This window comes from Candidatus Woesearchaeota archaeon (assembly GCA_018675335.1).
Taxonomy (GTDB): Archaea; Nanobdellota; Nanobdellia; order Woesearchaeales; family UBA11576; genus JABJCP01.
On the sequence record JABGYH010000007.1, the window covers coordinates 519044 to 564275 of the forward strand.

The 45232-nt window shown below is 30.0% G+C and carries 53 protein-coding genes (1 of these 53 only partly in view); 41 read left to right on the forward strand and 12 right to left on the reverse strand.

The features are described from left to right. On the forward strand, window positions 1-361 hold the 3' portion of the coding sequence (locus HN587_06670) for an HIT domain-containing protein (GenBank protein ID MBT7903518.1). The gene continues 68 nt to the left of window position 1, outside the view; the window shows 361 of its 429 coding nt (coding positions 69-429); the start codon falls outside the window, past its left edge; the stop codon is at window positions 359-361. Window positions 362-441: 80 nt separating this feature from the next. Here HN587_06670 and HN587_06675 read toward each other — a convergent pair whose 3' ends face one another. Together HN587_06675 and HN587_06680 are read right to left on the reverse strand one after the other, a co-directional pair. Continuing rightward, window positions 442-699 carry a hypothetical protein gene (locus HN587_06675; protein ID MBT7903519.1) on the reverse strand — a complete coding sequence of 86 codons (258 nt, stop codon included), beginning with the start codon at window positions 697-699 and terminating at the stop codon, window positions 442-444. Between the two features lie 125 nt (window positions 700-824). Continuing rightward, the gene (locus HN587_06680) at window positions 825-2027 is read right to left on the reverse strand and encodes a hypothetical protein (protein MBT7903520.1); all 1203 of its coding nucleotides are present in this window, start codon (window positions 2025-2027) and stop codon (window positions 825-827) included. Between the two features lie 188 nt (window positions 2028-2215). Between HN587_06680 and HN587_06685 the strand changes: the two genes are divergently transcribed. Then, window positions 2216-2674: a hypothetical protein gene (locus HN587_06685; GenBank protein MBT7903521.1), complete on the forward strand. Its 459-nt coding sequence runs from the start codon at window positions 2216-2218 to the stop codon at window positions 2672-2674. 31 nt (window positions 2675-2705) lie between these two features. Here the strand turns inward: HN587_06685 and HN587_06690 are convergent, their stop codons facing one another. Both HN587_06690 and HN587_06695 read right to left on the reverse strand, forming a co-directional pair. Continuing rightward, entirely contained in the window at window positions 2706-3125 is a 420-nt protein-coding gene (locus tag HN587_06690; protein MBT7903522.1) for a divergent PAP2 family protein, read from the reverse strand. 74 nt (window positions 3126-3199) lie between these two features. Further along, entirely contained in the window at window positions 3200-3478 is a 279-nt protein-coding gene (locus HN587_06695) for a hypothetical protein (GenBank protein ID MBT7903523.1), read from the reverse strand. A gap of 231 nt (window positions 3479-3709) precedes the next feature. On the opposite strand from HN587_06695, the gene HN587_06700 reads away from it, so the two are divergent. From HN587_06700 to HN587_06710, 3 genes are all read left to right on the forward strand, one after another. Further along, window positions 3710-4468, forward strand: a complete 759-nt coding sequence (locus tag HN587_06700; protein MBT7903524.1) for a hypothetical protein — start codon at window positions 3710-3712, stop codon at window positions 4466-4468. Between the two features lie 66 nt (window positions 4469-4534). Continuing rightward, window positions 4535-5284 carry a hypothetical protein gene (locus HN587_06705; protein ID MBT7903525.1) on the forward strand — a complete coding sequence of 250 codons (750 nt, stop codon included), beginning with the start codon at window positions 4535-4537 and terminating at the stop codon, window positions 5282-5284. A 7-nt stretch (window positions 5285-5291) separates the two neighbouring features. Then, complete coding sequence (locus HN587_06710) at window positions 5292-5843, forward strand: cysteine hydrolase (protein MBT7903526.1); 552 nt, start codon at window positions 5292-5294, stop codon at window positions 5841-5843. A gap of 1 nt (window position 5844) precedes the next feature. Here the strand turns inward: HN587_06710 and HN587_06715 are convergent, their stop codons facing one another. Next, window positions 5845-6117 (reverse strand): hypothetical protein, encoded by a 273-nt coding sequence (locus HN587_06715; protein ID MBT7903527.1) that lies wholly within the window; start codon window positions 6115-6117, stop codon window positions 5845-5847. Window positions 6118-6216: 99 nt separating this feature from the next. Between HN587_06715 and HN587_06720 the strand changes: the two genes are divergently transcribed. After that, on the forward strand, window positions 6217-6789 hold the full coding sequence (locus HN587_06720) for an MBL fold metallo-hydrolase (protein MBT7903528.1): 573 nt from the start codon (window positions 6217-6219) through the stop codon (window positions 6787-6789). A gap of 80 nt (window positions 6790-6869) precedes the next feature. Continuing rightward, window positions 6870-9392, forward strand: a complete 2523-nt coding sequence (locus HN587_06725; protein ID MBT7903529.1) for a DEAD/DEAH box helicase — start codon at window positions 6870-6872, stop codon at window positions 9390-9392. Window positions 9393-9409: 17 nt separating this feature from the next. On the opposite strand, the gene HN587_06730 is transcribed toward HN587_06725, so the two are convergent. The 3 genes from HN587_06730 to HN587_06740 form a co-directional block, all read right to left on the reverse strand. Then, window positions 9410-9622, reverse strand: a complete 213-nt coding sequence (locus HN587_06730; GenBank protein MBT7903530.1) for a hypothetical protein — start codon at window positions 9620-9622, stop codon at window positions 9410-9412. 135 nt (window positions 9623-9757) lie between these two features. Beyond that, window positions 9758-10033, reverse strand: coding sequence for an Lrp/AsnC ligand binding domain-containing protein (locus tag HN587_06735; protein MBT7903531.1), 276 nt, complete (start codon window positions 10031-10033; stop codon window positions 9758-9760). Between the two features lie 102 nt (window positions 10034-10135). Further along, window positions 10136-10984, reverse strand: a complete 849-nt coding sequence (locus tag HN587_06740) for a zinc metalloprotease HtpX (protein MBT7903532.1) — start codon at window positions 10982-10984, stop codon at window positions 10136-10138. A gap of 269 nt (window positions 10985-11253) precedes the next feature. Here HN587_06740 and HN587_06745 point away from each other — a divergent pair, with 269 nt between their 5' ends. The 30 genes from HN587_06745 (at window position 11254) to HN587_06890 (ending at window position 31822) form a co-directional block, all read left to right on the forward strand. Continuing rightward, on the forward strand, window positions 11254-12927 hold the full coding sequence (locus tag HN587_06745; GenBank protein MBT7903533.1) for a hypothetical protein: 1674 nt from the start codon (window positions 11254-11256) through the stop codon (window positions 12925-12927). Next, window positions 12911-13354: an adenylyltransferase/cytidyltransferase family protein gene (locus HN587_06750; protein ID MBT7903534.1), complete on the forward strand. Its 444-nt coding sequence runs from the start codon at window positions 12911-12913 to the stop codon at window positions 13352-13354. Before HN587_06745 ends, HN587_06750 begins: the two co-directional genes overlap by 17 nt. An 85-nt stretch (window positions 13355-13439) precedes the next feature. Beyond that, a complete protein-coding gene (locus HN587_06755) occupies window positions 13440-13961 on the forward strand; it encodes a nitroreductase (protein ID MBT7903535.1) in 522 nt (173 codons plus the stop codon). Window positions 13962-14494: 533 nt separating this feature from the next. After that, the gene (locus tag HN587_06760; protein ID MBT7903536.1) at window positions 14495-15499 is read left to right on the forward strand and encodes a 50S ribosomal protein L3; all 1005 of its coding nucleotides are present in this window, start codon (window positions 14495-14497) and stop codon (window positions 15497-15499) included. A 59-nt stretch (window positions 15500-15558) separates the two neighbouring features. Continuing rightward, window positions 15559-16434 carry a 50S ribosomal protein L4 gene (locus HN587_06765; GenBank protein ID MBT7903537.1) on the forward strand — a complete coding sequence of 292 codons (876 nt, stop codon included), beginning with the start codon at window positions 15559-15561 and terminating at the stop codon, window positions 16432-16434. Window positions 16435-16468: 34 nt separating this feature from the next. Further along, entirely contained in the window at window positions 16469-16729 is a 261-nt protein-coding gene (locus tag HN587_06770; GenBank protein ID MBT7903538.1) for a 50S ribosomal protein L23, read from the forward strand. Between the two features lie 38 nt (window positions 16730-16767). Further along, entirely contained in the window at window positions 16768-17490 is a 723-nt protein-coding gene (locus tag HN587_06775; protein ID MBT7903539.1) for a 50S ribosomal protein L2, read from the forward strand. A gap of 20 nt (window positions 17491-17510) precedes the next feature. After that, complete coding sequence (locus tag HN587_06780; protein ID MBT7903540.1) at window positions 17511-17894, forward strand: 30S ribosomal protein S19; 384 nt, start codon at window positions 17511-17513, stop codon at window positions 17892-17894. Window positions 17895-17926: 32 nt separating this feature from the next. After that, window positions 17927-18622 (forward strand): 50S ribosomal protein L22, encoded by a 696-nt coding sequence (gene rplV, locus HN587_06785; protein ID MBT7903541.1) that lies wholly within the window; start codon window positions 17927-17929, stop codon window positions 18620-18622. Next, window positions 18619-19527: a 30S ribosomal protein S3 gene (locus tag HN587_06790; GenBank protein MBT7903542.1), complete on the forward strand. Its 909-nt coding sequence runs from the start codon at window positions 18619-18621 to the stop codon at window positions 19525-19527. The genes rplV and HN587_06790 overlap by 4 nt, the downstream gene beginning before the upstream one ends. 28 nt (window positions 19528-19555) lie before the next feature. After that, window positions 19556-19759 carry a 50S ribosomal protein L29 gene (gene rpmC, locus HN587_06795; GenBank protein ID MBT7903543.1) on the forward strand — a complete coding sequence of 68 codons (204 nt, stop codon included), beginning with the start codon at window positions 19556-19558 and terminating at the stop codon, window positions 19757-19759. Continuing rightward, on the forward strand, window positions 19756-20067 hold the full coding sequence (locus HN587_06800; GenBank protein ID MBT7903544.1) for a translation initiation factor: 312 nt from the start codon (window positions 19756-19758) through the stop codon (window positions 20065-20067). Before rpmC ends, HN587_06800 begins: the two co-directional genes overlap by 4 nt. 19 nt (window positions 20068-20086) lie before the next feature. Next, the gene (locus HN587_06805) at window positions 20087-20323 is read left to right on the forward strand and encodes a ribonuclease P protein subunit (GenBank protein MBT7903545.1); all 237 of its coding nucleotides are present in this window, start codon (window positions 20087-20089) and stop codon (window positions 20321-20323) included. 26 nt (window positions 20324-20349) lie between these two features. Beyond that, window positions 20350-20895 (forward strand): 30S ribosomal protein S17, encoded by a 546-nt coding sequence (locus tag HN587_06810; GenBank protein MBT7903546.1) that lies wholly within the window; start codon window positions 20350-20352, stop codon window positions 20893-20895. 148 nt (window positions 20896-21043) lie between these two features. After that, a complete protein-coding gene (locus HN587_06815) occupies window positions 21044-21448 on the forward strand; it encodes a 50S ribosomal protein L14 (GenBank protein ID MBT7903547.1) in 405 nt (134 codons plus the stop codon). A gap of 65 nt (window positions 21449-21513) precedes the next feature. Beyond that, window positions 21514-22080 carry a 50S ribosomal protein L24 gene (locus HN587_06820; protein ID MBT7903548.1) on the forward strand — a complete coding sequence of 189 codons (567 nt, stop codon included), beginning with the start codon at window positions 21514-21516 and terminating at the stop codon, window positions 22078-22080. Between the two features lie 5 nt (window positions 22081-22085). Continuing rightward, window positions 22086-22814 (forward strand): 30S ribosomal protein S4e, encoded by a 729-nt coding sequence (locus HN587_06825; protein ID MBT7903549.1) that lies wholly within the window; start codon window positions 22086-22088, stop codon window positions 22812-22814. Between the two features lie 9 nt (window positions 22815-22823). Then, window positions 22824-23354 carry a 50S ribosomal protein L5 gene (locus HN587_06830; protein ID MBT7903550.1) on the forward strand — a complete coding sequence of 177 codons (531 nt, stop codon included), beginning with the start codon at window positions 22824-22826 and terminating at the stop codon, window positions 23352-23354. Between the two features lie 26 nt (window positions 23355-23380). Further along, on the forward strand, window positions 23381-23587 hold the full coding sequence (locus tag HN587_06835) for a 30S ribosomal protein S14 (protein MBT7903551.1): 207 nt from the start codon (window positions 23381-23383) through the stop codon (window positions 23585-23587). A 41-nt stretch (window positions 23588-23628) separates the two neighbouring features. After that, window positions 23629-24021, forward strand: coding sequence for a 30S ribosomal protein S8 (locus tag HN587_06840; GenBank protein MBT7903552.1), 393 nt, complete (start codon window positions 23629-23631; stop codon window positions 24019-24021). A gap of 11 nt (window positions 24022-24032) precedes the next feature. Further along, a complete protein-coding gene (locus HN587_06845; protein MBT7903553.1) occupies window positions 24033-24584 on the forward strand; it encodes a 50S ribosomal protein L6 in 552 nt (183 codons plus the stop codon). Window positions 24585-24668: 84 nt separating this feature from the next. Continuing rightward, entirely contained in the window at window positions 24669-25280 is a 612-nt protein-coding gene (locus HN587_06850; GenBank protein MBT7903554.1) for a 50S ribosomal protein L32e, read from the forward strand. Window positions 25281-25349: 69 nt separating this feature from the next. After that, window positions 25350-25805, forward strand: a complete 456-nt coding sequence (locus tag HN587_06855) for a 50S ribosomal protein L19e (GenBank protein MBT7903555.1) — start codon at window positions 25350-25352, stop codon at window positions 25803-25805. A 23-nt stretch (window positions 25806-25828) separates the two neighbouring features. After that, the gene (locus tag HN587_06860; GenBank protein MBT7903556.1) at window positions 25829-26404 is read left to right on the forward strand and encodes a 50S ribosomal protein L18; all 576 of its coding nucleotides are present in this window, start codon (window positions 25829-25831) and stop codon (window positions 26402-26404) included. Window positions 26405-26461: 57 nt separating this feature from the next. Continuing rightward, window positions 26462-27331 carry a 30S ribosomal protein S5 gene (locus HN587_06865; protein MBT7903557.1) on the forward strand — a complete coding sequence of 290 codons (870 nt, stop codon included), beginning with the start codon at window positions 26462-26464 and terminating at the stop codon, window positions 27329-27331. A 151-nt stretch (window positions 27332-27482) separates the two neighbouring features. Continuing rightward, window positions 27483-27860, forward strand: coding sequence for a 50S ribosomal protein L30 (rpl30p, locus tag HN587_06870; GenBank protein ID MBT7903558.1), 378 nt, complete (start codon window positions 27483-27485; stop codon window positions 27858-27860). A gap of 21 nt (window positions 27861-27881) precedes the next feature. Further along, window positions 27882-28388 (forward strand): 50S ribosomal protein L15, encoded by a 507-nt coding sequence (locus HN587_06875; GenBank protein ID MBT7903559.1) that lies wholly within the window; start codon window positions 27882-27884, stop codon window positions 28386-28388. Further along, entirely contained in the window at window positions 28385-29773 is a 1389-nt protein-coding gene (gene secY / locus HN587_06880; GenBank protein ID MBT7903560.1) for a preprotein translocase subunit SecY, read from the forward strand. The genes HN587_06875 and secY overlap by 4 nt, the downstream gene beginning before the upstream one ends. Before the next feature lie 112 nt (window positions 29774-29885). After that, on the forward strand, window positions 29886-30632 hold the full coding sequence (locus HN587_06885; GenBank protein MBT7903561.1) for a DUF106 domain-containing protein: 747 nt from the start codon (window positions 29886-29888) through the stop codon (window positions 30630-30632). Between the two features lie 59 nt (window positions 30633-30691). Next, complete coding sequence (locus HN587_06890) at window positions 30692-31822, forward strand: hypothetical protein (protein MBT7903562.1); 1131 nt, start codon at window positions 30692-30694, stop codon at window positions 31820-31822. Between the two features lie 65 nt (window positions 31823-31887). On the opposite strand, the gene HN587_06895 is transcribed toward HN587_06890, so the two are convergent. The 4 genes from HN587_06895 to HN587_06910 form a co-directional block, all read right to left on the reverse strand. After that, entirely contained in the window at window positions 31888-33090 is a 1203-nt protein-coding gene (locus HN587_06895; protein ID MBT7903563.1) for an ABC transporter permease, read from the reverse strand. A gap of 61 nt (window positions 33091-33151) precedes the next feature. Continuing rightward, on the reverse strand, window positions 33152-34369 hold the full coding sequence (locus HN587_06900) for an ABC transporter permease (protein MBT7903564.1): 1218 nt from the start codon (window positions 34367-34369) through the stop codon (window positions 33152-33154). A gap of 34 nt (window positions 34370-34403) precedes the next feature. Continuing rightward, a complete protein-coding gene (locus tag HN587_06905; GenBank protein ID MBT7903565.1) occupies window positions 34404-35708 on the reverse strand; it encodes a hypothetical protein in 1305 nt (434 codons plus the stop codon). Between the two features lie 102 nt (window positions 35709-35810). Further along, the gene (locus HN587_06910) at window positions 35811-36533 is read right to left on the reverse strand and encodes an ABC transporter ATP-binding protein (protein MBT7903566.1); all 723 of its coding nucleotides are present in this window, start codon (window positions 36531-36533) and stop codon (window positions 35811-35813) included. Between the two features lie 101 nt (window positions 36534-36634). Between HN587_06910 and HN587_06915 the strand changes: the two genes are divergently transcribed. The 4 genes from HN587_06915 to HN587_06930 all read left to right on the forward strand — a co-directional run. Beyond that, entirely contained in the window at window positions 36635-37264 is a 630-nt protein-coding gene (locus HN587_06915; protein ID MBT7903567.1) for a hypothetical protein, read from the forward strand. Window positions 37265-37274: 10 nt separating this feature from the next. Beyond that, complete coding sequence (locus HN587_06920) at window positions 37275-38060, forward strand: hypothetical protein (protein MBT7903568.1); 786 nt, start codon at window positions 37275-37277, stop codon at window positions 38058-38060. 109 nt (window positions 38061-38169) lie between these two features. Beyond that, window positions 38170-38967, forward strand: coding sequence for a hypothetical protein (locus HN587_06925; GenBank protein ID MBT7903569.1), 798 nt, complete (start codon window positions 38170-38172; stop codon window positions 38965-38967). Between the two features lie 135 nt (window positions 38968-39102). Next, on the forward strand, window positions 39103-45232 hold a 6130-nt coding region (locus HN587_06930), incomplete at its 3' end, for a PQQ-binding-like beta-propeller repeat protein (GenBank protein ID MBT7903570.1).

Genomic DNA, 45232 nt, shown 5'->3' on the forward strand with positions numbered 1-45232 from the left:
TGCAATTTGTTTTCACGATTTTAAGGCAATTCATTTTGGACATTGCGTCGTGATGCTTAAACGACGAGTTAAACATCTTTTTGAACTTAATATGCATGAAAGTAAAGCTTTTTTTGAACTCATTGAAAAAGCAAGTGAGTTGGTAGCTAAGGCAACTGGTAAAAATGTGATTGTTTTGAAAAATATGGGCGAGTTCATATCCCATAAAGAACAGGTTCATTTTCATATTCTTCCTTCTGATTACAAATTTGGCGATATGTATTTCACAATGCACGTTGTAAAAAAAATTGAAAAAAGAGATCGAAAGTTATGGACAAAAGAAGAATTGACAAAAGTTTCCGAAAAAATTAGAAATGTCTAAAATCGTTAAGCATATTTAATTTGGTCTTGGTGAGTTGTTACTTGCATATTTTGTTTTGTTTTTTAATTTTGACATTGTTTTTATTCGTCTACTTTTTGTTCTAGGTTTGATTTTTGCACAGGTTCAAATTGATGTTGTGCTTTTATGGACCCATAAAAATATCCTCCTGCAAATGCTAAAAGTGTAAGTCCTATTGTTGTAGGAGTGTATTCAGTATTAAATAATCCATATGCTGATGCACAAATACCTCCCGCAGCAACATATCCTACTGCGACATCTGTGATTGTCATATGCCTTTCTTTAGTTCTATTTATTTCATATTGGTTTTTTTTCTTCATAATTTTTCCTTGTGATAATTTATTAATAAAAAGAATAAGCTAGCACAAGTTTAATTAATTGAGTGTACGCATTTATTGTTAAATGTAAACTTTATTTTGTTAGAATTATTGTGGTTTTATCGAATTTAACTTCTAGAACCAACGCCTGTGGAACCTTGATAATGACTTTTTAATTCGTCAGATCCATATGATCTTAAAACGGGTTGGTCATATTTATGAATGAGTCCTAACCCTATTGGAGTTCCTTTCTTAACCATTAATGGGAACTTTCGTCTTACTGGATGAGCAGTCACAAATCCTTGATAACCGGGATCAACCCAACCCGCACAAGCAGTATGATGATCAACAAAAATCATTGAAGGATCAGGTCTAGTCTGAGGTCCGATTTTAGGATCATATCTATGAACAAACGGAATTTGGTGAAGAATTTGAATTCCAACATCCCCTGAAAGATCAAATTTAGGATGAATTTGACACACTGAAAATAAATTAGTTGTATTAATTAATTCAGGAGTTGTGGCTATTTTTTTGTATAAAACATCTGAAGCGGGTTTATTTTCAGTATCTATTGGACCAATATTTTCGTTAAATCTAAGAATATGATCTCCAACAGTTAATAAAATATATGGGCCATACATTTCAAAATCTGTTGTACAAACAGTTCTTGCTATTTCTTCTGCTTCTTTTGGATCAGTAACTACATATCCATCTGCTAATTCTTCGGTTTTAGGATAAAAAAATAATTGACCAAATTTAGACTGACCATAAAGAATTATTGAATTGGGATTATTGTTTCGTAAAGAAACAAATGGGCCTTCATCTGATTGTTGTAACATCATGCTATCAAGAGTTAAACCTAATCTTCCTCTACTACTTCTAAGATCTAATTGGACACTAAACTCTCTTGGATCGAAATCAATTGATTCGTGAAAGTATAATTCCGCATAACAACCTGGCGGAAGAGTTATTGGGATATCTTTTTGATTTGGGAGTATAACTGCAAACTCATCTGTAGGTTCTGCATCAATTATGTGTAAAGGTAACATTTTACAATCTTCCCATGAATCTCCCATTGATTGTCTCGTTGTTTGATCTAAGTATTCTCTAACACCTAAGCTTAAATGGGTTTTAGCCATTGCTTCACCATCAAAAACTTTAACTTTTCCAATTCGCACATCTAATGAAGCAGGTTGGATTTGATCAGTAGTTGGAGTTGGAGTTATTTTGATTTTTCTAGATTTAATTGCTGCAATTAGACCTCTATCGCTAAGTAAATATTGAGCTAGTATTGCTGGAACTGGATCATTAGGTAAAATGGGTGTAATCATATGATTGGAAATGGAAGTGGTATTTATAAAAATTATTGGTGTTTGGTTATTATTATAGTTTAGTTTGATTAGCATATTTTTTTGAAGTTTTGTTTAAATTTTTGATTTAAATTGATTTTATTTGGTTTAAAAAAGAAATATTTAAATTTGATAAAAAAATAATCCAAAAAAAGAGGTGTGAAACTGGTATGAATCCTACAGATTATTTATCGCAATGGTTGAAAAGATATCTTAAAAATAGAGATATCGTGTTTCATAAAATACAAACCATAGAAGAAAAAGAAGGCTTCGTTTTAGTAGAAGAAAAAACTAAAAAAATAGTATATTATATTGAACCGTTCATCAAATCATTAAAAGAACTTTTGTTAAAACTAGAATCAGATTCAACAGAACATAAAGGGCTTGTTTTTTACAATACTACTCCAAACTTTAAAGAATTATTGAAACATTGGGATGAAATTTCTAAAATAAAAAATTTAGTTGTGTATTTTGTAAATCCATTTTCTCGTCTTGAAAAAAAATGGATGTTATTTCCAAAAACTCATGCGCTAATAAGTGGGGATGATGTTCACGAAGGGCTTAATTCCTTATTTTTAACAGTAGAAGAAACAACTGAAGACGAACTTACAAAAATAATAACTGAATAAAATAAATCAAAAATTATTTCTATTTTTTTGTTTAAATAAGTAGTTTGAATAAAATTGGAATTAATAATCCTAATATTATTCCGACGAGAACTTGAGATTTAGTATGTCCTGCAATCACATTAATTTTATCTGTTTTTACTAATTTATTAACTCTTTTAATCAAATCATCAACAGTATGTCTAACGCCCAGAGCATCTCTAATAACTACGATTGAAAATACTAATGAAACAAAAAAAAGTGGTGCGTTAATTGAATCAAATAATGCTACGCTCATTGTTAGCGCAGTAACTGAAGCGGAATGAGATGAAGGCATACCTCCAGTTTTATACCAGGAATGCCAAGATAATTTTTTAGATTTATAGCTATCATAAATGAACTTAACTAAATGGCATATAAGAAAAGTAATTGCGGTTGCAAGAACTATTTTACTTGAAAAAAATTCTGATAACATAAAGAATCACTCCACCTCTTTTTTAAAAATTTAATAAATTTGAATTAAAAAATATTTTGAAAATTTAGACAACCCTATTCTGCGATGTCTTCATCATCAGGACCATAGTTAGGAACTGCAGCTTTGCTGATAATCATGATGTCACCTATAGATTTAACTAATTGGTGTGGAACAATAACTCCTTTAGCAGAACCTAAAACTCTAGCTAAAAAACTGCTTTTTGTAGCTTTAACTCTCCAACCAGCAACTTTAGTTTTAGTAAGAATTGCTTCTTCAATATCACCAAAATAATCTCCAGCATCAGTAAAAACTTTCATTTCATACGCTTCAGTGATTTTATGCATTTTTAACATTAGTAACCCCTCCTTTGGCAGTTTTTAATAAACGTAAGCAGAGATCTGTATGTAGACTCTGTTTTGTGCCATATTATTATCAAAACCTATTAATAATTGATATTTATTAATTAATAAATAAATCAAATATATTTATAAATTTTATCATTATCTATTTATATATAAGTTTGTGGTTTATTAACTACTCCAATAATTATTGGAAAATTATATTGTTAAAAAAATTGGATAAAAATGAAATATAAAAATCTCACCCTAATAGGGACAAGTCACGTATCTGCACAAAGTGTTGCTGAAATAAAGCACACAATTGAGAAAGTAAAACCTGAAGCAGTAGCAGTAGAATTAGATGTTAATAGATTACAAGCGCTCATGACTGAACAAAAAAGTAAGTTAAGTATTAGAGATATATTACAGATTGGTTTAAAAGGATATTTATTTGCGAAAATTGGTGGTTGGGTACAACAAAAAATTGGTCAAATAGTTCGTGTAAAGCCTGGAAGTGATATGAGAATTGCAGTCATAACTGCGGATAAAGAAAAATCAAAAATTTATTTAATAGATCAACATATACAAATCACTCTTAAAAATTTATCAAAACGTCTTACTTGGAGAGAACGAGGGCGAATGGTTGTTGATGTTTTTCGCGCAATGATTTATCGTGAAAAAGAACTTGCGAAATGGGGAATAAAAAATTGGGATTTAACAACCGTTCCTGACAAACATGTTATTAGCAAAATGATTAATCAAGTGAAAAAAAGATATCCAAATATTTATGGAGTTTTAATTGATGATCGAAATAAAATTATGGCAAAAAGACTAGTAAAAATAATGAAGCAACATGACGGAATAGTAGTGGGAGTTGTTGGTGCAGGACATGAAGAAGGAATGATGAAAGAGATGAAGCGCATTTGGAATTCTGTTGAGGTTGTAAAAACTAAAAACTCTAAAAAAACTGAGACTACTCATAAAATAAATATTTCTTCAAAATAGGAAATAACTAATATTTTACTTTTTTTTTAGAAAACTATTTAAAAACTGATTTCTGTAATAACTAATATGAGTAGTTGGATCAATTTCAAAGATAAGTTTAGACTATATGGCCAATTTTCTGCGAAAGAAATAAAAGGACTCATAATCACTATTTTAGTTCTATCATTTATTGTTTCATTTCGAAATTGGGGAATTGATAAATTTGATTTTGAATTTGGACTTGTGAATTTACTCGTCGCAATAGTTTTAGTAACCATCTCATTTGGTATTCGAGAATTAGGCCATAAAACTGCAGGAGTTTTAGTTGGGTATAAAGTTGAATATAAACCTTGGACTTTAGGACTTGTAATTGGATTATTGCTTGCATTTGTTTCTAATGGATATTTATTTTTTTTAGCACCTGGAGGAATTATGCTCCATCATCTTTCAAAACATAGACTCGGGAGATTTTGGTATGCGCCTGAAAATAGCACTCGAGGATGGTTATGTGCTGCAGGACCTATAACTAACATAATTCTTGCAATGATTGCAAAAATTTTATTTGTAAGTACTGGTTTTGGAATATTTCAAGAACTCGTACTCATTAATATTTGGCTTGCAGTATTTAGTATGCTTCCGATTCCTCCACTGGATGGATCTAGATTCTTTTTTGGGTCGAAACATTTGTATGTATTTAGTGTTGGCGCAATACTCGCATGTGCACTTTTTTTAAGAATATCCGAATATACTTTACTTTCATTATTGGGTGGATTATTTTTTGGTGCAATAATTTTGTTAATATTCTTTGTAGTTATTGATAAAAAGTTTACGATTTAGGTAAAAAATGAAATCTGCAATTTTAGTTATAGACATGTTATCTGATTTTTTTTTAGACAAACCTATGTTAAATGAAAAAGAATCTTTGGTTAAAAATATTAATTCATTAACCAAAACTGCTAGATCTAAACAAATTCCTATTTTTTTTATCCGACAAGAATTTTTACCCGATCTTTCTGATGCGTATTATTTCATGAAAAAACGTAAAGAATACACAACAATCAAAGGAACTGACGGTTGTGCATTTGTTAATGGGTTAGTTACTGAAAAAACTGATCATATTATAACAAAAAAAAGATTTAGTGCTTTTTTTAAAACTAATTTATTGTCTAAGTTAAACAAATTAGGAATTGATACTTTAATTATAACTGGAATTTTTTCTCATGCGTGTGTTCGCCAAACAACAATTGATGCGTATCAATTAGATTTTAACCCTATTTTGGCAAAAGAATGTATTTCTTCTTGGGATAAAAAACATCAAAAAGTAACTTTAGATTATTTAAATTTAGGTTTGATGATTCCTTTATTATCTAATTCTGCAATTAAAAGAAGAATTTAGGTTAACTCATTAAAGAGAAGAATGCTTTTTGACCTAGATAAATTATGATTGCCCAAGTTAAAAATGTTGTGAATCCAAATATTAGTAAAAGCATATATGCTCCGCAAAGAATATCTAGAATGGAATTAATTTCTGGAAAGAACAAAACTCCTTTGAATATTAAATAAACTACAAATATAATTCCAATTCTCCAATAAGAAAAAACTTCTAAGTGAAAGAGTAAAATAACTATTGCAGTTATTAAATCACCAATTCCTAAAATTTTTCCAATCATTAATTTTTAATAAATTGAGATAAATATTTAAATATAGTTGGTTTGATATTTTTTTCATATTATTAGATTCTGATAGTATAGATTAATTTGGAGACAATAATGATTTCAAAAGTAGCAAAAGATGTATGGAAATTTACAGGAGATGACATGGTTAATGTCTATTTTTTAGATTTTGAACAAAAAATCATAGTTGATTGTGGGAATCGATGTGATAGTGCATTAATTGATCAGTTCTTAGGAAAAGTCACTGATTTTAAATTTGTGGAAGTAGTAATTTTTACTCATCTACATTATGATCATATAGGTAATTTTGATTTATTTCCTAATGCAAAATTTTATGCGTCTTCTGAAGAAATTGCAGATTTTAAAGCAAGAAAAACTGTAACTGGACATTTAACTGAAGAATTTTTAAAAAAATTAGATTTAAAATTAGAAGTTTTACCTGAAAAATTTAATCGATTAGAACTGATTAAAACTCCTGGGCATACTCGAGGATCAATATGTATTTGGTATCCTGAAGAAAGTATTCTTTTTAGTGGAGATACTATGTTTGGGAATAAAATGTTTGGAAGAACAGACCTACCCACATCATCACCGGGAGATTTAAATAAATCTATTGTAAAACTTGTGGGTTATAATTATCGAATTCTGTGTTCTGGACATGATTATTAATTTTTTTCTCTTTTTTGCTCACTGGACACTGGACAGTTGCGTGTGAGCTATATAAACAAAGTTGTTATTACTAACTTATGATGGGATCAATTGATGCGATGGAACAAGTTATAACTCAAGGTGGTAAGTTTTATAATCTCACAGATTTTATTTATGGCAAACCCAGTACAACCGTTATTAATGGTAGAACTAATACAAGAACTATGAAAACTCTTGATGAAATGGAAAAAGAATTTGAGAAAGAGCTAGAACAAAAAGCTAAATTAGAAAAATTAAAACAATCAACTAAAACAAATTCATTAAAAAAATCTGAAAAATTTGAGAAGATAAGTTCAAATTCAGTACCTAATGTTAAAGAAACGTCTGAATTATTAAATACTCAATTAAAACCTAGATTGTATCAAGAAACAATACTTGGAACTTGCTCATTCAATAATACTTTAGTTGTTCTTCCAACTGGAATGGGAAAAACAATGATTGCAATGTTGCTTGCAGCAAATAGACTCAAAACATTTCCTAATTCTAAAATTTTAGTGCTTGCACCAACTAGACCTCTTGTTGAACAACATTTACATACATTTCGTAAGCACACTAACTTGACTGAAGATGAAACTGTTTTATTCACTGGACATGTTAAACCTGAAAAACGAGCAGAACAATGGAAAACTGCAAAAGCAATATTTAGTACACCACAAGGACTTGAAAATGATGTTTTAAGTGGCAGAATTAAACTTACTGAGGTGTCATTAATTGTTTTTGATGAAGCACATCGTGCGACAGGAGATTATAGTTATGTTTTCTTGGCAAAAAAATATGATTCTCAAGCGACCTATTCTCGAGTTTTAGCATTAACTGCAAGTCCTGGAAGCGATGCAGAAAAAATAATTGAAGTTTGTCAAAATTTAAAAATAGAAGCAGTCGAAGTAAGAACTGATGAAGATCCTGATGTGAAACCATATATTCAAGACGTAGAACTCAAATGGATTTCAGTACAATTTCCAGAACAATTTAAAAAATTACACTCTTATTTGCAAGAATCATATAAATCAAAAATTGCACAAGCAAAAAACTATGGTTATATTAAAAATGGTAGTTCGCCATCAAAAACAGAACTTCTTAGAGTGCAAGGATTTTTACATAAAGAACTTTCTAAAGGCTTTAAAGATGAAGGATTATTCAAATCAATATCTTTAATTGCGGAAGCTATGAAAGTTCAGCATGCAATTGAACTTATTGAAACTCAAGGAGTAACTCCGCTTGTTGAATATTTGGATAAATTAGAAACTGAAGCAGTTCAGGGAAAATCAAAAGCTGCAAAAAATCTTTCAATTGATATAAATTTTAAATCTGCAAAAATTATTGCAACAAGATTAAACGAAGAAGGAGTAGAACATCCAAAAGTTCAAACATTAGTTGATTTAATTACAAAAGAAACAATTAATCCAAATCAAAAAATAATCTTATTCAATCAGTACAGAGATAGTGCATTAAAACTTAAAACTGAATTAGATTTAGCAGGGATTTCAAATCAAATATTTTTTGGGCAAGCCAAGAAAAAAGGACGGGGCCATAGTCAAAAAGAGCAAAAACAAATTTTAAATGATTTTAGATTTGGAAAATTTCAAATATTAATTTCAACTAGTGTTGGTGAAGAAGGTCTTGATATTCCGAAAGTTGATTCTGTTATTTTTTATGAACCAATACCCTCAGCAATACGAACTATTCAGAGGCGAGGAAGAACTGGTCGAAGTGAAAAAGGTAAAGTATTTGTTTTAATGACTAAGGGTACGCGGGATGAAGGATATAGGTGGAGTGCACATCATAAAGAAAAAAGAATGTATCGTGTTTTAGAAGAAATAAGGAAAGGATTTGAAAAAGCAGGACTTACCAAACAAACACAAAAATATGTTAAACCTTTAGAAAAATCCGAATCAAAATTAACTGATTTTATTTCAGAAAAACCTTTGCTAATTTATGCAGATCATCGAGAAAAATCAAATACAATAGTTAAAGAAATGTCATCTCAAGGAATTCACATTGAACTTAAACAATTAACACTTGGGGATTATCAACTTTCTAAACGAGTTATTGTCGAACTCAAAAAAGTTTCTGATTTTGTAGACTCAATAATTGATGGTAGATTACTTGATCAAGTAAAACGACTCAAAAGTGAAGTTGAAAGACCAGTTATCATAATTGAAGGTGAAGAAAATATTTATTCACAACGAAAAATTCATCCGAATGCAATCAGGGGAATGATTGCAACAATTACAATTAGTTTTGGGATCCCAATAATTCAAACAAGAAATGTGTCAGAAACTGCAGCATTATTATTGATCATGGCTAAACGTGAACAAGATGAGTTTAGTAGTGAATATTCTATGCATGGATCTCGTAAACCAATTACTGTGAAAGAACAAGTGGAATATATTGTTAGTTCGCTACCAGGAATTGGTCCTGGACTTGCAAAACCATTACTTGAAAAGTTTAAGACAATTAAAAATATTGTTAATGCAACTGAAGATGAATTAAAAGAAGTTGCAAAAATAGGAGATAAAAAAGCTAAAGAAATACAAAAAGTTTTAACTCAAGAATGGATTTGAAAAACTTAGTTTTTATTTTACATTAATTCTTTTGTTAAATAATCAGTAATTAAAAGAATTATTATTCCGAGTCCTAATGAAACTGTGAAACTTGTGATTGGTAACTGAGGAACTAAGAATTCGTCTAATAACCCCCACACTCCTCTCCAAAAACAAACAACTGCAAAACCTATAAGTAGTGCGAAAATTATTTGGTGATGAGATTTTAATTTACTAATTCTTCTTAACATATTCGCACAAAAATCATTTTGAGTTTATATATTTAAGTATTTTAATGTGAGTTTTTATTTTTAAGAAAATAGTTGAGTTAATTATTAGCTGTTAATTGATATTGAATTAATAAAAAATGAGAAAGTTTATTTTATTTAATCTTCTTCAGGTTCTTCAATATCTTCGCCAAAATCATTTGCAGTATCTGCAATAATTAAAGTTTCACATTTTTGAATATCTTCAATAGTATTAATATTGTTTTGCATAAATTCTTCAAACGAAGTAGAAGTTTCACAATCAATCTTTACAATTAAATCATATCTACCATAAGTCTCATTAAGTATTGCTACTTCTTCAAAATTGTTCATTCTAGTTGCAACAAGCTTTTTCTTGCCAAATTTGGTATTTAATAATAGATATGCTGAATACATAATAAAAAGAAAAAGAGAATGGATTTATAAAATTTTTGCTCTTAAATTTAGGCATTGCTTTTATTAGTTTTAGTGAATTCTTTGCACGTATGGTGTGGGAACTTAAAATTTCATGTGCTTAAGCCTTTTAATGCGTTCTTCCATTGGTGGGTGAGTTGATAATAGTGCAAATAAGTTTTTTGAAGTGAATGGATTTATGATGAACAACGAAGAAGTTGCTTCTGAACCCAATTTCATTTTATTATGGTGTGAACTATTGTGAAGTTTTGCAAGCGCACTTGCTAGCGCTTGAGGATTTTTGATAAATCCTGCGCCAGTTTCATCTGCAAGGTATTCTCTAGATCTTGAAATTGCAAGACGAATTATTGTTGCAATTAAAGGAGTTATGATTGCTAAAACTAAAAATTGTAATATGTTTCCACCATCTCGATCTCGATTTCCAAAACCCCCAAAAATCGCACCCCATCTTGCTATAAATCCCACATAACTAATTACTGCGGCAATTGTTGCAGCAATTGTTTGAATTAAAATATCTCTATTTTTGATGTGTGCCATTTCATGTGCAATTACTCCTCTAAGTTCATCTTTTGAAAGTAATTTCATGATTCCTTCTGTGCAAGCAACAACTGCATGTTTTGGGTTTCTACCTGTTGCAAATGCGTTACTTTGTTCGGAAGGTACTATGTATACTTGGGGCATAGGAATTTGAGCTAAATGCGCGACTTCTTTTACAATTGAAACTAATTCGGGATAATCTTTTTTAGAAACTTTCTTTGCACGATAAACCATTAAAACAAATTTGTCTGAAAACCAATACGAACCAAAATTCATAACGATTGCAAAAATAAGTCCTATAGTTAAACCATTAAATCCCCCTAGTAGCCAACCTACTGCAAGTAATACTCCAGATAAAAGTCCTAATAGAACAACTGTTTTTAATTGATTTAACATGTGATCACCCAAGTACACAGAATATGTGTTATTTAATAATTATTATTTAGTATTTATTTTTGTTATTTGTTATTGAGTGTTTGTTATCAAAACTGATTTATATATTTAACCACTTTAAAATAATTTATTATAATTTAGTGAGATTCTAATTTGTTGTGAATTTTTTCATAAAACCATTTATAAAGTTTTTTTAGTATTGCTTAAATATGTTAATAACTATTCCTAAATTAATAAATACTACATTAAATTAAGGCTTCTAAGTGAATAATATGGATCCTGTAATGCTTAGCAAAGTTCTAAAACACTATAAAAAAATAGATGTACAACAAGCCATAATAGACGGAGCTACAGATAAAGAAATTTCAGGCAGTTATGGTGGAAAAGGATATACTAGAAGGCCTGATGTGTTACAATATCCTACCGACGTAATTGAAATGGTAAAAAAAGGAGTTACAAGTTTTCATGCGAGTGAAGAACTCTGGCGAAACCCTTTACAAATAAAAACCGGATCACCAAGAAGAGAAATGGACGATCTAAGAAAAGGGTGGGATTTGGTTTTAGACATTGATTGTACCTGGTTGGATTATAGTAAAATTGCAGCACATCTTTTAATACAGGCAATAAAATATCAGGGAATAAAATCAGTAAGTTGTAAGTTTTCGGGTAATCATGGATTTCATATTGGAGTTCCGTTTGAATCATTTCCTGAAAATGTTTTAGGAATTGAAACAAGAACATTATTTCCTGAAGGTCCTCGAAAAATTGCAGAATACTTAAAAGAAATGATAAAAGAACATTTATCTCGAGAAATACTAGAATTTGATAGTTTAGATGTTATAATGAAAAAGTCAGGAAAACCTTACGAAGAACTTGTTGTTGATGGGAAGTTTGACCCATTCACTATTTTAGAAGTTGATACAATTCTTATTTCTTCTCGGCATTTGTATAGGATGGCATATTCATTTAACGAAAAAAGCGGGTGGGTAAGTTTGCCGTTAGATCCTGACAAAGTTAAAGAATTTGATGTAAAAGACTCGTATTCTGAAAATGTAGTTGTTAATGATTTTAGATTTATGGATAAACGAAATATTGTTTTAGGTGAGGCTCGAGATTTGATAATTAAAAGTTATGATTTTGCCGCCGAGCAAGAACAAAAAAAGAAAAAAATCGCACAAGATAAAAAAGTTTTCAAAGTAGAAAAAAGAAATGAAGAAGTAGATCTTGAAAAATTTGAAATAAAAATTCCTGAAGAATTATTTCCACCTTGCATTAAAAAGATTTTTGGAGGGCTTGAAGATGGGAAGAAACGAGCAGTTTTCATATTAATTAATTTTCTTGCGAGTTGTAATTGGTCGTATGAAGATATGGAAGATTATCTTGAGCGATGGAACAAACAAAATAAAGAACCTTTACGTGAAGTTTATTGGAGGGGGCAATTAAGATATGCTAAAACTCAAAATAAAAAAGTACTTCCCCCTAATTGTAATAATAAAATGTATTACACTGATTTACAAATTTGTTGTCCTGATGGTATTTGCAGGGGAGTTAAAAATCCAGTTAATTATGCAGTTAGAAGAATGAAAAGTTTAATTGCAATTGAAAAGAAAAAAACTAAAACAAAAAATAAATCAGAAAACAAAAAAGAAACTTCAAATAAGAAAAAACAGGATGAGGATCAAGAAACAAATACTCAAGAAGCGCCCACTGATCAAGAAACAAATAATTCTGAAGGGTTAAAAGATCAAGACAAGTCTGATGAGTCAGAATCTTTGAAAAATGAAAATGTTTTAACTGTGGATGATGAGTCCGTTGATAATTCTACTTCTGAAGATGTTACCTCAGATGATTTGGTCGAATCAAATGACATAAGTAAATCTTCTAATCAAAATGGTTCCGTAGTTAATAAAAATAATATTGATAATGAAAATGACCGTGCAGAATAAATCCCTTAAACGAGTTTTAGCATTCGGAACATTTGATGTACTTCACAAAGGTCATAAAGATTTTTTAACACAGGCCAGACAATATGGCGATTTATTATTTGTGGTGATAGCTCGAGATAGAACAGTTAAAATTCATAAAAAAGTAAAATTACATCACAATGAAAATTATCGATTAAAAAGTGTGGTGGAATCAGGCATTGCAGATTTTGTACTTCTTGGAAATAAAAAACGTAAAATGGATGTTATTCGACGAGTAAAACCAGATATAATTTGTTTAGGTTATGATCAAAAACATTTTATTTTTGAACTTGAACAGTATATTGATCGGAAAAATCTTAAAATTTTAGTTAAACGATTAAATTCTCATAAACCGCACATTTACAAATCAACAATTATTAGAAAAAAGTTGAATGAATCTGATGAATGAATTGGATTAATGAGTGGGTGCATGAATATGTGTGTTAATAAGTGAGTTTGATAATGAATAAAACCAATAAATTGAGGTGTTATTGATGGATGTTAAAATAGCAATAAACGAACGAAAAAGCATAAGAAAATATCAAGAAAAGGAAGTTAGTTCTGAAATTTTACTGGAGCTTATTGATGCTGCAAGGCTTGCTCCGTCAGGAAATAATGCACAACCTTGGAAATTTAAAATAATTACTGATAAATCTTTGAAACAAAAGCTTCGTGAAAATAATATTTTTCCACAAGACTTTGTATATTCTGTTCCTGCTATAATACTTTGTTGTGCGGATCCAACTGAATATAAAAAGAATGTTTCTGGACTTGATGATGCTAATAACCTCAGAGCAGTTAGAGATTTGTCTATTGCCACATCATTCTTATTATTAAGAGCTACAGAACTTGGTTTAGGTACTTGCTATGTTGGTTGGATGAAAAAAGAAGAAATTTTGAATTTGTTAGAGTTGCCATCAGAATATGTTGTACCCTATATAATAACAGTAGGATATCCTGCAGAATCGCCTGATTCTAAACCCCGAAAAAATATTGATGAAATATTAATTAAGTGAATTGTAAGTGATTTGATCAGTTATAGGGTGTGTTGAATTATATGTTGAGTTTGCATAATGTGATAAGTTAGATTATATTGCTGTGAAATTGACCTTGTACTGTGGTTGATTAGTGGGATTATAGGGTTGGGTAGTATTGGCACGCAAGAGGAAGTTATACTATTGTGCGTTAGTATTATAATATAATTGATATTGTTGTAAAATTTGAGGTAAATTCCGCAATTGAGAACATATATTTGACCTAATTGTTTCTCGTATACCAAACTTTTATAAACAACCTGGAAATTTACTCAATAAATTAAAACTGATGTTTATAGCAGTTAAACAGTAAAAATAAATGTTTAATTGCTTCAAAAACTCTAAGAGCCTGAAAAAACGGTGTTTTCAGTACGAACGGGGTATTAATTCTCTGTTTCTTGCTTAAACGTTATGAATAGGTTCTTTAAACAAAAATCAATAATTCAATTGTGTTTTTTGCTTTAAAGACTGATTCTAAGGCTTTTATGACAATTTTAATCAAAGGTTAAATAAGAATGGGAAAAGTAACAGGACCAAGAAGCGGAAGTATGGCATACTGGCCACGTAAAAGAGCTAAGCGAGCTTATGCTCGAATTAGAAGCTGGCCAGAATATAAAGATGCACAATTATTAGGCTTCTCCGGTTATAAAGTTGCAATGACTCACGTTTTATTAACTGATAATCGAAAAAATAGTACTACGAAGGGATCAGACATTAATTTTCCTGTGACAATTATTGAATGCCCCCCAATTAAAATTTCTTCAATTATGCTTTACAAAAAAAATCCTTATGGTTCTAAACTTGTTAATCAAATTAATGCGAAAGCAGACAAAGAGTTAGCAAGAAAAATTAAATTACCAAAAAAAATTGATGATAAGAAAAAAGAAGAACTAAAAGCAGAAGATTATTCTGATGTAAGAGTTCTTGCTTATACTCAACCAAAATTAACTGGAATTGGAAAGAAAAAACCAGAACTTTTTGAACTTGCAATTGGTGGAAAATCAGTTGAAGAAAAATTAAATTATGCAAAAGAAATTCTAGGAAAAGAAATTGCACTTAAAGATGTATTTGGTGCAGGCGAACAAGTTGATTTTCACGTAATAACTAAAGGAAAAGGATTCCAAGGACCTGTAAAGCGATTTGGAGTAAAAATTCGTGGAAGAAAAAGTGAAAAAACTAAACGAGGACCTGGAAGTTTAGGACCTTGGTGTGGACAAGGACATATTATGTATCGAGTAGCACACGCAGGACAAATGGGATATCATCAAAGAATTGAATATAATAAAGTCATACTTCAAATTGGAGAAGATGGATCTAGCGTAACACCTAAAGGTGGATTTAACAAATATGGAGATATTAAAAATCCGTTTATTATTGTTAAAGGCAGTATTCAAGGACCTTCAAAAAGAATTGTAAAATTTAAAAAAGCATTACGGCCAAATAAAAAATATAATTATGGCGCACCTGAAATTCAAAATATAAGTCTTATTTCAACTCAAGGAACAAGAAAAAAAGCGTAATTAAATTACGTGTAAAATAATAATCAAAAATTTGGATAAAAAATTCAACAAAAAACAAAATGCAAGTCAAAATATTAACACAACAAAATAGCGAAAAAGGAAAAGTAAAATTGCCAAAGCAGTTTGACGAACCTGTACGACAAGACTTAATTAAAAGAGCAGTTGAAGCAATCCAATCTCATAATAGACAACCATATGGTGCAGATCCTGACGCAGGAAATAAACATTCTTCAAAATTATCAAGAAGAAGACACAATTACCGAGGATCATATGGATTCGGAATTTCAAGAGTACCAAGAAAAATTCACACAAGACGAGGAACAAGATTCTTCTGGGTTGGAGCAACAGCTCCTGGTTGTGTTGGTGGACGAAGAGCTCACCCGCCAAAAGTTGAAAAAATTTGGTCTAAAAATATTAATGTTAATGAACGAAGAAAAGCAATTAGAAGTGCAATTGCGGCAACCATGATTCCAGAATTAGTTGAAGATCGCGGTCATAAATTACCTGATACTTATCCATTCATAATTGATAATTCATTTGAACAAATCGAAAAAACTAATGAGTTTGAAAAAATTTTAGTAACATTAGGATTAACAGATGAATTAGGAAGAGCAAGTCGAAAAACATTTAGAGCTGGAAAAGCAAGACTTAGAGGAAGAAAATACAAAAAAGCAAAAGGTCCTTTAGTTGTTGTTTCAACAGAATGTCCATTATTAAAATCTGGAGTGAATGTTGCAGGAGTGGATGTTGTTGAAGTAAAAAATCTAAATGCGCAATTACTAGCGCCTGGAAGTGATGTTGGAAGATTAACATTGTTTACTGAGGCAGCAATTAAAAAACTTGAAGAAGAAAATTTATTTTCTCGGCGAGTAAATGATAAACTTGCTAAAAAAGTTTCAAAAAAAGAATTAAAACAAGATGAATTAGATAAATAAATCATAATTAAAAATAATAAAAAATTTAAGAAAAATGGATAGCTACAAAATAATCAAATACCCGCTTTCAACAGAGAAAGCAATAAGACTTATGGAATCTGAAAATAAGTTAGTGTTAATTGTAGAATTAAAAGCTAGAAAACCTGAAATCAAAAAAGCAGTAGAGGAAGTGTTTAAAGTAAAAGTTACAAATGTAAATACGTTAATTACAATGGACGGAACTAAAAAAGCATACGTAACTCTCTCTGAAGAAACACCTGCTTTAGATGTAGTAACAGATTTAGGATTAATGTAATTAAAATAAACAATTAAAAAACATATTAAGGTAATAAAATGGGAAAAAGACTTATTCAACAAGCAAGAGGAAAAGGCGGACCAAGATACCGTGCACCTAGCTTTAGATATGTTGGTGAAGCAAGACTTCCTATTTCACACTCAGACACAATTCAAGGAGTAATTCAAGATATCGTACACTGTCAAGGACATAGTGCGCCATTATTGCATGTAAGAATGGAAGATGGACGAGAATATGTTATGATTGCTGCGGAAGGAATGAAAGTTGGAGATATTATAACTGCAGGTCAAAATGCTGAACCCGTAACTGGAAATGTGATTTTTTTAAAAGATGTTCCTGAAGGAACAAGTGTATTTTTAATTGAATCAGTTCCTGGAGATGGTGGAAAATTTATCAAAGCATCTGGAACCTCTGGAAAAATTATTACAAAACAATCAAAAGAAGTAATTGTACAATTACCGTCTAAAAAAAGAAAATCATTCCATCCAAAATGTAGAGCTTGTATTGGAGTTGTAGGTGGCGGTGGAAGACTAGAAAAACCAATCCTTAAAGCTGGAACTAAATATTATATGATGAAAGCTAGGAATAAACTCTGGCCAAAAGTAAGTGGATCTGCACAAAATGCAGTAGACCACCCATATGGTAACAAGAGAACATCACGTAAATCCAAAGCAAAACCAGTTAGTAGAAATGCACCTCCTGGACGAAAAGTAGGAATGGTTGCTGCAAGAAGAACTGGACGTAAAAAAGGAAAAGATTAAATTTATACTATTGAGGAAAAATGGCTAAAAAAGAATTTACATATCGGGGAAAATCACCAGCTGACTTACAAGCATTAAGTCTGAAAGAACTTGCAGAAATAATGCCTGCAGGAATTCGAAGAAGACTTAGTAGAGGATTTACTGAATCGCAAAGAGTTTTTCTTCAAAAATTACACTCAGGTGAAAAAAGTATTAAAACCCACTGTAGAGATATGCCAATTTTACCCGAAATGTTTAATCAAACAATCGGGATTCATAATGGAAAACAATTTGTGGAAATTATTATTCAACCAGAAATGATTGGACATTATTTAGGCGAATTTGCACTAACACGGAAAAACGTAGGACACAGTTCTCCAGGAGTTGGGGCATCAAAAAGCTCAGCAAATGTAGGACGAAAATAAAATTATAATTAGTTAAAATCATAAATAAAAAAATGGCAAAATACAAATATGCATTTCAAGGATATAATGAAGAACTTATGGCTAGAGCTGTCGGTAGAGATATTTCTGCAAGTCATAAAGTTTCAATTGAAATATGTAATTTTTTAAGACATAAAAATTTACAAAAAGCAAAACAAATCCTTGCAAGAGTAATTGAAAAAAAACAAGCAGTGCCATATAAAAGATTTACCAATGGTCCTGGACACAAACCAGGAAAAATGGCGTCTGGAAGATATCCTATTAAAGTTGCAGGATTACTACTAAAATTACTTGAAAATGTAGAAATTAATGCACAAAATAAAGGCCTTAGTACTGGTCAATTAAGTATTATTCATTTTTGTTCCCATCAAGCAAGTAAACCTATGAGGGGCGGACGAAAAGGAAGAGTTGCTATGAAAAGAGCACATGTTGAAGTTGTTGTTCAAGAAAAAGTTGAACAAAAAAAATCACGATCTAAATCTACAGCAAAAGTTGAAGCAAAACCTGTTGAAACAAAAACTGTTAAATCTGAACCTGTAGAAAAAGTTGAAGTTAAATCAGAAAAAGTTGAAGCAAAGGTAGCTGCTGAAGTGAAAGTTGAAAAAACTAAAACTGACACGCCTGTTGAAAAAACAGCAGAAGAAAAAATTGTTACTAAATCAGATTCAAAAGAAAAAGAACAAACTCCAAAGGGGGAAACTAAAGAATGATTGAACGATCAATTGTCGCGGATAATTTGAAAGAATTCCAAATTCAAGAATACATTACTAGTCAGCTTAAGAATTTAGGACAAAGTCACATTAAATTAAAGAAAACACCTCTTGGTGAAAAAATTATAATTTACGCATCACGACCAGGACTTATAGTCGGTAGAAAAGGTCAAAATATTAAAAAATTAACAATCGATTTAAAAGAAAAATTTCATTTAGAAAATCCTCAAATTGAAATCAATGAGGTAGAAACACCAAATTTAGATGCACAAATTGTTGCTGAAAGAATTGCTAGTAATTTAGAACGATTTGGAACCAACCGATTTAAAGGAATTGGTCATAAAGTTATGTCTGATGTTATGTCTTCAGGCGCACTTGGTGTAGAATTATTATTATCTGGAAAAATTCCAAGTTCAAGAGCGAGAAGATGGAGATTTTACCAAGGATACTTAAAAAAATCAGGAGATATAGCTTTAACTGGAGTAGATACTAGTTATGCTGTTGCAGGACTTAAAACTGGAATTGTTGGAATTCAAGTAAGAATTATGCCTCCTACTACAATGGTTCCTGACAATATTACTGTTTTAGATGAACCAATTGAAATTGTAGAAGAAATTATTCCTGAGAAAAAAGAAAAACCAAAACCTAAATCCAAACCTCGAGCTAAACCAAAAAAAACTGTAGCTAAAAAGGTAGCAAAACCTGTAGAAGCAAAAGTTGAAAAAGCTGAAGTAAAAGTTGAAGAAAAAGTTGAAGTAAAAGCTGAAGTAAAAGCTGAAGTAAAAGCTGAAGTAAAAGTTGAAGAAAAAGTTGAAGAAAAAGTTGAAAAGACTGAAGACAAGACTGAAACTAAAGTTGAAGAAAAAGTAGAAAAAACTGACGCTACTGATAATAAAAAAGAATAATAAATTAAATTTATAATACTAAACCAAAATGAAAATAAACGAAATACAAGGGATGACTGGAAAACAGATCCAAGAGAAACTTAATGAATTAAGAAAGGAATTAATTAAGTTGAATGCTCAAGCAGCAACTGGTTCAACTCCACAAAAACCAAGTTTATTGAGAACAACTAAAAAAACAATTGCTAAATTACTTAAAGTTCAATCACAACAATCAAAGGAGGAAATGAAATAATGAGTGAAATTTGCTCAACATGCGGTTTACCGAAAGAGTTGTGTGTTTGTGAATCTATCGCAAAAGAATCACAATTAATCGAAGTTACAACAATCAAAAAAAAATTTGGTAAACAATATACAGTTATTTCAGGAATTGACCAAAAAGAAATTGACATGGGTAATCTTGTAAAAAAACTCAAAGCAAAATTCGCTTGCGGGGGAACAATTAAAGCCCACAAAATTGAGTTACAAGGAAATCATAAACAAAATGTCAGAAGCGCATTAATCTCGCTTGGTTTTTCACCTGAAACAATAATTGTCAAATAACTGCATTAAGCCTTGAAAAATGAAAGGCGAAATCATAGGTTCAAATGTTTTGGTAATAAACTCCCAAAACCGCGGCCAAATAGGCATACAAGGAAAACTTGTTGATGAAACAAAAAACACAATCAAAATCAAAACACCCGACGGTGTTAAAACATTAATCAAAACACAAATCATAATCAAAATTCAAAAAACAAGCGAAATAATTCATATGAATGAACTCGCAATTAAACCCGAAGAAAGAATAAAAAAACTATAATAAAAATTATAATTCATGGTGATTAAATGAAAAGTACAAACATCGGTTTTGGAATACCTATACCAAAGGAAACATGTGAGGATAAATCTTGTCCATTCCACGGACAAATTAAGATTAGAGGTAAATCCTTTACTGGAGTGGTAGTTTCAGATAAACGACAAAAAACAGTAACTGTAATGTGGGAAGGAAGAAAATTCATTCCTAAGTATGAAAGATACAAAAAAACAAGAACTAAAATTCAAGCACATAATCCTCTCTGTATTAATGCAGAAGAAGGAGATATGGTTAAAATTTATGAAACAAGAAGAATTAGTAAAACTGTAAGTTTTGTAGTTGTTCAAAAGTTTGATAAAGATCGAGAATACTTTTTAGAAAAAGAAGCAAAAGAAGAAACTGTAGAACGAGAAGAAGCACAACATCACAAACATAAATCAACTCATACTGAAAAATCTAAAGCTACAGAGAAAAAAGTTGTAGTTGATGAAAAAAAAGTTGAAGAAAATGAAGTTGCTGTCGAAGAATCTGAAAAAGTTTCTACCGAAGAAAAGATCGAAGATTTAAAAGAACCGTAAGTTAAAGAATCTGTTAAACCTGAAGTTGCTGACACTGTTGAAGAAGTTGAAGAGATTGAAGAAACAGAAGAAGATGATGGTTTTGAATCAGAAGAATTAGAAAACGAGAAAAAATAATAATTATAATTTATTTATTTGAGGCTAAAAAATGAAAGCAGTTAATGCAAAAGTATCAAGAGCGCTTACACAAGGGTCAGTATTAACCACTTGTGATAATAGCGGTGCAAAAGTGATTAAGATAGTCTCAGTTAAAAAACGTCAAACAACAACAAAAAAAAGAATGCCGACTGTAGGAGTGGGAGATATATTTTTTGCAAGTGTTAAAAAAGGAAAACCTGAGATGAGAAAACAAGTTGTATTAGCAGTACTTGTTCGTCAAAGAAAAGAATATAGACGACCTGACGGAACACGAGTTAAATTCGAAGATAATTCAGCAGTTATATTAAAAGATGATAAGGGAAATCCAAAAGGAACATTATTAAAAGGCCCAATTGCAAAAGAAGTGGCTGGACGATGGCCTGGGATTTCAAAAATTGCAAGCATCATATTATAATTAACACATAAATCAAAATAAAAATAAAAAATAAATTACAATTATACAATATAAGGATAAGAAAAATGAAAAAAGCATTTTCAACAAACTGGATTTCAAGTAAACAACCAAGAAAACAGAGAAAGTATAGATATAATGCGCCTCTACATCTTAAGAAAAAGTTTTTAGGAGTTCATTTTTCAAAAGAGCTTAAAACAAAACATAATACTCGAAGTCTTCCTGTAGTAAAAGGTGATAAAGTTAAAGTAATTCGAGGACAATTCAAAGGCAAAGAAAATAAAGTTGAACGAATTGATGTTATGAAAGGAAAAGTTTTCATAACTGGAATTGAAAGATCAAAAAAAGATGGATCTAAATCATTATATCCCTTTCAACCATCAAATTTACTTATTACTGAATTAAACTTAAGAGATGTTAAAAGAAAAGAAAAACTGGAAATGAAATCAGCTGGTTCATCTGTTAAATTACAATCAAAAGAAACTCAAGCAAAAAAAGAATTAAAACAAGACGCTAAAGTAGACACTAGCAAAGATGTTAAAATCGACGCTAAACCTGAAGTGAAAACAATTCCTGAAAAAAAGGAAACTACTAAAGAAGAAGTTAAATCTGCTGAGAAAAAAACTAAGGAATAAAAAAAATGGTAAAAAATCATCTCAAAAGCATATCTGCACCAAAAACTTGGAGAATCGAGCGTAAAAAAACTAAATTTATTACTCGACCAAAACCTGGAGCACATAAATTAGAATATGGAATTTCATTATCTTTATTGATGCGTGAAATGATTAAAGTAGCAAAAACATCAAAAGAAGTTAAATACATTTTAAATCATAAAGACGTTATTGTCGACGGTAAAAAAAGAGTAGATCCAAGAGTTCCAGTAGGACTAATGGATGTAGTTTATTTCCCTTCATTAAACTTAGCATATCGAATGAGTCTTGATGAAAAAGGAAAACTCGCGGCAGTAAAAGTTGATGAAAAAGAAGCAAATATTAAAATTTGTAGAATCTTAAATAAAAGATGGGTTAATGTTTCAACTAAAGACAAAAAAAGAGCAACTAAAATGCAATTTTGTTTAAGTGATGGGCGAAATTTATTATTAGAAAAAGATAATTCCGAATACAAAACAGGAGATTCATTTTTATTAAGAACACCATCTCAAGATATTGCAGAACATTTAAAATTTGAAAAAGGAGTTCCAGTATTTTTAATTGGTGGACGACATGCAGGACAAGTTGGACTAATTGAAGAAATAATGGAAAAGAAAATTTTATTCAAATCTAAAACTAATCAAATTTATGAAACATCAAAAGAATACGCAGTTGTTATAGGAAAAAAACAACCATTAGTAACTTTAATCCAAAAATAAAACTAAAAAATGGCAGACAAAACACAAAATCCAATGAGAGAAATCCGAATTGAGAAGGTTACCTTAAATATAGGTGCTGGCAAGGATCAGAATAAATTAAGTAAGGGTATTAAACTATTAACTTCATTAACTAATAAACAACCAATTAAAACAAAAACATCCAAAAGAATTCCTGGATGGGGACTTAGACCTGGACTTCCAATTGGTTGTAAAGTAACTGTAAGAAATGAGGATGCTCAAATATTGTTAAAGAGACTTCTTACAGCAGTAGATTTATTATTAAAAGAAAGTCAATTTGATGAGAATGGAAATATATCTTTTGGAGTTAAGGAGTGTATTGATATTCCTGAATTAAAATATGATCCTGAAATTGGAATTATGGGACTTCAAGTTTGCATAACTCTTGAAAGACGTGGATTTAGAGTTAAGAAAAGAAGAACAAGACCTGGAGTCTTACGTCAGAATCATAAAATTTCAAAATTAAATTCAATTGAATATATGAAATCACAATTCCAAGTTAAACTTCCAGAGGATGAATAAAAATGACTACTAGCGATCATAAAAAAATGTTATCACAACTTTCAGTTAAACCTGCAAAGTATAAAAAATTCATAAAACACAACAAACCAAAAGAAAGAAGTTGTGGGGTTGCTACAAAAGAATGTCGACGATGTGGAAGAAATAGAGGTCATATTGATAAATATGGTTTAGATCTTTGCCGACAATGTTTTAGAGAAATTGCAACTAAAATCGGATTTAAAAAATACAGTTAAAATTAAAATTATAAAAGTATGAACAATCAGGTGTAATAAAAATGTCAATGAACGATCCACTCGCGGCTGCATTATCCAAATTAAGAAATGCAGAAAAAGTATCCAAACGAGAATGTTTGATGAAACCAGTATCTAAAGTAGTTCAAAAAGTACTAGACATATTAAATGAAAAAGGATATGTTGGTAAGTACGAAATTAAAGATGATGGTAAAGGTGGATATATCCTATTAAATTTGTTAAATGCAATCAATAAATGTGGAGTAGTAAAACCAAGATTTGCAGTTACTTTAGATGATTACGAAAAATTTGAAAAAAGATTTTTACCTGCAAAAGATTTTGGAATTTTAATCATTTCAACATCACAAGGAATGATGACTCACTATGAAGCAAAAGAAAAAAAGATAGGCGGTAAATTAATCGCATATTGTTATTAATTTGATATAAAATGAGAGCAGACATAAAAGAAGAAATTGAAATCCCGCAGGGCGTAACAATTACTGTGGATGGAACTAATGTTATAGTAAAAGGATCTAAAGGAGATGTAACTAGAATCTTTAATCATCCTAGAATTCACGTAAGTTCCGAAGGTAATTTAGTTTTTGTCGACTCAAAAAATGCATCAAAAAGAGAAAAAACACTAATGAATACTTATATTGCTCACATTAAAAATATGATTAAAGGAGTTACTCATGGACATCTTTACAAAATGAAAATTTGTTCAGGTCACTTCCCAATGACTGCAGCAGTAAGCGGTAAAAACTTTGTTGTTAAAAATTTTTTAGGAGAAAAAAATCCGAGAAAAATGCAAATTAAAGATGGTGCAAAAGTAAAAGTTGAAGGAGATCAAGTAATTATTGAAAGTACTAATAAAGAAATCTCTGGACAAGTAGCAGCAGATATTGAATTATTAACTCGTGTTGGAAATCGACGAGATATTAGAATTTTCCAAGATGGAATTTTCATAATTGAAAAAAGTGGAAAATCCATGTTAGAATAAATTAATCAAAATTAATAAAGATCAAAGTTTAATTATTATAAAAATAAAAAAATAAAATTATTAAAAAATCATTATTCAAGAAAAATGGCAGACAAAGAAACCCTACTCAAATTGAGAACAAAACTCAAGAGAAAAAAACCAACTTTCCTTAGACAGGATGCTCATAAAGCAATGAGAGTTGCAAAAAATTGGAGAAAACCAAGAGGACTTCAATCAAAAATGAGACTTCATAAAAAAGGTTATTGTAGATCAGTAGAAATGGGTTGGTCAAGTCCAAATGCTGTTCGAGGTCTTAGTCGTGAAGGATTAGAATTAGTAAATATCAGCACTATGGATTTGTTATTAAAATTAGATCCTAAAAATGATAAATTAATTATTAAAGCAACTGTTGGACTTAAGAAAAGATTAGAATTACTTAAAAAAGCAGTAGAATTAGGCTTTGCAGTTCATAATTATGTAAGCGTTGAAAAGTTTATTCAAGAAAAAGAAGACATGCTTAAGAAAAAGAAAGAAATAACCGAAAAGAAAAAAACTGAGCGAAGCGGTAAACGAGCAGCAGCAAAAAAAGACGCAGAAAAAAAGAAAAAAGATGCTGAGAAAAAAGATGCTGAAAAAGCTGGCGAAGAAAAAGTTGACGATAATAAAAAAGAAAAAAAAGAACAAGATAAAGTATTAATTTCAAAAAAAACTCAGTAAATGCATAATATAATAATACTATAATAATATTAAAATAAAAAAAATATTAAATTAAAATAACTAAGAAAAATGAACCTAACATTACAAAAAAAACTTGCAGCAATTGTATTAAAGTGCTCTAAGAAAAAAATCTGGTGTGATCCGGAAGGAATTAAAGAGATTAAAGAATCTATTACTAAAGATGATGTTAGAAAAGCAATTAGTGCAGGTTCTATTCGAGCTAAACCTAAAAGAGGAATTAGTCAAGGAAGAACTAGAAAACAAAAAATCCAAAAAAGTAAAGGTCTTAGAAAAGGAGCGGGAAGTAGAAAAGGAAAACCAACTTCTCGAGAACCAAAAAAAGTAAGTTGGATGAAAAAAATTAGATTACAAAGATTATTTATTAAAGAATTAAAAACAAAAGGATATTTGACTCCTACTAATTATAGAATGTTATACTTAAAAACAAAAGGTGGCTTTTTTAGAAGTAAACGACACATCAAACTATATCTTGATGAGCATAAATTAGCAATACCAAAAAAATAAAATTAAAAAAATTATAATTGAAAATGAAAAAAGCACAAAACACTCGATCAGTCCCCTTTCGTAGAAAAAGGGAAGGAAGAACCGACTATAAGAAAAGATTAGCTATGCTAAAAAGTGGTAAGGCTAGACTTGTAGTTAGAAAAACACTAAAAAATATTTATGCTCAAATTATTAAATATGATGCTAAAGGTGATATTATTATTGCAAGTGCATGTTCTGAACAATTAAGAAAACTTGGTTGGAAAATGAATGCGTCTAATGTATCTGCAGCTTATTTAGTTGGGTATATGGTCGGTAAAAATGCACAAGAAAAAAAAGTATCTGAAGCAATTCTTGATTTAGGTTTACAAACTACTTTTGGAAAATCAAAATTATACGCAGTATTAAAAGGTGCGGTAGATGCAGGATTAAAGGTTCCATATTCTGATAAAGTATTACCGTCTCAAGATCGAATTGAAGGAAAACATATTGAAATTTATGCTAATTTATTAAAAGAAGATAAAGTAAAATATGAAAAACAATTTTCAAAATATTTAAAACAAAATGTTAAACCTGAAGAAGCTTCAAAACATTTTGAAGAAATTAAAAAGAAATTATGATAATTATAAAATTAAATTTTAAGTGATTAATAATCTTAAACCAATTTTGGATAAAAAATGGCAAAACAAGACAAAACAAAAACTGAAACAAAAAAAGACGCGCCTGAAGTAAAAACAGAAGTAGCAGAAGCACCAGTAGCAGAAGCAATTCCGGTAGTTGAAGGTGAAGCAGTTTCTTTAGCGACTGAAGCTGATGGAAAAGTTAAAGAAGAACCTGGTGAAGAAAAACCTCGATTTGTTTCAAACTTTGATTCTGACTCTTGGAGTCCAAAAACCGAACTTGGTAAATCAGTTAAAGATGGAAGCATCACGGATATTAATCAAGTATTAGATATTGGGAAAAAAATATTAGAACATCAAATTATTGACATATTAGTTCCAACATTAGAATCAGATTTATTATTAATAGGACAATCAAAAGGTAAGTTTGGAGGCGGTCAACGACGAGCATTCAAACAAACCCAGAAAAAAACAAGAGAAGGGAATAAACCAAGTTTTTCAACAATGGCAGTAGTTGGAGATCACAACGGTCATGTTGGAGTAGGATTTGGGAAAAGTAGAGAAACTGTTCCTGCAAGAGAAAAAGCATTTAGAAAAGCAAAACTTGCAATTGTTAAAATTAGAAGAGGCTGTGGAAGTTGGCAATGTAATTGTAACGACGCACACAGTATTCCATTTAAAGTTGAAGGAAAATGTGGATCCGTAATTGTAGTGCTTATGCCTGCACCAAAAGGAACTGGACTTTGTGCGGGAGGAGAGATTGCAAAAATCTTAAAACTTGCAGGAATTGAAGATGTATGGTCAAAAACATTTGGTAAAACAACATCTCGAATAAACACAATCAAAGCAACACATGCTGCATTACAACAATTAATGAAAACTAAAGTTAAAGAAGGACATTATGCAAAGCTTAACATTGCAGAATAATTATATTTCATAAATAATTCATATTTAATAAGTTAATAAAATTAAAAAAATGGCAGAAGAAAAACAAACAACAAATCCTGAAGCAAAAGTTGCAGAAAAGATTGTAGAAAAAGAATCAAAACCAACAGTTGCTGCTGGATCCAGTAAACCAATTAAACAATTAGTTGTAATTAGACTAAGAAGTATGATTCGTGCAACTGGTGATTTAAGACATGCAAATATGATTTTAGGATTAAATAGAAAAAACGCTGCAAAACTTGTTAATGACACTCCAAGTATGAGAGGAATGTTACAAAAACTTAAAGATTATATTACTTATGGTGAAATTGATTCAGAAACATTAAAATTATTGAAATCAACAAGAGCTGAAGTAGCATCAGACGGAACTGAAAAAAATTGTTATCGTTTACATCCTCCAAGAGGTGGTTTTGAGCGAAAAGGAACTAAAAAACCGTTTGGAATTGGTGGTGCTGCTGGCGATCGAAAAGAAAAAATTAATGATTTATTAAAACGGATGATTGATTTATAATTATGCTTAATAGAGGCTAAAATGGTTGTTAACAAAAGAAAAAAAGACACGCGACAAAGAGCTGGAACTACTCATGGTTATGGTTCAATGAAAAAGAATAGAGGCGCTGGTCATAGAGGTGGACGAGGTAATGCTGGTTCTGGAAAACGTGGAGACGCGAAAAAACCAAGATACTGGAAAAGTAAATACTTTGGAAAATCTGGATTTCATTCAGTACTTCGTAAAAATATTGTTGCAATCAACTTAAGATCACTAGAATTATCCTTAGAAAAATTTGTTTCTACTGGAATAATTGCAAAAAAAGGCGAAACATACACTATTGATTTGAATAAACTCGGATACAATAAACTTTTAGGAACTGGAAAAGCAACTAAAAAATTAAATATTACTGTGGACTATTGTAGTGCTAAAGCGCAACAAAAAGTGGAAGACGCAGGGGGAAAATTAGAAATTCTTGAACAATCTGTTCTTGAAAGCGCATCTGAGAGTAATTCGCCTGAAAAATCTGCTGAGGCCTCTGAAGAATGAGTTTATACAAAAAAATAGTTTATAATTTACCTGAAGTTGAAGGACCAACTCAAAAAAGACTTTCTTTTAAAGAGAAACTTAAATGGACATTAATTATACTTGTAGTTTTCTTTGTAATGGGACTAGTACCTTTATTTGGACTAGGACAAAATGCATTACAACAATTTGAATTTTTATCAATAATTCTTGGAGCAAGTTTTGGATCAATCATAAGTTTGGGAATTGGACCAATTGTTACAGGATCAATTGTATTACAGTTACTAAATGGTTCGGGAATAGTAAAATTTGATTTGAACTCTGTTGAAGGAAAAAAACTATTTCAAGGAACACAAAAAGTAATGTCAATATTCTTTATTATATTTGAAGCTGCAATTTATGTATTCATGGGCGGTCTTGCACCACCTGCAGAACTTGCTGGAACTGCGGCTTTTTTTAATTTTGAATTAATGTTAGTATTTCAATTAATTTTAGGTGGAATCTTAATTTTATTTATGGATGAAGTAGTAAGTAAATGGGGTTTTGGAAGTGGAGTAAGTTTATTTATCGCTGCAGGAGTATCTCAGTCTATATTTATTCGAGCATTATCCTTCTTGCCAAGTCCTACTAATCCTGAAATTGCAACGGGAGCAATTCCTGCATTATTTCAAAGTCTTGCTGCGGGAGATCCACAAACTGCTGGACTTATGCTTGCAGCAGTAGTATCAACAATACTAGTATTCGTTCTTTCAGTATATTCACAAGCAATGAAAGTTGAAATTCCATTAAGTTTTGGAAGAGTAAGAGGTCATGGAATTCGTTGGCCACTAAGTTTTATTTATACTTCAAACATCCCTGTAATTTTAGTTGCAGCACTTATGGCAAACGTGCAATTATTTGCGAGATTATTACAAAATTGGGGACATCCAATTCTTGGAGAATTCGTTGGAAACACTCCTTCAAGTGGACTTATTTATTGGTTATACGCACCAAACATAATTGAACGAATAATTCAAGGAAATTTAACTTGGGTGAATATTGGTCAAGCATCAGTATATATTTTATTCATGATTGGTGGTTGTGTATTATTCAGTATATTTTGGGTTCAAACTAGTGGGATGGACTCTAGATCACAAGCAAAAAATATTATGTCTAGTGGACTACAAATTCCAGGTTTTAGAAAAGATCAAAGAATTCTAGAAAGATTACTCGACAGATATATTGGTCCATTAACAATTATGGGTGCGATTGCAGTTGGAATACTTGCCGCAGTAGCAGATTTAAGCGGAGCGCTTGGAAATGGAACTGGAATTTTACTGGCAGTAATGATTGTTTACAAATTATATGAAGAAATTGCAAAACAACACATGATGGATATGCATCCCATGATGCGAAAATTCATGGAATAAGTTAGTTTTTTATTTTTTTTATAATTTTTCAAATTTTTATTTTTCAAATTTGTAAAGATTTTTTTTAAGTATTTTTTAAATTTATATTACAGTTGTAATTAATCAAAAAAAAATGGTATTTGAAAATTTATTGGATCCAGTATTTGCGCCATTATTAAATATTAATTCATTAGTCTCAGTTATAATTCTAGCTTTTATTATTTCAATTTTAATAACTCTGGTATACAAATATGTTACTGACCAGAATAAAATGAAAGAAATGAAAGACACTATGAAAAAGAATCAGAAAAAAATGAAAGAACTGAAAAATGATCCCGACAAGATGATGAAAGTTCAAAAAGAAACCATGCAGATAAACATGGAAATGATGAAACAATCGTTTAAACCAACAATCATAACTTTATTACCCATCATAATTATATTTGGCTGGTTAAATGCAAATTTAGCTTTAATGCCAATTCAACCAGGAGAACAATTTGATATAAATCTTGTTTTAGAAAAGGATGTTTCAGGAGATATATTGACAGTAGTTCCAAGTGGAGTTACAATTGTTGGATCTGATATAGTAACTATTAATAATCAAACAGCTAAATTTTCTTATTCAGGACAAGCTGGAGATTATCTCATAGAGTATAGGCTAGGTGAGCGAGTATATACAAAAGAGCTACGTATTAACGAAAATAGATACGCCCCACAATCAAAAAAAGTTGAAGATGGAACTGTTAAAGCAATAGTTACAGAACAATCAAAAAAAATTGTGTTAAATTTATTTGGGTGGAAACTTGGTTGGCTTGGAGTATACATCATTTTTTCATTAATATTTAGTCTTGGTTCAAGAAAATTACTTAAAGTACATTAGTTCTAAATGATCTAAATCAACTAATTTGATATGCCCAGTTATCAATATTTATTATTAAAATGAATCAATCCAATAAGTCGATAAACTCAGCTAATACTTCTTCAAATAATTTAAATTCTGACAAATTAAAACCCGTAATTTCTGAAATAGATTTAGACATATCTGAGAGTTGTAAAGAATTAATAAGCCAAGCCAATAAAGTTTATTTTGAAAATTTTGATGGGAAAACTTGGTTTGGAAGATGCATATTCTTAAGTTGGTATTGTGACGTTGGCACTTGTAAATTTTGTTATAGATCAACACAAAAAAGTCGTATTAAACACAAAGAAAATGCAAAACGATCAATTAGTAGCGTTATTGTTGAAACACTTCTCGCAAAAAAATTAGGGTGGAGAATTGAATTTTTAACTGGAGGATACAAAATCTTTGGCAAAGACAAATTAATTCAATTTGCAAAGATTGTAAGTACAATTTATGGTGAAAAAATTTGGTTAAATCTTGGAGCGTTATCAAAAGAAGATTTAAAATTATTTGAACCATATGTTAGTGGAATAGTATCTTCAATCGAAACAATAAATGAAGAATTACACAATCAAATTTGTCCAGATAAAGCAATACAACCATATGAAGATATGTTTGAAGATTGCACCTCTTCAGACTTTAAAGAAGAATTTAAAAAAAGTATGACTGTTGTGATTGGTCTTGGAGAAAAACAAGACCATTTTGAAGAACTTCAAAAGTTTATTTTTAAATATGATTTAGAACGAATTACTTTTTATGCACTAAAACCAGTATTAGGAACTCCATATGAAAAAGGACCGGCAACGCAAGATTATTGTTGGTGGATTGCAAAAACAAGAATTGCATTTCCTAAAATTGAAATTATTGCAGGAACTACTGCCAGACGAGTTGGGGAAGTAGAACTCGTTTTAAAATCTGGAGCTAATGCTATCACTAAATTTCCTGCAACAAAACAATTTGGAACTTCAAACGCACAATTATTAGAATCTCAAATAAGTAGTGCTGGACGAGAATTTGTGGGAACACTCACTAAATTTCCGACTGATTGGGACTATAAAAAAGAAATTGAAGAATTAAATTTAGTTGAATTGGGACTTGATGAAGAATTAAGGGCAGATATATTTGAAAAAATGAGAATTTATTTAGATCGAATGAAACCTAAACAGTAATTTAAGAATTCTGTTTTTTATTTGTTTTTTTATGTTGGCGCGTTAGGTTTATTATGATTCTCAGTTTATTCATATCTAAGCGCATCTGCAGTAATTAGTTTTGATGCTTGTTTTGCAGGTAGAACTCCGGATAATACTCCCACAATAAATGAAAATGCAAGTGCTCCTGCAAGTAGTTCCCATGAGAAATATGCTGTTAATAAAGTGATTCCTGCAGCATGAGATGCAAGTTCAACTAATTTACTCATGCCCATTCCAATCGCCACTCCAATAAGTCCTCCTGCAATACCTATAATTCCTGACTCAATTAAAAAAATAGAAAGAATATCTGAATTTCTAGCTCCAATTGCTTTCATGATTCCAATCTCTTGAGTTCTTTCTAAAACTGAAGTATACATTGTATTCATTATTCCAATTCCTCCAACTAAAAGAGAAATAATTGCAATGCCAATAAGAACTGCAGAAATAATATTAAAAATACTTGCAAATGATTCCATTAATTCTTCTGATGTTTGAACTGAAAAATCTTCTTCATCTTCTTCAAATCCTCGACTTTTTCTAAGCTTTTTTTCAATACCTTCAGCAACTGTTGCAATATTTACGCCGTCACTAACTTGAGCCATAACTATATCCAGATTATTTTTATCATTCATGATATCTCTTGCAACATCAATTGTTACTATTAGTTGACTATCATCTTGGGGGTTTCCAATTTGATCCATAAATCCTACAATTGTAAATTTTTTCCCTTCAACATTAATAGTATCTCCTGGACGAAGAGCTTTTTCAAAAAATTTACCTTCATATAACCAAATGCCTGCTATTGCTTTATATCTATCATTTTTTCTTAAATCACGACCATACTTAATTTTAAAATTTGACATACTTGAAAGTAATTCTTTAGTTTCATCTTGTGGCATTCCCGTTACGAACGTATATTTAGTTTCATCACCTAATTCAACTCGTAATGCTTTGTAAATAAATCCTCCCGCGCGCTTTACACCTTTAACACTTCGAATCTCATCAACATCATCATTTGTAAAAATTTTATCTCCTATTCCTAAAAAAGCAGCTTTATTCATGATCATAATTTTATCTACTCCCATTTGTTCAAATTGAGCTGTGACTGATTCTTGTAGGCCTTGACCGAGTGAGATTAAAGATACGATTGCTGCAATACCTATAAAAATGCCAATCATTGTAAGAAAAGTTCTTTTTTTTCTCGCTGTATAAGTCCTCAGCGCAATCATAAAATAATCTGAAATCATTTTTTTTAGTTTTTTTTTTTAGTTTTTGGGCTAATTTGGTTAGTTATTGTTTATTTACAATTTATTTCTTTTTTCTTAATGCATCAACAGGATGTAATTTTGAAGCTTGATATGCGGGTAGGACTCCACTAAGTGCACCCACACTAAATGAAAATAATAATGCCCCTGCAATTAATACAAAACTATAATTGGGGGTTAGAGTGACATCAAATGATCTTGCAGCAAGTTCTGCAGTTTTACCAAGTAACATTCCAATAATTACTCCCATAACTCCCCCTACAAATCCGAGTAAACCCGATTCAATTAAAAATAAATACATAACTGCTGAATTTCTAGCGCCTAATGATTTTAAAATACCAACTTCTTTTGTTCGTTCTAATACTGAAGTGTACATTGTATTCATGATTCCGATTCCTCCAACTAATAAAGAAATAGCTGCAATTCCCACAAGTACTGCTTGAATTACTTTTAAAAGTTGGTTAATTTGTTGAATTGTTTGAGCTGAAGTTTGAATAGAAAAATCTTCTTTATTCTCTTTAACTCCTCGATATTTTCGTAATTCTTTTTTAATTTTTTCAACAACTGTGTTAAGATCTTCTTTTTCTGAAACTTTACCGAAAATTAAATCAATGGTGTCTCCCGTATTAAACATTTCTTTAGCAGTTTTGAAAGGAATTCTAACCATTTGATTATGAACTCCTGTTCCTGATTTTGCTTGAGTTCCAATAACTCCAAATTCAATATTATTTATTAAAACAGTTCGCCCAGGTTCGATTGGTGATTCAAATGAATCTTCTGCAATATTATATCCTACTACAGTTTTATATTTATCATTTGGTTTAAAATTTCTACCAGTTCCAATATCCATAATTCCTAGTGCTTCATAATATTTTACTGCTTCTGAATCAATTGGCATTCCCCACATACTAAGAACTGTCGTTTGATCTTTATACTTAACTTGAACAGTTTTAGCAATAACTCCTCTTGCAAATTCAACTCCTGGAACATTTCTTACAATATCTATTTCTTTTTCAGATAAAGTACTCGCAGCAGCAGAACTACTTAATGGACCAAAAAAAGTTCCTCCTGGAACTATCATAATTCGTGTTTTTCCAATTTGTTCAAATTGAACATTTACTGCATCTTTCATTCCTTGAGATAATGCAATTAATGCAACTACTGCTGCAATTCCTACAAAAATACCTAAAATAGTAAGCCAACTTCTAAGACGGCGTCTAAGAAGATTATTCAGAGAAATAATAAAAAAATCTTTAATCATTTTGAAAATAAAAATTTATGAAAAATTTGACAGTTTATTCTGCCTCAAGTTTTTTACGTTTTTGACGATTTCTCCAGAAACGATAAGCTATGAAAACAACTATGATAATAATAATTGCACCAATAATAAGGCCACTATTATTTGATTTACCCTTTGTTTTTCCTTCATCATGTACTTTGAAAGTCACATCTTTATTCATGGAAAATTCTTGATTACGAATATCTTTAAAGGTTACTTCAACTGGAACTGTAACCATTCTATCTGAACTTAAATTTTTCAAATAAATTTCAAATTCTGAACTTTCATAATCATCAGAATCAATGTTTCCAATATAATCTGCACTGCTAGTTAAGACATCATATTTTTCGGAATCACCAATTGTAACATAAACAAATTTGATATCACTAACTCCTTTATTAATGAAATTAATAATTACATTACCTTTAGAATCTGTTTTAACAATTGAACTACTATCAAAATCAATAATTAGTTCGGGTGGGGCATTAACAATAACTCCAATCAAATCTTCTTTTGAATAAGATGTTTCTTGTTCATCTGAATAAGTTAATTGAATTGGGAGTTTGTATACTCGAGTCATTGCAGTAGGATATGCAATTAAATTATAATCTAATAATACTTCTTGACCGGGTTTTAGAGAAACAATTCTTTTTTGAGCAGAACTACCAATAGGTGCGAAAGGAAGCGCTTCATAATACGCATCTGCTTGAGTTGTGGTTACACGATCAAGAGTTGCATAAAATAAATCTAAATCAATTGTGATATCTTTCATTAACGAATCTGCTAAATTTTTAATTTTAAGTTGAAGACTAAATTCTTGACCTGGAAGAATTTCTTTTGGTTCAGTAATTGCAGATGTAATCATAACCGCAGCATCCACTGATTGAATTCTAACTGCATATGAATCAAGAGTTGACCATTCACCGCCATTAATTCTAAATCTTAATTTGATTTTATTAGTTCCTTCAACCGCATCTTCACTTACGAGTAATTTATAATACAAAATAACTTTATCATCATCTAACTGTGCGGGACCAAGCGAGCCTAAATTTTTAATAGGATTACTTCCAGGCATTGTAGAAAATGGAAATTCTGGAACAATTTGAAATTCAACATTATCTGCAGATTCTCCACCTAAGTTTTCAACCATCCATCTTAATTCAATATAACTTCCTGGTTCTGCAGGATCTGGATCTTGACTAATCATAGTTGTTTTTAGGTGAGCCCAATTACCAATACTAGTTAAATCAGACATGCTAGTAGCTGAAACAACTGACACTAGTAATAATGCGATGACATAGAATAATATTGATTTTTTCATTTAAACTTCCCCTTTTTAGACTTCGGTTAAATTGTTTGGTTTATTAGTAATAATTATTAATTTTTATTTATTAACTTATTGGTTATTTATGCTATGTTTTAATCATTTTTTCTTTGTTGAAATGATTTCTCCATCTTTTAACATTTCCATTCTGTCTGCTAGTTTACCAACATCTGAATCATGAGTTACAATAATTAATGTTTTACCTTCTTGTCTATTTAGGTCTTTTAGCATTTTCATAACTTCTTTACCAGTTTTTGAATCTAAATTTCCTGTAGGTTCATCTGCTAAAATAATTTCAGGATCATTACAAAGCGCTCTTGCAATTGCAACTCTTTGTTGTTCGCCACCACTTAATTCAGATGGCTTGTGAAACATACGATGTTTGAGTTTTACTAATCCTAATAGTTTTGCTGCACGTTTTTCGCGTTTAGTTTGACTAATTCCTTGAAAAATCATTGGTAAAGTTACATTTTCAAGTGCTGTTAGAGTTGAAATAAGATTGAATTGTTGAAAAATAAACCCAATTGTTTTACCTCTTATTTGGGCAAGATCTGATTCTTCCAAATGAGCAATATTTTGGCCACTCAAAAAAATCTTTCCTTTTGTGGGAATGTCTAAACAACCAACCATATTCATTGTTGTAGATTTTCCACTTCCGCTAGGACCCATGATTGATACAAATTCTCCTTTATTAATATCAAGATTAAGACCTTTAACTGCAGGAACTTCTACTTCACCCATTTTATAAATTTTCCAAACATTTTCTAATCTAATTATTGGCGTTTGCGAGGTTTTAGATTTAGTTTTTGTGACCCTCTTCATAATAAAGATAAAAACAATTTTCTTTTTAAATACTTTTGGGTATTTTAATATGGTTTATTTCATAGAAAATATTATAAATCAAGCATTTATCCTTCTAAATCATGTCTCGAATAAGAAAACACAAAATTGGTAAAGATACATCAACTAAACGGAAACGAAGAAAACTTAGAAAAGAAACAGTCTGGACTATGATTTTTGCAGGGGTATTATTCATATCGGTAGTTGGAATGATGTTTGGTGGAGTTAGTCATAATCCTGATGATTATGTTTACAAACAACAAAAATTTACTAGAACAAATCAAGGTTGGATGACTAATGTTGATGGCGCATCTTTAAGATTTGATTTTTTTCCAGGAGACATAGAACAAATTAACATAAGCTCAGATGTTTTTGAAACATTAAAATCAAAAAAAGTTATTTGGTTAACATTTAATCCTGCAACAAAAGATTTGCAAACCATGGAATTAACTAGATTTGAACTTGGAAATTTATTTTCAACTCATCTTGGAACTTACATTAGTGGTGGAATAACTCAAGACAATTTGGATTATTCACTTCCAATAATAAATTGCATAAATGCAACTCCTGAAATTCCAGTTATATTACTTGAAACTGCGAATCAATCAAGTGTCGAAAAAATAGGGGATTGCATACAGATTAAAGGAACAAGTAATGGGATAATTGCAATCAAAGATAGAATCGCATATCAAATGCTTGGAATTATGGAATAAATTTTAAAAAATGGTTACTCAAAAAAATAAAAATGCAAAGAAAAAAACTTCTAAACCTGTTAAGGTTGAAGATGCAGCTAAAAAAAAACCATTAGTTAAAACTCGCGAGAAAAAAAGTTTTAAACCTGAGGACGAATTAGAAAAAATTGATTCTAAAAAAGAAACTCGTAAACTCATGGTTGTATTAAGCATATTAGTATTATGTTTTGTGGCATTTGTGGTAATAAGAATTGCATCTGTCGAAGATCCAGTTATAAAAACAATAGATGATTTACATGCTGAAAATTTGCGTGGAGAACTTGATTTGGAATTAGGTTATATGTATGAAGGATATAGTTTCGTAAATTTTGAAGGTATGTGGTATACTCAAGCAAAACTTGGAAACACTATTTATGATTTAGTGTTTAATCACGGACCTAAAGAGTTAGAGCACATAACTGTAGAAGGAGAACTTGACTCAACATTTTTTGATGATCATAAATTTGCAATCACATTTGATTCGAACGCGACTAACTTAAAACATATTGCAGTTGCTAATGGTGGGTTTAGTATCAGTCTTACGAAAGCATTCGGTTATTCGTTAGAAGCTGGCTGTACTACTCATGATGATTTAGGATGTCAATCAAAACCTGCAATTAATTGTGGTGACGAAAATCGATCTGTAATTTATTTTAAAGATGCGACACCTACAAAAATAATTTATTCAGGAAAATGCATTACATTACAAGGACAGAATGATGAAATTGTAAAGGCTAAGGATAAATTATTGATGCGATGGTATAAATTAAATGATTGATTTTTCTATTTTTTTTTGAATTTTTTTGTTAGTATATTTTATTTAGAATTTTTTAGAAACGTTTTTAAATATTGGTTTCTTTAAGTGTATTAAAAGAGGTGTGTTTAGTATGTTAGATTTGTCAGAACTAGTACCATTAACTGAAGAATTATTTTATATTCTACTTTTTGTAATAATTGTGATTGGAATTAGTATTATACTTTTATTATATTTAAGACGAAAAAAAATCGAACGAAACTTAGCTGATAATTTAAAATCTGACAAAACTAATGTTTCATCGTCAATTTCTCAACCTGAATTAGATACTGCGTCCAAGCAGGAAATTGTTTCAGTTACAAAATCAAATAAAATTAATTTAAACAAATTAGAGATATTAATTTATGAATTAATGACTGAAGGTAATAGTCGAGAAGATATAAAACAACAGCTTTCATATGAGTGGTCTGAAAAAAATATTGAGACAATATTTGTTAGATTAGACTCTACCATTGCAGTTGCTAAAAAATTATTCGGAGTGGGAAAACTTGATTTTGAAGTTAAACAAAAATTAATCGTGCAAGGAAACAAACCTGAATTAGTTGGAGCAACGTTTTCACAATTGAATGTTGAAAAGTCTAGTTCTGATTCGGATATGCCTAAAAACACCATAATAAAACCGCTAGTTGTTAAAGTTGCAAAAATTGCGGAAAGAATAAAACAAGGACATGTAAATCGTGCACAGTCCGAAGAAGAGTTAATTAAACTTGTTGAACAAGATTTAAATGTGAAAAATGAAGTTAAATTGGTTTTTAATACAATTAAGCTGTTAAAGCAAAAAGGTTTAACAAAGAATCAATTAAGAGAACTTTTGGTGCGTCAAGAATGGTCAAAAGAAAGTGCTGATAAGTTGTTATATTGGGAGTTTTGAGATTAAACAAATTTAAGTATTAAGTTTAAACCATGTATGATCTAACTTTAATATTAATTTGGGCTGCAGACTTGTTTATTATTAATTAAAATAATCAAAAGGTTTTTATATATTATAAAATAATTTTAATATAAAATGAAAAGAGGTAGTTTTATTTTAGTTCTATTAAGTATATTATTTGTTTTAGCGTCAGCAAGTGTTATTGCTATTAGTAGTTCTTCAAGTTCAACATCTGAATGGACTATGTTTGGACGAGATTCATATCATGCAAGTTATTATCCCGCAATGTTTAATTTAACAAAATTAGATTTGATGTGGAATTATTCTACTGGTTCTTCAGTTATTTCTAGTCCTGCAATAAAAAATGATATGTTATATGTGGGAAGTTTAGATAATAAATTTTACGCAATTAATGTTTCCGATGGACAACAAATTTGGAACTATACTTCAGGTGGAGAAATTTGGTCAAGTCCTGCAATTGCAGGAGATATTATTTATTTTGGGAGTGCAGATAACAAACTATATGCGCTAAATACAACTAATGGTGATGAGATTTGGAATTATTCCGCATTAGGTGCAATTTATTCATCTCCAGTAGTTTATGGTGATTTAATTTATTTTGGCGCTCGCGATTATCGGATGTATGGACTATATTTAAACGGTTCAAGAAATTGGCGGAATTCAGTTTCAGGATCATATATTGATTCATCTCCAATTGCGACATCTACAGGATTATACGCTTGTGCATATAATAAATTACATAAACTTAATTTAGGCACGGGAAGTTCTGAATGGGGGAGTCCACCTTCTGTAACCTGTGGATATGAATTAGGATCTAGTCCAGTATATTATGGTTCGCAAGATAGGATATTTGTTGGAAGTTCTTCAGGGGGAACATATTCTTATGATTATTTTAGTGCTAGTCCTGCCCAAACTTGGTCTACTGGAGTAACCAAATCTTCTCCAAGTATTAAAGCTAGTTACATATATGTTTCAGGCGGAACAACGGTATATTCCTATTTTTATTCAGATCCAAATCCTACTTGGCAAACAGATATAGGTTCTTCTGTTGTTGGAAATATTGCATTAACAAGTAATTTATTATTTGTTGGAACTACTGATGGATATGTTCATGCACTAAATATTACTAATGGGGATACGGTTTGGAATTATTCTATTGGTTCAAGTATTAATTCATCTCCAGTTATTGCAGATGATACATTATATGTTGGAGCAGATAATGGTAAAATTTATGCATTCAAAGCAGGTTATTACGTTGATCCAACTGCGCCAATTATTAGTGAATTAATAAATACAACAACTAACGATACTGCAACAATAAACTTCAGTACTGATGATTTAACCAACGCAACGATTAAATATGGACTTGATATTCAACTTGATTTAGGTGTTGTTGTTGAAGAATCATTTTTAAATATTCAAAATATTGTTATTCTTAATTTAATTAATTCAACATTATATCATTACAAGATTACGAGTTGTAATGATGATGGACTTTGCACTAATTCAAGTATTTATAATTTTACTACTCAAGAAAATGAACCTCCAACATATTCTGCTAACATAACTGATCCAAGCAATGAAGTTGGCGATGTGCAGACCAATACCACTTTTATTTTTAACATAACTAACAATGGTACTGCAACAGGAGTTAATTATACATTTTCAGCATTAAATATTGGTGGGGCGGATGTTTCAGAACTTAATAAAACTTCAGCAATCATAAATTCTGGTGAGTCAACATTAGTTTCATTAAAAACTGGATCTTTAACCGAAGGGTTTTTTTACTTTAATTTTACAGTTACTAGTTCTGATAACAGTTCAATAAATGAAACAATACAAGTACTACTAACTGTCAAAGCAGTTCCTGGGATGGTTATTGATTCTTCAGGAAGTTATGATTTAAGTCAGGATGTTTTAAGCGAAGGAGTCGGAGTTCAAATACTTTCAAGCGATGTTATTTTAGATTGTCAAAATAATCAAATTAATTATAGTAATTCTGTATTTAATACGAATTATTTTGGTATTGAAATAGAAGAAGGTCTAGATAATATCACAATACAAAATTGCGTAATAAATCAAATGAATGAAAGTAATTCTAATGCGGATGGAATTGTTATTATGTCTGATGATGTAATTATAATTAATAATAGTATTTTTGTTTCTGGTTCTAATGGAATTGTTTTGGATGATTTTGTTTCAGAAACAATAATTTCAAATAATCAAATTAATAATACTGGAGATATTTCGGGATATGGAATTGAATTAAATTCCCAAAATCAAAATAATTCATTAATTAATAATAATATTTCGAGATTTACTAATGCGTTTAAAGTAAGTTCTCCTGCTGATAAAAATTTTCTTAAATATTTTACGGAGTATGCAGCTATTGAGTGGAATCAAACTGATATTACTATTGTTGGCGATTTTATTTTAAATGAAGATTTGATTTTAGATAATAATAACATAACTTTTTTTAAAGATGAAAATAAAATAAATTTAAATTCATCTTCAATATTATCTTTATATAATTTGAATTATCCAACTGCGCCACAATTTTTTAGGGATGGAGTTGATTGTGGTAGCACTAATGATTGTAATTTAAGTTACTTGGAAAATATTATTTTTGCAAATGTATCATCTACCATGCATTCATTCATAACTGGATTTGGGTGCTCCGAATTAACTTCAAATTTAACATTAACTAATGATGTTTCATCCAATAACACTTGTTTTAACATTCAAACGGAAGGAGTTGTATTAGATTGTGCTAATCATACCATAATTTATTCTAATGATGGAGGGTTTGGTTATGGAATTAACATAAGTGCATCTAATGTCGAAATTAAAAATTGCAAAATCATAGAAGGTCAAGTTACAGGCACATCAGGAAAATATGGAATTTTTAGTTTAAATTCAGATAATTTAATTTTAGAAAACAATAATATAACCACAGTAAGTATGTATGCGTCTGGAATTAATTTGTTAAGTTCAGGACATAATCTAGTTTTTGCAAACGCTATTAATACTTCTGGAAGTAACGCAATTGGTGTAATTTCTTCATCTGCTCAAGATATCAATAATACTATTAATTACAACACAATTATTACTAGTGGATCTTTTGCATATCCAATTTTAGTTGAAGCACCAAATAATATTATTGAACATAATGTGTTAATATCAACAGGTGCAAATTCTCACGCGATTTGTGAATTTAATTCAGGAGTCAATTCAGATGATTTGTTAATAAATAATAATTCGATCTTTACTTCAAATTCAGGGTATGGAATATATTTATCTAAAATGTCAACTGAAAATGTAATTATAACTGATAATGTGATAGAAACTAATTATTCTTTAGCAAATGGAATTCATCTTAAAGGAGGGAGTAATTCAGTCAATAATCAAGTGGATAATAATACTATTAATATTTATGGAACAAATTCGATTGCTATTTTTGGAGATTTTAGATACACAAATATTTCAAATAATGTCATAAATTCTGCTGCCACAATTTCTACAGGTATTAAATTAGATAGTGATTCTGATTTTAATAATATTTGGTTTAATGAAATAAATTTAACTCAAGCATCCTCCACAGGAATTAATGTATACTTTTCAGATGGTAATTTAATTAATCAAAATAATCTAATTATTCCCGGATCTAATTCGTATGGTATTTATCTTTTTTCTGCGCAAAAAAATTCGCTTGAAAATAATTTAATTGAAACTACTAGTTTTTCAATATATGATAATTATGCTGGATATTATAATATTGTATTATTTAATAATTCTTTTGCTCAAATTTTTGTGAATAAAACAAATTTAACTACTCAGTTAAATCTTTCTCAAAATACAATTTATCTTGAACAAGGGAATTTAGGAATTATTGATAGTGATAAAATGCAGCAATTAAATGGTTCTGCCACAATACAATTAAGAAATCTAACTGAGTTTAATGAAACTCCTTTGTTTTTAAAAAATGGCGAGGTTTGTGATGATATTAATATGTGCAATATTTCTTGGAATAATGATTCTAAAATTTTAACTGCTAATGTATCTAGTTTTAGTAATTATTCAGTCCCAATTATTATTTCTGCATATGATGGTTGTGACTTTATTATTGATAGTTGTCAAGATTTAGATTCTTTAGGAGTTTATTGTTTAAATGAATCAGTAATTTCTGATTCAACTTGTTTTAATGTTTTGAGTGATAATATTGGATTGAATTGTTTACAAAATAAAATAAATTATTCTATGCAAAATATTCTTGGTTATGGTGTTAATGTTACGGGATATGATAATGTGACTGTTAAAAATTGTATCATAACTGAAAATTCAATTACTCCAAATTATAAGTATGCAATATATTTATCAAATTCCAATAATAATTCAATTGATAATAACTCTATTTTAACAATTGGTCAGTTTTCATATGGATTTAAACTTGAAAGTGTTGATGATTCTATATTTTTGAATAATTTAATTAATTCTTCGGGGAGTTATGGACGAGGAATTGTGCCCTCCTCTTGTGTTAATGATTCTTTTTTTAATAATATAATTTATTCCGCATCTAATTCAGTTATGTCTTCTGGTAGCATATCTAATTTTTTGAATTTTTCAAATAATTATTTTGATAAATTTTTGACGGTAAAAAGTGATAATTTATTCTTTTTTAATAATACTATTAATAATTCAGTAACAGGATTAACCATTTCTGATTCTGAATTTCCAGTTGTTAAAAATAATTCATTTTATCCATCGACTGCGCATTCAACTGCAATAAGTCTTGATGAATCTGCGTTCGGGTTATTTTTAGGTAATAATTTTCATTCTAATTCTGCGCTTAAAATAAGTAGTGCATCGTCACCATCAATTTATTTAAATCACACTTTTTTAGATAATAATCATAACCAAAAAGATATAAAATATGATTTTGGAATGCAGGATCAAATAATTTTAGAAAATCAAAATTTAACTGATATTTATTCTGAGATTTTTTGCGCATACTGTTTAAATGTAACTTATTCAAATATTACTTTTAATTCAGGATCATTTTATTTGTTATATTCAGAAAATTCTCAAATAATAAATTCAGATTTTAACTTTAATAAAACAATGCTTTATTCAATTTATAATATGTTGTTTCAAAAATCATCTAATAATTTAGTTTATAATAATTCAATATATTTGACTGCAGTAGCTTCATCTGCATTTAAACTGGTTGAAGAGTCAGAGAATAATAATTTCACTCAAAATATTTTGCAAACGAATGCTAGTTCTGCAAAATTAATAGATATTGATTCAAGTTCAAGTAACAATAATTTTATTTTTAATACATTTTTGACAAATGCATCATCTACTCAAACTATCTATCTCAAATCTCGCGAAAATTTAATTAGATCAAATAATATTACTACAATTCAAACTACTAGTCCTGGAATTTACGTTTCTAATTGGGATAACTTGGTTGATAATAATTCTATTTTGACTCAAGGAGGGTCGGCTCATGGAGTTTTAATTGGCGACTATGCTTATTATAATAATTTTACAAATAATTCTGTATCTACATTAGGTGATGAATCTTATGGTTTTTATGGTGATTTGGATTCTAATTCGATATATGAAAATAATCAAATTTATACTTTCGGAGTTGACTCTTGGGGAATTTATATTGATTGGAGAAATGCGACTTTAATTAATAATTTAATTAATTCCTCATCAAATTCGATATTTTTAAACCCCATAGATTATTCAGTTTTAATTTATAATAATTCTAATGGTTCAATTAGGTGGAATTTTACTGATGCAACTGTTGAACCAAATTTAATTATTGGAGAATCTATTTTTTTAGAACAAAATAATTTAGGAATTAGTAGTTTTCATAATTCCACCTGGCTTAATACAACTGCTGAAATCACTTTTCATAATTTGCCTGAATGGATAAATGAATCAATTGAGTTATGGGAAAATAATCAAACAAGATGTGATAACGAATCAAGTTGCAATATAACTTATTATGACGGAACTGAAGGAATGTTGATTGCAAACGTAAGTCATTTTAGTAATTATACTGTTAGAGGAGACGGTGCAGAAATTACTATTGAATATGATTTGCCTAGTGTGGGTAGTTGGTATTTGATTAGTGTTCCTGTTGAGGTGGATAGTTTGGCTGTTACTGATTTGTTTGGTGATTTGTCGGGTAGTTATCAGGTTTGGGGTTGGAATGATGGTTGGGTTTTGA

Coding starts and splice junctions, on each gene's coding strand:
- HN587_06675 (MBT7903519.1), bottom strand. CDS start 699: ATGAAGAAAAAAAACCAATATGAAATAAATAGAACTAAAGAAAGGCAT.
- HN587_06680 (MBT7903520.1), bottom strand. CDS start 2,027: ATGATTACACCCATTTTACCTAATGATCCAGTTCCAGCAATACTAGCT.
- HN587_06685 (MBT7903521.1), top strand. CDS start 2,216: ATGAATCCTACAGATTATTTATCGCAATGGTTGAAAAGATATCTTAAA.
- HN587_06690 (MBT7903522.1), bottom strand. CDS start 3,125: ATGTTATCAGAATTTTTTTCAAGTAAAATAGTTCTTGCAACCGCAATT.
- HN587_06695 (MBT7903523.1), bottom strand. CDS start 3,478: ATGTTAAAAATGCATAAAATCACTGAAGCGTATGAAATGAAAGTTTTT.
- HN587_06700 (MBT7903524.1), top strand. CDS start 3,710: ATGAAATATAAAAATCTCACCCTAATAGGGACAAGTCACGTATCTGCA.
- HN587_06705 (MBT7903525.1), top strand. CDS start 4,535: ATGAGTAGTTGGATCAATTTCAAAGATAAGTTTAGACTATATGGCCAA.
- HN587_06710 (MBT7903526.1), top strand. CDS start 5,292: ATGAAATCTGCAATTTTAGTTATAGACATGTTATCTGATTTTTTTTTA.
- HN587_06715 (MBT7903527.1), bottom strand. CDS start 6,117: ATGATTGGAAAAATTTTAGGAATTGGTGATTTAATAACTGCAATAGTT.
- HN587_06720 (MBT7903528.1), top strand. CDS start 6,217: ATGATTTCAAAAGTAGCAAAAGATGTATGGAAATTTACAGGAGATGAC.
- HN587_06725 (MBT7903529.1), top strand. CDS start 6,870: ATGGGATCAATTGATGCGATGGAACAAGTTATAACTCAAGGTGGTAAG.
- HN587_06730 (MBT7903530.1), bottom strand. CDS start 9,622: ATGTTAAGAAGAATTAGTAAATTAAAATCTCATCACCAAATAATTTTC.
- HN587_06735 (MBT7903531.1), bottom strand. CDS start 10,033: ATGTATTCAGCATATCTATTATTAAATACCAAATTTGGCAAGAAAAAG.
- HN587_06740 (MBT7903532.1), bottom strand. CDS start 10,984: ATGTTAAATCAATTAAAAACAGTTGTTCTATTAGGACTTTTATCTGGA.
- HN587_06745 (MBT7903533.1), top strand. CDS start 11,254: ATGGATCCTGTAATGCTTAGCAAAGTTCTAAAACACTATAAAAAAATA.
- HN587_06750 (MBT7903534.1), top strand. CDS start 12,911: ATGACCGTGCAGAATAAATCCCTTAAACGAGTTTTAGCATTCGGAACA.
- HN587_06755 (MBT7903535.1), top strand. CDS start 13,440: ATGGATGTTAAAATAGCAATAAACGAACGAAAAAGCATAAGAAAATAT.
- HN587_06760 (MBT7903536.1), top strand. CDS start 14,495: ATGGGAAAAGTAACAGGACCAAGAAGCGGAAGTATGGCATACTGGCCA.
- HN587_06765 (MBT7903537.1), top strand. CDS start 15,559: ATGCAAGTCAAAATATTAACACAACAAAATAGCGAAAAAGGAAAAGTA.
- HN587_06770 (MBT7903538.1), top strand. CDS start 16,469: ATGGATAGCTACAAAATAATCAAATACCCGCTTTCAACAGAGAAAGCA.
- HN587_06775 (MBT7903539.1), top strand. CDS start 16,768: ATGGGAAAAAGACTTATTCAACAAGCAAGAGGAAAAGGCGGACCAAGA.
- HN587_06780 (MBT7903540.1), top strand. CDS start 17,511: ATGGCTAAAAAAGAATTTACATATCGGGGAAAATCACCAGCTGACTTA.
- rplV (MBT7903541.1), top strand. CDS start 17,927: ATGGCAAAATACAAATATGCATTTCAAGGATATAATGAAGAACTTATG.
- HN587_06790 (MBT7903542.1), top strand. CDS start 18,619: ATGATTGAACGATCAATTGTCGCGGATAATTTGAAAGAATTCCAAATT.
- rpmC (MBT7903543.1), top strand. CDS start 19,556: ATGAAAATAAACGAAATACAAGGGATGACTGGAAAACAGATCCAAGAG.
- HN587_06805 (MBT7903545.1), top strand. CDS start 20,087: ATGAAAGGCGAAATCATAGGTTCAAATGTTTTGGTAATAAACTCCCAA.
- HN587_06810 (MBT7903546.1), top strand. CDS start 20,350: ATGAAAAGTACAAACATCGGTTTTGGAATACCTATACCAAAGGAAACA.
- HN587_06815 (MBT7903547.1), top strand. CDS start 21,044: ATGAAAGCAGTTAATGCAAAAGTATCAAGAGCGCTTACACAAGGGTCA.
- HN587_06820 (MBT7903548.1), top strand. CDS start 21,514: ATGAAAAAAGCATTTTCAACAAACTGGATTTCAAGTAAACAACCAAGA.
- HN587_06825 (MBT7903549.1), top strand. CDS start 22,086: ATGGTAAAAAATCATCTCAAAAGCATATCTGCACCAAAAACTTGGAGA.
- HN587_06830 (MBT7903550.1), top strand. CDS start 22,824: ATGGCAGACAAAACACAAAATCCAATGAGAGAAATCCGAATTGAGAAG.
- HN587_06835 (MBT7903551.1), top strand. CDS start 23,381: ATGTTATCACAACTTTCAGTTAAACCTGCAAAGTATAAAAAATTCATA.
- HN587_06840 (MBT7903552.1), top strand. CDS start 23,629: ATGTCAATGAACGATCCACTCGCGGCTGCATTATCCAAATTAAGAAAT.
- HN587_06845 (MBT7903553.1), top strand. CDS start 24,033: ATGAGAGCAGACATAAAAGAAGAAATTGAAATCCCGCAGGGCGTAACA.
- HN587_06850 (MBT7903554.1), top strand. CDS start 24,669: ATGGCAGACAAAGAAACCCTACTCAAATTGAGAACAAAACTCAAGAGA.
- HN587_06855 (MBT7903555.1), top strand. CDS start 25,350: ATGAACCTAACATTACAAAAAAAACTTGCAGCAATTGTATTAAAGTGC.
- HN587_06860 (MBT7903556.1), top strand. CDS start 25,829: ATGAAAAAAGCACAAAACACTCGATCAGTCCCCTTTCGTAGAAAAAGG.
- HN587_06865 (MBT7903557.1), top strand. CDS start 26,462: ATGGCAAAACAAGACAAAACAAAAACTGAAACAAAAAAAGACGCGCCT.
- HN587_06875 (MBT7903559.1), top strand. CDS start 27,882: ATGGTTGTTAACAAAAGAAAAAAAGACACGCGACAAAGAGCTGGAACT.
- secY (MBT7903560.1), top strand. CDS start 28,385: ATGAGTTTATACAAAAAAATAGTTTATAATTTACCTGAAGTTGAAGGA.
- HN587_06885 (MBT7903561.1), top strand. CDS start 29,886: ATGGTATTTGAAAATTTATTGGATCCAGTATTTGCGCCATTATTAAAT.
- HN587_06890 (MBT7903562.1), top strand. CDS start 30,692: ATGAATCAATCCAATAAGTCGATAAACTCAGCTAATACTTCTTCAAAT.
- HN587_06895 (MBT7903563.1), bottom strand. CDS start 33,090: ATGATTTCAGATTATTTTATGATTGCGCTGAGGACTTATACAGCGAGA.
- HN587_06900 (MBT7903564.1), bottom strand. CDS start 34,369: ATGATTAAAGATTTTTTTATTATTTCTCTGAATAATCTTCTTAGACGC.
- HN587_06905 (MBT7903565.1), bottom strand. CDS start 35,708: ATGAAAAAATCAATATTATTCTATGTCATCGCATTATTACTAGTGTCA.
- HN587_06910 (MBT7903566.1), bottom strand. CDS start 36,533: ATGAAGAGGGTCACAAAAACTAAATCTAAAACCTCGCAAACGCCAATA.
- HN587_06915 (MBT7903567.1), top strand. CDS start 36,635: ATGTCTCGAATAAGAAAACACAAAATTGGTAAAGATACATCAACTAAA.
- HN587_06920 (MBT7903568.1), top strand. CDS start 37,275: ATGGTTACTCAAAAAAATAAAAATGCAAAGAAAAAAACTTCTAAACCT.
- HN587_06925 (MBT7903569.1), top strand. CDS start 38,170: ATGTTAGATTTGTCAGAACTAGTACCATTAACTGAAGAATTATTTTAT.